At 62.1% G+C, this 57,671-nt stretch carries 44 protein-coding genes (2 of these 44 running past the window's edge); 20 read left to right on the forward strand and 24 right to left on the reverse strand.

The window, feature by feature from the left end; translation table 11 throughout:
• Positions 1-622 carry the 5' portion of a GntR family transcriptional regulator gene (locus AC07O8_RS02520; RefSeq protein ID WP_495046535.1) on the reverse strand. It extends 38 nt beyond the left edge of the window, so only the first 622 of its 660 coding nucleotides appear in the window; the start codon lies at positions 620-622; its stop codon lies off the left edge, out of view.
• A gap of 208 nt (positions 623-830) precedes the next feature.
• Between AC07O8_RS02520 and pcaC the strand changes: the two genes are divergently transcribed.
• The 5 genes from pcaC to AC07O8_RS02545 all read left to right on the forward strand — a co-directional run bounded on the left by pcaC (position 831) and on the right by AC07O8_RS02545 (position 5,429).
• The gene (gene pcaC / locus AC07O8_RS02525; protein ID WP_067280375.1) at positions 831-1,229 is read left to right on the forward strand and encodes a 4-carboxymuconolactone decarboxylase; all 399 of its coding nucleotides are present in this window, start codon (positions 831-833) and stop codon (positions 1,227-1,229) included.
• Between the two features lie 12 nt (positions 1,230-1,241).
• Positions 1,242-2,105, forward strand: a complete 864-nt coding sequence (locus tag AC07O8_RS02530; protein ID WP_495046536.1) for an NAD(P)-dependent oxidoreductase — start codon at positions 1,242-1,244, stop codon at positions 2,103-2,105.
• Between the two features lie 4 nt (positions 2,106-2,109).
• A complete protein-coding gene (locus AC07O8_RS02535) occupies positions 2,110-3,501 on the forward strand; it encodes an NAD-dependent succinate-semialdehyde dehydrogenase (RefSeq protein ID WP_495046537.1) in 1,392 nt (463 codons plus the stop codon).
• Between the two features lie 96 nt (positions 3,502-3,597).
• Entirely contained in the window at positions 3,598-4,581 is a 984-nt protein-coding gene (locus AC07O8_RS02540; protein ID WP_495046538.1) for a tripartite tricarboxylate transporter substrate-binding protein, read from the forward strand.
• 26 nt (positions 4,582-4,607) lie between these two features.
• Entirely contained in the window at positions 4,608-5,429 is an 822-nt protein-coding gene (locus AC07O8_RS02545; RefSeq protein WP_495046539.1) for a GNAT family N-acetyltransferase, read from the forward strand.
• Here the strand turns inward: AC07O8_RS02545 and AC07O8_RS02550 are convergent.
• The 3 genes from AC07O8_RS02550 to AC07O8_RS02560 form a co-directional block, all read right to left on the reverse strand.
• Complete coding sequence (locus tag AC07O8_RS02550) at positions 5,377-6,081, reverse strand: SDR family oxidoreductase (protein WP_495046540.1); 705 nt, start codon at positions 6,079-6,081, stop codon at positions 5,377-5,379. The genes AC07O8_RS02545 and AC07O8_RS02550 overlap by 53 nt on opposite strands.
• A gap of 99 nt (positions 6,082-6,180) precedes the next feature.
• Entirely contained in the window at positions 6,181-6,822 is a 642-nt protein-coding gene (locus AC07O8_RS02555) for a TetR/AcrR family transcriptional regulator (RefSeq protein WP_495046541.1), read from the reverse strand.
• Positions 6,823-7,066: 244 nt separating this feature from the next.
• Positions 7,067-7,639, reverse strand: a complete 573-nt coding sequence (locus AC07O8_RS02560; protein ID WP_495046542.1) for a hypothetical protein — start codon at positions 7,637-7,639, stop codon at positions 7,067-7,069.
• Between the two features lie 1,665 nt (positions 7,640-9,304).
• On the opposite strand from AC07O8_RS02560, the gene AC07O8_RS02565 reads away from it, so the two are divergent.
• The 4 genes from AC07O8_RS02565 to AC07O8_RS02580 are packed head-to-tail and all read left to right on the forward strand — an operon-like array spanning position 9,305 to position 14,011.
• Complete coding sequence (locus AC07O8_RS02565; RefSeq protein WP_495046543.1) at positions 9,305-10,867, forward strand: recombinase family protein; 1,563 nt, start codon at positions 9,305-9,307, stop codon at positions 10,865-10,867.
• On the forward strand, positions 10,864-11,763 hold the full coding sequence (locus AC07O8_RS02570) for a plasmid partitioning protein RepB C-terminal domain-containing protein (protein ID WP_495046544.1): 900 nt from the start codon (positions 10,864-10,866) through the stop codon (positions 11,761-11,763). Before AC07O8_RS02565 ends, AC07O8_RS02570 begins: the two co-directional genes overlap by 4 nt.
• Positions 11,760-12,641: a plasmid partitioning protein RepB C-terminal domain-containing protein gene (locus AC07O8_RS02575; protein ID WP_495046545.1), complete on the forward strand. Its 882-nt coding sequence runs from the start codon at positions 11,760-11,762 to the stop codon at positions 12,639-12,641. The genes AC07O8_RS02570 and AC07O8_RS02575 overlap by 4 nt, the downstream gene beginning before the upstream one ends.
• Positions 12,641-14,011: a YfjI family protein gene (locus tag AC07O8_RS02580; RefSeq protein WP_495046546.1), complete on the forward strand. Its 1,371-nt coding sequence runs from the start codon at positions 12,641-12,643 to the stop codon at positions 14,009-14,011. The genes AC07O8_RS02575 and AC07O8_RS02580 overlap by 1 nt, the downstream gene beginning before the upstream one ends.
• Positions 14,012-14,106: 95 nt before the next feature.
• Here the strand turns inward: AC07O8_RS02580 and AC07O8_RS02585 are convergent, their stop codons facing one another.
• The 3 genes from AC07O8_RS02585 to AC07O8_RS02595 all read right to left on the reverse strand — a co-directional run bounded on the left by AC07O8_RS02585 (position 14,107) and on the right by AC07O8_RS02595 (position 16,040).
• Complete coding sequence (locus tag AC07O8_RS02585) at positions 14,107-14,790, reverse strand: hypothetical protein (RefSeq protein WP_495046547.1); 684 nt, start codon at positions 14,788-14,790, stop codon at positions 14,107-14,109.
• 729 nt (positions 14,791-15,519) lie between these two features.
• A complete protein-coding gene (locus tag AC07O8_RS02590) occupies positions 15,520-15,753 on the reverse strand; it encodes a hypothetical protein (RefSeq protein WP_495046548.1) in 234 nt (77 codons plus the stop codon).
• A complete protein-coding gene (locus AC07O8_RS02595; RefSeq protein WP_495046549.1) occupies positions 15,750-16,040 on the reverse strand; it encodes a DUF2188 domain-containing protein in 291 nt (96 codons plus the stop codon). Before AC07O8_RS02595 ends, AC07O8_RS02590 begins: the two co-directional genes overlap by 4 nt.
• A 35-nt stretch (positions 16,041-16,075) precedes the next feature.
• On the opposite strand from AC07O8_RS02595, the gene AC07O8_RS02600 reads away from it, so the two are divergent.
• On the forward strand, positions 16,076-17,143 hold the full coding sequence (locus AC07O8_RS02600) for a helix-turn-helix domain-containing protein (protein WP_495046550.1): 1,068 nt from the start codon (positions 16,076-16,078) through the stop codon (positions 17,141-17,143).
• Between the two features lie 6 nt (positions 17,144-17,149).
• The gene (locus tag AC07O8_RS02605) at positions 17,150-17,644 is read left to right on the forward strand and encodes a PIN domain-containing protein (protein WP_495046551.1); all 495 of its coding nucleotides are present in this window, start codon (positions 17,150-17,152) and stop codon (positions 17,642-17,644) included.
• Between the two features lie 766 nt (positions 17,645-18,410).
• Here the strand turns inward: AC07O8_RS02605 and AC07O8_RS02610 are convergent.
• The 6 genes from AC07O8_RS02610 to AC07O8_RS02635 form a co-directional block, all read right to left on the reverse strand.
• A complete protein-coding gene (locus AC07O8_RS02610; protein ID WP_495046552.1) occupies positions 18,411-19,694 on the reverse strand; it encodes a helix-turn-helix domain-containing protein in 1,284 nt (427 codons plus the stop codon).
• A gap of 550 nt (positions 19,695-20,244) precedes the next feature.
• On the reverse strand, positions 20,245-21,765 hold the full coding sequence (locus tag AC07O8_RS02615) for a TniQ family protein (protein ID WP_495046553.1): 1,521 nt from the start codon (positions 21,763-21,765) through the stop codon (positions 20,245-20,247).
• A complete protein-coding gene (locus tag AC07O8_RS02620; RefSeq protein WP_495046554.1) occupies positions 21,765-22,718 on the reverse strand; it encodes a TniB family NTP-binding protein in 954 nt (317 codons plus the stop codon). The genes AC07O8_RS02615 and AC07O8_RS02620 overlap by 1 nt, the downstream gene beginning before the upstream one ends.
• A gap of 1 nt (position 22,719) precedes the next feature.
• The gene (locus tag AC07O8_RS02625) at positions 22,720-24,687 is read right to left on the reverse strand and encodes a TnsB C-terminal domain-containing protein (protein WP_495046555.1); all 1,968 of its coding nucleotides are present in this window, start codon (positions 24,685-24,687) and stop codon (positions 22,720-22,722) included.
• A complete protein-coding gene (locus AC07O8_RS02630; RefSeq protein WP_495046556.1) occupies positions 24,662-25,324 on the reverse strand; it encodes a hypothetical protein in 663 nt (220 codons plus the stop codon). Before AC07O8_RS02630 ends, AC07O8_RS02625 begins: the two co-directional genes overlap by 26 nt.
• Before the next feature lie 324 nt (positions 25,325-25,648).
• Positions 25,649-26,110 (reverse strand): helix-turn-helix transcriptional regulator, encoded by a 462-nt coding sequence (locus AC07O8_RS02635; protein ID WP_495046557.1) that lies wholly within the window; start codon positions 26,108-26,110, stop codon positions 25,649-25,651.
• Between the two features lie 446 nt (positions 26,111-26,556).
• Here AC07O8_RS02635 and AC07O8_RS02640 point away from each other — a divergent pair, with 446 nt between their 5' ends.
• Genes AC07O8_RS02640 through AC07O8_RS02665 form a run of 6 tightly spaced genes read left to right on the forward strand, consistent with a single transcriptional unit; the run spans position 26,557 to position 32,800 of the window.
• Positions 26,557-27,495, forward strand: coding sequence for a hypothetical protein (locus tag AC07O8_RS02640; protein WP_495046558.1), 939 nt, complete (start codon positions 26,557-26,559; stop codon positions 27,493-27,495).
• Between the two features lies 1 nt (position 27,496).
• A complete protein-coding gene (dbpB, locus tag AC07O8_RS02645) occupies positions 27,497-28,627 on the forward strand; it encodes a DGQHR domain-containing protein DpdB (protein WP_495046559.1) in 1,131 nt (376 codons plus the stop codon).
• The gene (gene dpdA / locus AC07O8_RS02650) at positions 28,624-29,922 is read left to right on the forward strand and encodes a tRNA-guanine transglycosylase DpdA (protein WP_495046560.1); all 1,299 of its coding nucleotides are present in this window, start codon (positions 28,624-28,626) and stop codon (positions 29,920-29,922) included. The genes dbpB (AC07O8_RS02645) and dpdA overlap by 4 nt, the downstream gene beginning before the upstream one ends.
• A complete protein-coding gene (gene dbpB, locus AC07O8_RS02655) occupies positions 29,919-30,995 on the forward strand; it encodes a DGQHR domain-containing protein DpdB (RefSeq protein WP_495046561.1) in 1,077 nt (358 codons plus the stop codon). Before dpdA ends, dbpB (AC07O8_RS02655) begins: the two co-directional genes overlap by 4 nt.
• Positions 30,996-31,007: 12 nt before the next feature.
• Positions 31,008-31,709, forward strand: coding sequence for a 7-cyano-7-deazaguanine synthase QueC (gene queC, locus AC07O8_RS02660; RefSeq protein WP_495046562.1), 702 nt, complete (start codon positions 31,008-31,010; stop codon positions 31,707-31,709).
• The gene (locus tag AC07O8_RS02665; protein ID WP_495046563.1) at positions 31,706-32,800 is read left to right on the forward strand and encodes a 6-pyruvoyl trahydropterin synthase family protein; all 1,095 of its coding nucleotides are present in this window, start codon (positions 31,706-31,708) and stop codon (positions 32,798-32,800) included. The genes queC and AC07O8_RS02665 overlap by 4 nt, the downstream gene beginning before the upstream one ends.
• Before the next feature lie 24 nt (positions 32,801-32,824).
• Here AC07O8_RS02665 and dpdD read toward each other — a convergent pair whose 3' ends face one another.
• From dpdD to dnaA, 11 genes are all read right to left on the reverse strand, one after another.
• Positions 32,825-35,035 carry a protein DpdD gene (dpdD, locus tag AC07O8_RS02670; RefSeq protein WP_495046564.1) on the reverse strand — a complete coding sequence of 737 codons (2,211 nt, stop codon included), beginning with the start codon at positions 35,033-35,035 and terminating at the stop codon, positions 32,825-32,827.
• Positions 35,028-35,561 (reverse strand): phospholipase D-like domain-containing protein DpdK, encoded by a 534-nt coding sequence (gene dpdK, locus AC07O8_RS02675; RefSeq protein ID WP_495046565.1) that lies wholly within the window; start codon positions 35,559-35,561, stop codon positions 35,028-35,030. Before dpdK ends, dpdD begins: the two co-directional genes overlap by 8 nt.
• Positions 35,558-40,327, reverse strand: coding sequence for a protein DpdJ (gene dpdJ, locus AC07O8_RS02680; RefSeq protein WP_495046566.1), 4,770 nt, complete (start codon positions 40,325-40,327; stop codon positions 35,558-35,560). The genes dpdK and dpdJ overlap by 4 nt, the downstream gene beginning before the upstream one ends.
• Positions 40,324-40,785, reverse strand: coding sequence for a hypothetical protein (locus AC07O8_RS02685; protein WP_495046567.1), 462 nt, complete (start codon positions 40,783-40,785; stop codon positions 40,324-40,326). Before AC07O8_RS02685 ends, dpdJ begins: the two co-directional genes overlap by 4 nt.
• A 260-nt stretch (positions 40,786-41,045) precedes the next feature.
• The gene (gene dpdH, locus AC07O8_RS02690) at positions 41,046-44,087 is read right to left on the reverse strand and encodes a protein DpdH (RefSeq protein WP_495046568.1); all 3,042 of its coding nucleotides are present in this window, start codon (positions 44,085-44,087) and stop codon (positions 41,046-41,048) included.
• The gene (dpdG, locus tag AC07O8_RS02695; RefSeq protein WP_495046569.1) at positions 44,084-44,989 is read right to left on the reverse strand and encodes a protein DpdG; all 906 of its coding nucleotides are present in this window, start codon (positions 44,987-44,989) and stop codon (positions 44,084-44,086) included. Before dpdG ends, dpdH begins: the two co-directional genes overlap by 4 nt.
• The gene (gene dpdF, locus AC07O8_RS02700; protein WP_495046570.1) at positions 44,986-47,538 is read right to left on the reverse strand and encodes a protein DpdF; all 2,553 of its coding nucleotides are present in this window, start codon (positions 47,536-47,538) and stop codon (positions 44,986-44,988) included. Before dpdF ends, dpdG begins: the two co-directional genes overlap by 4 nt.
• A complete protein-coding gene (gene dpdE, locus AC07O8_RS02705; protein WP_495046571.1) occupies positions 47,535-50,855 on the reverse strand; it encodes a protein DpdE in 3,321 nt (1,106 codons plus the stop codon). Before dpdE ends, dpdF begins: the two co-directional genes overlap by 4 nt.
• Before the next feature lie 181 nt (positions 50,856-51,036).
• Entirely contained in the window at positions 51,037-53,565 is a 2,529-nt protein-coding gene (gene gyrB / locus AC07O8_RS02710; protein ID WP_495046572.1) for a DNA topoisomerase (ATP-hydrolyzing) subunit B, read from the reverse strand.
• A gap of 117 nt (positions 53,566-53,682) precedes the next feature.
• Complete coding sequence (gene dnaN, locus AC07O8_RS02715; protein ID WP_297525978.1) at positions 53,683-54,807, reverse strand: DNA polymerase III subunit beta; 1,125 nt, start codon at positions 54,805-54,807, stop codon at positions 53,683-53,685.
• A 70-nt stretch (positions 54,808-54,877) separates the two neighbouring features.
• On the reverse strand, positions 54,878-56,410 hold the full coding sequence (gene dnaA / locus AC07O8_RS02720) for a chromosomal replication initiator protein DnaA (protein WP_495046573.1): 1,533 nt from the start codon (positions 56,408-56,410) through the stop codon (positions 54,878-54,880).
• A 316-nt stretch (positions 56,411-56,726) separates the two neighbouring features.
• Between dnaA and rpmH the strand changes: the two genes are divergently transcribed.
• The 3 genes in view from rpmH to yidD are tightly spaced (at most 41 nt apart) and all read left to right on the forward strand, a layout consistent with a single transcriptional unit that may run on beyond the window.
• On the forward strand, positions 56,727-56,861 hold the full coding sequence (gene rpmH / locus AC07O8_RS02725; protein WP_058937081.1) for a 50S ribosomal protein L34: 135 nt from the start codon (positions 56,727-56,729) through the stop codon (positions 56,859-56,861).
• Positions 56,862-56,902: 41 nt separating this feature from the next.
• Complete coding sequence (locus tag AC07O8_RS02730; protein ID WP_495046574.1) at positions 56,903-57,412, forward strand: ribonuclease P protein component; 510 nt, start codon at positions 56,903-56,905, stop codon at positions 57,410-57,412.
• Between the two features lie 27 nt (positions 57,413-57,439).
• A protein-coding gene (gene yidD / locus AC07O8_RS02735; protein ID WP_495046575.1) for a membrane protein insertion efficiency factor YidD crosses the window boundary here: on the forward strand, positions 57,440-57,671 show its 5' portion. Its footprint extends 95 nt past the window's final position; only the first 232 of its 327 coding nucleotides appear in the window; its start codon is at positions 57,440-57,442; its stop codon lies beyond the right edge, outside the window.

Genomic DNA, 57,671 nt, shown 5'->3' on the forward strand with positions numbered 1-57,671 from the left:
TCACATGTTCGCCGCACAGCCGCGCGGCGAGCTCGCCGTCGCGTTGCTCGATCGCCGTGACGATCGCATCGAGCTCGCGCAGCGTCTCGGGCAGCCGCCCCGGCTGCGCCATCGAGATGCGGCGCAGCACGGTCACCCGGTTGTTCAGCTGCTTCAGCATCTGACCCGCCACGGTGTTGCCGCAGCCCTCGACCAGGATGTCGTAGAACTGGTTCTTGATCGTCAGGATCCGGGCCCGGTCGCCGGCGGCATGCGCCTGCGCCAGCTCGGTCAGCTTGGCGCGCAGGGCCGCCTGCTGAGCGCCCGACGCGTTCGTCGCGAAACCGCGCCCGGCCAGGCTCTCCAGGCTGGCCCGGACCTCGTAGATCTCGCGCACCTCGTCGCGGGAGATGCTGGTCACCTCCGGCCCGCGGTGCGGAATGATCGTGATCAGCCCTTCGGCCTGCAGATGCTGGAGCGACTCCCGCACGCAGGAGCGGCTGACCTCCAGGCTCTCGCAGAGCTCCCGCTCGGACAGCTTCTGGCCCGGCGCGAGCACGCCGTCCAGGATGGCGGTTCTCAGCGCCTGCGTGGCGCGCTGGCGCAAGGACGTCTCTTCCCGGGCTACTTTCACGAGGGTCATGAGCCGGATCCTACCTGCGGGCGGGCGATGGCCGGACGTCCGGATCACCTGATGTTCATACAGACAGATTGTCATACAACACGTATGCGCGCCTTTCAATCCATGTATTCCCAATGTCGGATTGTCAGACAATCCGACTACATTGAGCCATCGACGGCCCCCACGGTCCGTCCCGTCCCACCCGATCCCCATTCACCAGGAGTTTCCGATGACCCGTGCGTACGCCCCGAAGAACCAGGCCCTGTTCGACCAAGGTCTCTCGACCCGGCGCGAGGTGCTCGGCGCCGAGTACGTCGACAACTCGATCAAGAACGCCACGGACTTCAACATCGACATGCAGGAGCTGGTCACGCAGTACTGCTGGGGCGATGTCTGGAACCGCCCGGGCCTGGACCGCCGCACGCGCTCCTTCCTGAACCTGGCCATGATCACCGCGCTGAACCGCCCGCACGAGCTGAAGCTGCACGTGCGTGGCGCCATCAACAACGGCCTGACGCGTGACGAGATCAAGGAAGTCTTCCTGCAGACGGCGATCTATTGCGGCGTGCCGGCGGCGATCGACTCGTTCCGGGTCGCCGCCGAGGTGTTCAAAGAGATGGACGCCTGAGGAGCCGCGGCCATGACGCACATCGGATTCATCGGCCTGGGCATGATGGGCACGCCCATGGCCCACCTGCTGCATGCCGCCGGCCACGGACTGGTCGTGCAGGACGCCCGGCCGGAGGTCGCCCGGGCCTTCGCGGATGCCCACGCCGGCGCGCGCATCGCCGGCGGCGCGTCGGACTTCGCGGCCTGCGAGGTCCTCATCACCATGCTGCCGAACTCGGACATCGTCGACGCCGTCGTGGCGCCGCTGGCCGCGCAGCTCCCGCGTGGCGCGGTGGTGGTCGAGATGAGTTCCGCCGACCCCAACCGCACCCGCGCGCTCGCCGGGCGTCTGGCCGAAGCCGGCATCACGCTGATCGACGCGCCGGTGTCGGGCGGCGTGAAGAAGGCGGTCGCAGGCACGCTGGCGATCATGGTGGGCGGTGACGTCCCGGCCTTCGAACGCGTCCGCCCGGTGCTGGAGACGATGGGCAAGGCCATCACGCACGTCGGGCCGGTCGGCGCCGGGCATGCGCTGAAGGCGTTGAACAACTACGTGTCCGCCGCGGCGCTGATCGCCACCGCGGAAGCCATCCACGTCGGCGAGGCCTTCGGCATCGATCCAGCCACGATCGTCGACGTGATCCAAGCCTCGACCGGGCGCAACAACACGACCGAGAACAAGGCCCATCAGTTCATGCTGAACGGCGCGTTCAACTCGGGCTTCTCGCTCGCGCTGCAGGCGAAGGACGTCGGCATCGCGGCGTCGCTGGGCCGCGCGATGGGACTGCCGATGGCGCTCGCGCAGGACGTCTACGCGATGACCGCCGAAGCCTCCGAATCGCTCGGCGCCGGAGCGGACCACACCGAGCTCTACCGTTTCGTGGGCAGGACCTGACGCGATGAGCGCTTCCTTCGACGTCCTCAATCCAGCGACCGGCGAACGCGTCGCGCAGGTGCGCAAGGACTCGGCGCAGGACGCGCAGGCGGCCATCGAGGCGGCGCGCATCGCGCAGGTCGAGTGGCGTCGACGCGGCGGTCACGCCCGCGCCGACGTGCTGCAGCGCTGGTTCGACCTCGTCATCGCCCAGACCGACGAACTGGCGCGCCTCATGGTCTCGGAGCAGGGCAAGCCGCTGGCCGAAGCGCGTGCCGAGATCGTCTACGCCGCGAGCTACATCCGCTTCTACGCCGAAGAGGCGCGGCGGCTGCACGGCGAGACGATCCCGGCCGCGTCGCCGGATCGGCGGCAGCTCGTGGTGCGCGAACCGGTCGGTGTCTGCGTCGCGATCACGCCCTGGAACTTCCCCGCGGCCATGGTCACGCGCAAGGTCGCGCCGGCGCTGGCGGCCGGCTGCACGATCGTGCTCAAGCCGTCGGAGCTGACGCCGTTGACGGCGCTTCGATTGGCGGCGCTCGCGATTGAGGCGGGCCTCCCGGTCGGCGCGTTGAACGTCGTCGTCGGCGACGCGGTCGAGATCGGCGCGGTCCTCACGGCCTCGCCGACGGTGCGGATGCTCAGTTTCACCGGCTCCACGCCGGTGGGTCGTCTGTTGATGGCGCAATGCGCGCCGACGGTGAAGAAGCTTGGCCTGGAGCTTGGCGGCAATGCGCCGTTCATCGTCTTCGACGATGCCGACCTCGACGCGGCGGTGGAGGGGGCGATCGCCTCCAAGTTCCGCAATGCGGGCCAGACCTGCGTCTGCGCCAACCGGCTCTTCGTGCAACGCGGCGTGTATGACGAGTTCGCGGCGCGGCTGATCGAGCGCGTCCGCGCGCTGCGGACCGGCAACGGGCTGGACGAGGGCGTGACGCAAGGTCCGTTGATCAACGAGGCGGCGCGGCGCAAGGCGCTCTCGCACGTGCGCGATGCGCTGGAGCGTGGCGCCCGTCTGGGCATCGGCGGCGACGCGGTCGACGGTCCGGGATGGTTCATGCAACCGACCGTGCTGCTCGATGTGAAGGCCGGCATGCGCTGCCTGGACGAGGAGACCTTCGGCCCCGTCGCGCCGCTGGTGGCCTTCGACACGGAAGCCGAGGCGATCGCCTGGGCCAACGCGAGCGAGTTCGGCCTGGCGAGCTACTTCTACTCGCGCGACGTCGCGCGCTGCTTCCGCGTCGCGGAGGCGATCGAGTCCGGGATGGTCGGCATCAACACCGGCGCGATCTCGAGCGAGACGGTGCCCTTCGGCGGCATCAAGCAATCCGGGCTGGGGCGCGAAGGCGCCCGGCATGGACTGGACGAATACACCGAACTGAAGCTGATGAGCTTCGGCGGCATCGGCGCGGCCTGACGGGGCGCGTCGGACGCACCCCCCTTCCTGCATCGACAGACACGCAGCGGCCGGCGATGGACCGGTGGCGCACTTCCTTACCCCTTGGAGCGAGACATGCGAAAGATTGCGAAGAAGGTCCTGGCCGTCACGGTGACGGCGGTATCGATGGCGGTGGCGACGGCGGCCTCCGCCGCCTACCCGGACAAGCCGATCACGATGGTGATCCCGTACGCGACGGGCGGCTCGACCGACGTGATCGGCCGGCTGATCGCCGAGGCGATGACGCGCGACCTGGGCCAGCAGGTGATCGTGGAGAACGCGGGCGGCGCCGGCGGCACGATCGGCACGGCCAAGGTGGTGCGCGCCGCGCCGGACGGCTACACGGTGCTGCTGCACAACATGGGCATCGCGACGGCGCCGGCGCTGTATCCGAAGCTGAGCTTCGACGCGACGAAAGACCTGACCCCGATCAGCCTGGCCGGCGACGTGCCGATGATCCTGGTGGGCAACAAGGACTTCGCGCCGGCGACGGTCGCCGAGGTCATCAAGCAGATGAAGGCCAAGCCGGGCGAAGTGCGCTTCGCGCATGCGGGCGTCGGCGCGACCTCGCACCTCTGCGCGATGCTGTTCAGCCAGACCACGAACACGACGGTGACGATGGTGCCGTACCGCGGCACCGGTCCGGCGCTGCAGGACGTGATCGCCGGCAATGTCGACCTGATCTGCGACCAGCCGGTGGCGACGGGCCCGCACGTGGCGTCGGGGGCGCTCAAGGCGTATGCGATGGCGACCAAGGCCCGCGTCTCGCAGCTGCCCAACGTCCCCACCTTCGCCGAGGGCGGCCTGCCGGGCTTCGAGCTCGCCGTGTGGCACGGCGTGTACGCGCCCAAGGGCACGCCCGCCGCGGTGGTGACGCGCCTGAACACGGCACTGCGCCATGCCCTGGCGGATCCGAACGTCGTGAAGCGCTTCCAGGAGATGGGCGTGGTCGTGCCGCAGGGCGACCGGCTCAAGCCGCAGGCGCTCGGGGTGCAGACGGCGTCGGAGATCAAGAAGTGGGATCCGGTGATCAAGGCGGCGGGCGCGAAAGCGGAATAGCCGCCGAGCGCTTAGAGTGCTGGCGCATGAGCAAGAACATCGCGCCGATCTCCCCCGCATCGACACGTCCCGACGACGCGCTGCTGGATCATGTGGTCTGGGAGGCGCTCACGGATCGCCAGTCCGCGCTCGCCGTCGGCGATGGCGCGGCTCGGCGCTTCCTGCCGGACGTCGGCCCCTTCGGGGCGCTGAAGCCTCTGACGACGGGCACCGCCGGCCAGCTGTCCGATCTGCTTCGCATCGGGTCGCCCGTCGTGCTCGTGGTGGCGGAGGACGAACGTCCGTTCGACGGTCTCGCGCCGATCAAGCGGGCACCCGTCGACCAGATGGTGCTGACGGATCCATTGGCGATGGCCGCCGTGCCCGACATCGAGACGCAGACCTTGGGCGTCGCCGACTTGCCGGACATTCTCGAACTCGTGCGCGCGACGCAGCCGGGGCCCTTCGGGGCCCGCACCCTCGAGCTGGGGCGCTATCTCGGCGTCCGGCTGGCGGGGCGGCTCGTGGCGCTGTCGGGCGAACGGATGAAGGTGCCCGGCTTCACCGAGGTCAGCGCGGTCTGCGTCGATCCGTCGTGCCGCGGCCGCGGCTTCGCCGCGTCGCTGATGAAGGCGGTCGCGCAGGGCATCCTCGCGCGCGGCGAGACGCCCTTCCTGCACGTGTTCACCGACAACCTCGCCGCGATCGCGCTCTACGAGCGCCTGGGTTTCCGCCTGCGTCGCCGGTTCAGCGTGAACTTCTTCGACGCGTCCAGCGTGCCCGACGCCTCCGGCACGTCGGGCACCTCGGACGCGTTCAGCGCGCCAGCGGATCCGTCAGGTACACCCCTGCCGACAACGCCTGCTTGACCTGGCGCGTCGAGTCGTCGACGGTGATCTCGACGGCGCCTTGCTCGATCTCGTCGAGCGACTGGCGGACGACGTCCTCGGGCCGGGCCTTGGGCACTTCGAAGTCCCGGATCATGTCCGTGTCGATGAAGCCGCCATGGAAGCCGGCGACGAGCGTGCCCTGCGGGGCGAGTTCGGCGCGCAGGCTGTTGGTCAACGCCCAGGCCGCCGCCTTGCTGACGCCGTAGGCGCCGAGCATCGGCGTGTTCACCCAGCTGAGGATGGACAGCATGTTGAGGATCGCGCCGCCGCCGTTGCGGCCCAGGACCGGCGCGAACGCGCGCGCGACGTGGAAGATGCCGAACAGGTTGGTCTCGAGCTGCTCGCGCAGGACGGTCTCGCCGTTGTCGCTGGCGATCCCGCCGACACGGCCGATCCCGGCGTTGTTGATCAGCAGCGTCACGTCGCCGCAGGCGAGCGCGGCAGCGGCGGCCTGCTCTGGCTTGGTCACGTCGAGCTGCACCGGCACGACGCCCGGCAAGGTGATGGTCGAGACGTCGCGCGCCGCCGCGTAGACCTTCTTGGCGCCGCGGGCCAGCGCCTGCTTGGCGAATTCGAGCCCGAGGCCCCGGTTCGCGCCGGTGATGAAGACGACGGCATCCTTGATCTGCATGGAACTTCCTTCTGCGCCGTGGCGCGTTGGACTCATATGACGAGCGTCATATTTATGGGGAAAGAGAAGGGGCCCGAAGGCCCCCGATGGACAGCGGTATCAGCTTGCCGGACGAGCCTGTGCGGTCGAACGGGCCGATTGGGCAGCGGCTTCGGCATGTTGAGCCAGCAGCGCGCGCTTGGTGCTGGCGAGGATGGCGATCGCCTGTTTGCGATCGCCGATCGCGCGGGCCATCTGGAGGGCGCCGACCAACGTCGCGGCGATCGGCCAGGCGGACTCCGGCGACGCGCCTTCGCCCAGCGCGTCCAGCACGAGACCTTGCATGCCCAGCAGCAGGCCATGGCCCTCGCCGCGGACGGCGTCCGACTGGCGGGGCATCTCCGCGACCAGGGCCGCGACCGGGCAGCCGCAGTCGACGTTGTCGATGCCGCTCTCGTGCAGATAGGTTTCCACCAGCGCGCGGAACGGCGGCACGCCAGCGGCCACGAGCCGATCGGCATGGCTGTGGTGCAGTTGCCGGCTGTCCTGCCCGGCGCGCAGCGCGGCGGCGCACAGCAGCTCGTCGCGAGAGGCGAAGTGGGCGTAGAAGCCGCCGTGCGTGAGACCGGCCTGCTTCATCACGTCGGCGACGCCCACGCCGTCGAAGCCGGCGCGGCGGACGGTGCGCGAGGCGACATCGAGGATGCGGTCGCGGGATTCTTCCTTGCGGGTGGCGCGGGAAGAGGGGGATGAAGCGGTCATGGGAACGGAGATTAATATGATGGTCGTCATATGTCAACGATCCCACCCCGATCCCACCCCGATCCCGATCCGGCGGTCAGCGCATCAGTTCAGCCAGCGAAGGGTCCACGCCCGTCGGCGGCGCGTCGCAGTCGCTGCCGATCCACTTGTGCACGGACGGCCAGAAGGCCAAGCGACAGGGCGATCGCGGAGATGGGCGGGAAGAAGCGCGTGGAAGGGAGAGCGGGAGCGCGCAGGACGGCCGTCATGTCGAGGCGCGGCGCGGGTACCAGCCCACCCACAGCGACCACACGGCGGCCACGCTGAGGCACAGCGTACGGGCCAGGTGGGCCATCTGCAGTTGCTGGAAGGCGGCATCGCTGAAGCCGTGCTCCTGCATGTCGCCCTGCGCGCCGGCGGCCCAAGGCGTCGTGGCGACAGACAGCACCCACAAGGTCGTGATGCCCCACAGCGCCCGGCGGGAGAAGCGGCCGGGTGCGGCCCACAGCGAGAGCGCGGCCGCCAGTGCGCCTGCGCCGTACGGCAGCACGACAACAGGCAACCGGCGCGTGTAGCCGCGCGAGAAGGCCTGCAGCGCCACATCGCTGACGGCGGCCATGTCCACGTGGAGGCGGTAGACGTTGAAGTAGAGGAGCCAGCCGACGCCGACGCTCGACCAGATCAGCGCGAGATGCAAGGCCTGGAGCGCGTCGGCGGCGCGCCCATTGATGATCTGCGGCGGAGGTCTGCGCGTGATGCCGCTGGTCGCCAGTGCAGCGACATAGAGCAGCAAGGCCGCGCCAAGCATGGCAAGAAAACCGATGAAGTAAAGCGGCATGCGACTTTCCCCCGTGCCCCAAGGCGCTGTGGATGATAGTCGTGCCGGCGCCGCGTCGGCGTCGTGCAAGGCCGGGCGGTCATGGCGGCCCCCTAGAAGTAGAAATGGCCCATCCCGCAAGGGATGAGCCATGTCGTCAAGGCAGCGCTGGCACTGCGGACTGCCTGATCGGCACGTAGGGCGCCAAAGTAGTTGCTCTGGCGCGGATTGTGGATCAAGGACTTGGCGGGTCCCGCGCCACAGCCTTCAACGAGGCGGCGCACGAGTTCGTGCGACTGGCCTACGAGTGCGCCACAGTTCGTGCACCCGCTTCTTGGCGGCTTCTTGGAGGAGCCGGTTCGTCCAGGCAGCAAGGGGCGCCGGGCGCTCGTGAACGGCTCTCAGGACCGGACTTTCAAGGAGCGGTCTTGAACCCGCCTCGACTTCATCAACCTTGTGCGGGGCGCGTTGAGCACCCCGCGCCCCTCCCTCGTCGGATCGCGGCCGAGTCGGCGGAACCAGCCCGCTTCTTGCGAACTGTCCGGACTTTGTGAACTTACGTCTGGGCGGGTTGGCCGGCTGCGGGAGGCGAGCCGGGGGGCGCCAAGCGCCCCTGGAAGCGACGTCGGCGCTGAGGTGTCTATGTGCCGCCCCCGTCCCGGCGGGTTCGACCAACTGTCCGGCTTTTGTGAACCTGTGGCAGGCGGCTCTAGCGCTCGAACAGGCGGCTCAACGGCTCAGCGGTGCGTGGACCGCACATGCTCGCGGATAAATACTCCGGGCCTCAGTACACAAACTACATCTTCATGTTTTATATTCGAGTTACCATACAACTGCGCATGTTGTATAGTAACTCGAACAGCATCGAGTAGAAAACTCAATCTCATGTTGATTCCACTATTGCGGTCCTACCAATGAATCCGCGCAAGTCATTGATTTCATTGGTGGAGATTCATAAACAAGGCTTGAATTCTCGACCGAAGCAAACCACCATGTAGCCCTGAGTTTCATAAAGCTCGCCTGCGGCGACAGAAGCGTGGCTGCTGGGTCGGCGTGTAGTCGGGTCGAGTTCGTAACCCACCTGCCGGACGCTCGGGCTTTGCCGTCCCCAAGGAGCGGTCATGGCTGAAGTGGTCTGTGCCTCCTGCGGCCAGGAGTTCCTGGTCCGCCCTCAGTCGCCCAAGCAGACCTATTGCTCGAGTCCGGCCTGCCAGTGCGAGCGGCGCCGGCGCTGGACGCGAGCCAAGCTCGAATCCGACCCCGACTACCGGGCCAACCAGCTGGCCGCGCAGCGGGCATGGCACGCCCGCCACCCAGAGTACTGGCACACCTACCGCGAGCGAAAGCACGCCAACGGCCCTCCGGCGCCGGCACGCCCGACGCGTGCAACAAGCGACGCGTCATTTTGCGGAGCCGATCCAGCCGCCGGTCGCTGCTGGATTGAGATCGTCACCTCGGGCCCAGAGGGCCTGCTGAGAGCCTGGCGGATCGAGATGTCGTTGACGCGTCCTCAGGTTTGCAAAGATGGACGTGTGCAAAGAGAGGACTCGTGGCCGGCGGCAGCGCCACCGCCTAATGTCCCAGTGCACGGCTTCGCAATCCCGGTGAGCGTTCGGCGGGACGCCTGATCTGCCTCTCAAGGTCCGAAGTGCGTGCCTCCACATCGCTCAAGGAGCGGAGACGGTCATGCAGCCAGAAGACCTACAACCCGGCGAAGAACGAACCAGCGATTTCCGCGCTGCCGAGTACGTTCGCATGTCCACGGAGCATCAGCAGTATTCGACCGAAAACCAGGCGGACAAGATCCGCGAGTACGCCGCCAAACGGGGTATCCAGGTCATCCGCACCTACGCCGACGCCGGCAAAAGCGGACTGAGGATCGATGGCCGTGAAGCGCTGCAGCGGCTGCTGCGCGACGTCGAGTCCGGCCAGGCCGACTTCAACGTGATCCTCGTCTACGACGTCAGCCGCTGGGGCCGCTTCCAGGATGCCGATGAGAGCGCGTACTACGAGTACATCTGCCGTCGGGCCGGCATCCAGGTCTGCTATTGCGCTGAGCAGTTCGAGAACGACGGCTCGCCGGTGTCGACCATCGTGAAGGGCGTGAAGCGCGCGATGGCCGGCGAGTACAGCCGGGAGCTGTCAGCCAAGGTGTTCGCTGGCCAATGTCGGCTCATCGAGTTGGGCTTCCGACAGGGTGGTCCGGCGGGCTACGGCCTCAGACGCGTGCTGGTTGACCAGGCGGGTAGCGTCAAGGGCGAACTCTCGCGAGGTGAGCACAAGAGCCTGCAAACCGACCGCGTGATCCTGACGCCGGGGCCTGACAGCGAGATCCGCATCGTGCGCGAGATCTACCAGTGGTTCACCAACGACGCGATGCACGAGGTGGAGATCGCCAAGCGGCTCAATGACCGCGGCCTGGTCACCGATCTGGGTCGGAGCTGGACCCGCGCCACCGTGCGAGAGATCCTGACCAACGAGAAGTACATCGGCAACAACGTCTACAACCGCATCTCGTTCAAGCTCAAGAAGCTGCGTGTCATCAACGGGCCGGACATGTGGATCCGCAAGGACAGTGCGTTCGAGGCCGTCGTGTCGCAGGAGGCGTTCTACACGGCGCAGGGAATCATCCGCGCGCGGGCTCGCCGGTTCAGCGACGAGGAGCTGATCGAGAAGCTGCGCGGGCTTTATGAGCGCCGCGGCTTTCTGTCCGGCCTGGTCATCGACGAGGCCGAGGGCATGCCGTCGGCCGCGGCGTACATCCATCGCTTCGGCAGCCTGATCAGCGCTTACCAAGCCGTGGGCTTCACGCCCGACCGCGACTACCAGTTCCTCGAGGTCAACAAATTCCTCCGTCGGCTGCACCCCGAGGTGGTCGCGGGCACGGAGCGCGAGATTGCAAACCTGGGTGGTGTGCTCGTGCGTGACCCGGCGACCGACCTGTTGGACGTCAACCGGGAGTTCAGCGTGTCGATCGTGCTGGCGCGCTGCCAGAGCCACGACGACGGCCGCCGGCGCTGGAAGGTCCGCTTCGACGCCAGCCTGGCGCCCGACATCACGGTGGCCGTGCGACTCGCACCGGGCAACCAGGCCATCCAGGATTACTACCTTCTGCCGCGGCTGGATTTCGGGCTGCCGAGGATCAGCCTGGCTGACCACAACGGCATCGAGTTCGAGAGCTATCGCTTCGACACGCTCGACTACCTCTACCGCATGGCCGAGCGCGCCAGGTTGAGGAGGGCCGCATGAGCCGGGAGCACCCGCCCGGCGAGCTGCAGATGATCCCCATCGACCGCATCCGCGTGCTCAACCCAAGGGATCGGAACGCACAGGTCTTCGAGGAAATCGTCGGCAACATCAAAGCGTTGGGGCTGAAGAAGCCCGTGACGGTCACGCCGCGCACCGACGCGAGCGGGCCGTACTTCCTGCTGATCTGTGGCGAGGGGCGCTTGAAGGCGTTCCGGACGCTTGGGCAGACTGAGATTCCGGCCATGGTTGTCCACGTCGCCGACGAGGACGCCTTCATCATGAGCTTGGCCGAGAACATTGCGAGGCGCCAAGGGCGGCCGCTCGAACTGCTGGCCGGCATCGATCAGCTCAAGAAGCAAGGCTACGACAAACGTGAGATCGCGAAGAAGACCGGCCTGAGCCCGGAGTACGTCTACGGCATCCTGCAGTTGCTGGAGAACGGCGAGGAGCGGCTGCTGGTCGCAGTCGAGCGCGGGCACATCCCGCTCAACGCCGCCCTCACCATCGCCGGTGCGGGCTCCAACGACAAGGACATCCAGGCTGCGCTGCAAGGGGCCTATGAGACCGGCCAGTTGCGCGGCAGCCAGCTCCTGCAGGCACGCAAGATCATCGAGCGGCGGCGGACCTTGGGCAGGTCCGTGGCCAGGAACGCCCCGCGCAAGGCCACCAACGTCACGTCAGCCAGCCTGATACGCACCTATCAGGAAGAGGTTGATCGTCAGAAGCGAATGGTCCGAAAGGCTGAGCTTGTCCAGCACAGGTTGCTCTTCGTGACTGAAGCGCTGCGCCAACTGCTGACCGACGAAGACTTCGGCAACCTCCTGAGGGCCGAAGGCCTCGACACGCTGCCCAAGTACCTGAACGACCGCGTCTGGCCGCTGGGGAGAGCCGCATGAGCAACCCGTTGCTGGGCTTCGTGCCCGAACCGTTGACGATTTCCTTCGACAAGATCCTGCCGTCTCGCCGGCTACCGCTTGGCCTCGAAGGCTCACCCAAGTACCAGCAGATCAAGGCATCGCTCGAATCGATCGGCCTCATCGAGCCGCTGACGATTGGCGCCGCCGACAAGACCACAGGCATGCACGTCTTGAGGGATGGCCATATCCGTGTCCATGCGATGAAGGAGTTGGACTTCCATGACGCGCCATGCCTGATCGCGCTGGATGACGAGAGCTACACCTACAACAACCGGGTCAACCGGCTCTCGACGATCCAAGAGCACATGATGATCCGGCGGGCTGTCGACCGCGGCGTGACGCCCGAGCGGATCGCCAACGATTTGAAGGTCGACCTCAGCCACATCCAGAAGAAGCTCAACCTGCTGGACGGCATCTGTGCCGAAGCGGCCGGGCTGCTCAAGGATCAGCGGTTCTCGCCCAACCTCGGCGCCGTGATCCGCAAGATGAAGCCGACGCGGCAGATCGAGTGCGTGGAGCTGATGGTCGCCGCCAACAACGTGACGACCGCGTATGCCAACGCGCTGCTGGCCGCGACGCCAGCAGCCATGCTCGTCAGTGAGCGCAAACCCAGGAAGATGTCCGGTGTCAGCGCCGAGCAGATGGCCAAGATGGAAAAGGAGATGGGCAACCTGCAGGGGCAGTACAAGTCCATCGAGCATTCCTACGGTCAGGACGTCCTGAACCTGGTGCTGGCCAAGGGCTACCTGAAGAACCTGCTCGACAACCAGGCGATCTTCCGATTCCTCTCCATGCGGCAGCCCGACGTCCTGCGCGAGTTCTCCAACCTCGTCGAGGTCGATGCGCTGGACAAGTGATGGATCAGCCACCTCGCAGGACGCTGAGCGTCGCGCAGGCTGACGCACTGCTCCGTTGGTCGGATAATGCCGACTCGGACCGGCCGCAGCCGGTGCCTGATCCCGCTTGCTTGTACGGTCTGGTTGGCGAGGTAGCCAGGGAAGGCAGCGAAGGCTCCGAGACCAATCCCATCGCGATCGCTGGGAACTTCATCGCCTATCTGTCCTGCGCGATTGGGCGCCTGCCGTACCTCGCGGTGGGCAACACCAACCACCACGCACGGCTGTTCTTCCTGCATGTCGGGCGCTCGGGCCGCGGCAGGAAGGGGGATGCGGTCTCGTTGGTGTCGCGCATCGACGAAGCTGTCCGAGCACGAAGCCCTACGTTGGCTCCGCAGATTCATCGAGGTGGTTTGTCGACACGGGAAGGTCTGGCGGCGCTAATCCACGACGGCTACCGAGTCGGCCAGCAGGAAGTCCCCGCGATCACAGACAAGCGGCTTTGGGTGGTCGAGTCCGAGTTCGCCAACGTGCTGCAGCAAAGTCGGCGCGGCGGCAATACGCTGTCGGCCGCTCTGCGCGACTGCTGGGATGGCGTTGATCTCAAACCGGCAACCAAGACAAATCGCATTCATGCAAGCGAGCCACACGTCTGCTTGAGCGCTGCGATTTCTCCCGTCGAGTTGCTTGCGCTGATGCAGCGGCGTGACCTGCTCAACGGCTTCGTGAACCGTTTCCTGATGGCGTGGGGAGAGCGCACCCAGGTGGAGGCCTTTCCTCGTCGGGCACCGCAGGCGCGCGTCGAGGGGCTGGCCGCGGCGGTCATGGAGATCTTGGAATTCACACTGCCCCGGGCCGAGCGCAGCCGGGAGACAGCGCTGATGACGATGACCAGCGAGGCTCGTCGACGCTACGCTCAGCTCTACCAGGCAGAGCTCAATCAGGAACTCGGCAGCACGTTGGTCGACAGCGTGCTGGAGAGAAGGGCGCCGATGCTGCTGCGGCTCGCCATGGTGTTCGCGCTGACCGACCGACAGTGGCTCATCGAGGCGCGGCATGTCGAGGCGGCGATGGCCTGGGTCAACTATGCGACCGACTCGGTCGGCTTCGTTCTGGCGGGTGGCAAGGGTTCGCCGTCACAGCGCCAGATTGAGTGGGCGGCAGAACGTATCTCGGCATTCTTGGCATCCAAGGGCGCTGCATCGCGACGGGATCTGGTCGTGGACTGCTTTGGTCGACACCAGCCTGCAGCGGTCGTCGACGCCGCGATTGCGCACCTGATCGGCACCGCTCCCGCCACCGTTCAAGTTGAAGTTCAGGCAAGGTCACGGGCTGGTCCAGGTCGGCCGGCAACCGTGTACCGGTTCGTGCGGCCGCGAGAGCCGAATTAGTTCGCACAGCCGACGGGGTGCGTAAGTCGTTGTCAGGCAACTAAGTTCGCAATATTCGCTAAGTTCGCATGCATGCAATCGCCTCCGACTTTGAGTCAGCAACCGTCACTGCGCTGAACCGCAAATTGCCATGCAAGCTGAGATGCGGGCATGGCAGGCTCGGCAACACGATGAGCGAACCCTCGGGCTTTGGTCGGCACAAAGTCCAGCGCGATGGTCTGCAGGCCATCAAACAGGCTCGCCTGCCAGTGCGTCCACGCGCCGAACCAGCGCAGCCGAGTCAGCAAGGTCCGTACAACGACCCGTAGATGCGCCGCCAGCTCTTCAGCGTCCCATTCGAAGCGGCAAAGCAGGATGACGTAGGCAGAGGCCTGTGAATAGCTGTGCTGGGTCAAGGCAAGCGGATCTGGCTCGTCGTCCCGGCGAAGCAGCGAGATGGCCGGATCAAACGTTTCCGGCGCTGTCAGCAACCTCGCCATCGCGTGAACTGCGGAGTCGGCGTCTTCCTTGTCCCAATCCTTGTCCAGCTTGACGGCATATCGAAGCCGCTTGTCCGCATACTTGACGAGTTCGTTGTGCAACCAAGCCAGCACCTGCTCTTGATCGGCGCGATGGCTGAAGTTGACCGGGAATCCGCGCTTGGTTGAGATCCGCTCAGCGATGAGCCAAGCCTCCACCTCCACATCTTCTGCCGTGTGCTCACCGCAGGTCTGGCGCGCGATGCGCCGCAAGTCGGTACGGCGCTGAATGATGAAAGCCTGGTACGAGTCCATCGGCATCCGCAATCTCCTGCGCCGTCGTCCTTGCGGCAGCGGATTCTGGCGGAAGAGCAAGCTGGCTCACCGATGCTCGAGTTGGTTAAGACTTGCGGTCGGATGCGGCATCCGCTGCCGTTGGAAATCCAGTAACTAGCATGGGCCTCATATCAGGCGTAAGAAGCGCGAGCTCGAACTGACCCGTCGGGCTTGGGCGCGTTTGGATAAACGACTCCTGAAGAAACATTGCCGGCGATTCAACCTCGCCGAAAGCATCGTCTCGGACGAACGCCATCAGACCTTCTCCTGCGAGACGTGCGGAGAGCCTCAAAGTACCTAGCTCCGCGGCCTCCACCGAGACCTGAGTCAGCAGGACCCAGCCGACCTCCCACGATCTAGCCGGTGTATCGCTGCTCGCCGACCCAAAGTCGGCTGAGGTCGAGCTACCGGAACTGTCGTGGCGATCGGTGCAGGGATGCTTGGGCCAAGGGGAGCCGATCTCATCGAAGTAGACCCTTCCCCCATTCTCAAGATTGAAGAAGAACACCGACGCACTGCACACCGGACAACGTGCATTGCCTCTCGTGTAATGCCTCGGTACACGCGGCGGCGCGAACAGGTCTGGCATGGATGGGGCGTTCAGGGCCGGCCTTGACTGGCGACGGTCTCCCCCAAAGCCGCAGCCGCAGTTCCATAGGTGGTTCTTGGCGTTGCACATGGCGTCTTGGCGTTTGAGTCTCGAGCCCCGACGCTTCAGCTCAACTGGCGATGGCGGCCTGCGCCGCGTCGATGGCCGCTGGAGAGCCCTGGACCTGGACCTGGACCTTCTGGATGCTTCCATCCGGCTTCTTCAAGACTCTGACGGTGACTCCCCCCGTGGGAAGCCGCTGCCGCTTTCGCCTTCCTGGTGATCTGCTGCTCGATCTCCACCATCGCCGCCTTCATGAGATCGGCAGCGCTGGGCATCTTGACCTTAATCTGGATCATTTCGAGTCCTTCGGCGGGCAAGGGTCGTTGCCGTAGGAGTCGCGGGCGCGGATTTGGCCGTTCTCACCATGGATGAGCAACTCTCCTTGGCCTTGACGCGCCATCTGTCGGCCCGCCTGGATGGCTTGTGCCTGGGTGTCGAACACCTGGCTTGCCCGCTGACCGCCTTCGCGGAGCGTGCCCCATCCGTTGTCGCGCTGAACAATATGAACGTTGTTCCGGTTAGCCATCACGAACCTCCAGTCCGATGAAGTTGACGGAATCAAGTTTACAAACAACAATTTCATCAGTCAATCTGTAAACCACAAGCGCGGAGAAAACGATGATCGGAAACCGACTCAAGAGGGCGCGAGACGCTCTCGGGATGTCGCTGCGCGAGCTAGAGACGGCTATCCAAGGGCAAGTCTCGGCACAAGCCATCGGCAAGTACGAACGTAGCGAAATGATGCCGAGCTCCACGGTCCTTTTGGCACTGGCGAGTGCCCTGGAGGTGTCGCCGGAGTACCTGCTCAGCGAGCGCGAGATCGAGCTCACGGGGGTCGATTTCCGCAAGGCGCCACACGCTGGCGTCAAGGAGGAACGTGCAGTGGAAGCCTCGATCCTTGACCAAGTCGAACGCTATCTGGAACTCGAAGAGTTGATGCCGGGCGTCGACCAGCACTGGCACGCGCCGGTGGATGATGCCTTTGAGATCAGCCGCGTCGAAGATGCTGAAGAGGCTGCGGCAGCCCTGCGTCGGCTGTGGCAACTGGGCATCGATCCGATCCCTCTCATGGCTGAACTGCTAGAGGACAAGGGGGTGAAAGTGATCGCTTTGGATCTGCCTGAGAACGTGTCCGGATCCAAAGCCTTCGTACAGCGCCCTGCGCGAGAAGATGTTCCGGTCATCGTTGTCAATCAAGGTCACAACGGCGAGCGTCAGAGGTTCACGCTGGCTCACGAGTTGGCCCACCTGGTTCTCCGCTTCAGTGGCCTGAGCGATGCAGAACAGGAGAAGGCAGCTGACAGGTTTGCTGGAGCGTTCCTGATGGCCAAGGACATGGTCCTACGCTTGCTCGGCGCACATCGGACGTCGGTATCCATCGGGGAGCTAGCTGAGTTGAAGAAGCTCTTCAAGGTCAGCATTGCTTCCCTCGTTGTACGTAGCTCTCAACTGGGCATCTTGAACAAGGCAACCTACGGCCGTTTGTTTGCACAAATCAAGGATATGGGCTGGAACAGCCAAGCTTCCAACGAACCCAACATCCTCGATCCAGAAGTTCCGCAACGGATGGAACGGCTCTGTCTGCGCGCGGTGGCAGAAGGAGCCATATCTGAGGCGCGGGCTGCTGAGCTTATGAACATTAGCGTTCGCGAGCTGGATCGCCGTCTGTCGGGCCAAGTCGTCTGATCCACCATGATCATCCTGGTCTCAGACACCTCGGTACTGATCGACCTTGAGCGTGGCCGCCTACTCGAGCTGGCGTTTTCATGCGGACTGGTCATGGTGGTGCCCGACCTGCTCTATACCCGCGAACTGGCATCGGAGAACGGCCCCTTCCTAAAACAACTCGGTCTGGGCGTCGTGGCGCTGAGCCCCGAAGAGATGTCTTTCGCTCAGGAGATCCGCACGAAGCGTCCGGGCCTTTCGCTACCAGACTGCTTTGCATTGAGCTGCGCGCGTCGCGACAAGCACGCGCTGGTCACTGGCGACAAGCTGCTTCGCTCCGAAGCCCTGGCTCGACAGTGCTCGGTGTTTGGACTGCTCTGGATCCTGGATCAGATGGAGGTTTCTGGGAAAGTCAGCTTGCAAATGCTGCATGATGGCTTGAGCAGAATTGCTCATCACCAACGCTGTCGGCTGCCACGCCCAGAAATTGCCAGCAGGCTTCAGCGGTGGTCTGGTTCATAGCCACCCGACTTTTGAAGGCTTCGAAAACAGATCCTTCAGCGCAGGACCAATCTCAGCTCGCTGGTCTCAGCAGTCAGCCGCTCGAAGTCTGGACTCCCCAATTCGCGTCCAAATGGAGGCATCTGATCCCCCCAGCTGAAATTGCTCTTCAAAGAGGCCTCGGCGCGCGTGTGCCTAAGCGGCGATACGCAGCGACGCATCGCCGGCCCCTTTGGGCCTCTAGGAACTATGCAGGCGTCATAAGCGCCAGAATCTCTAAGATTGGACGACGTTGATGCGGTGTGGGGTGCGTCAATTGTCCCCGGCGCTTCAAGAGCACGACTATCTGGGAGGCATGATGTCGATTTTCTTTCTTGTCGAAGCTGAGCTTGATGACTTAGGTCCGGTGCGCGCTCGCATTTGTACGCCAGTTGAGGAAGGTGATCGACCTCTACCCGATCACGCACTGTCTGGGGGATCTGTCCTCGCTTTGCCAGAACTGCACGCCCTAGTTCAGATCGCCGAGGTTCGGCTTGTGATGTATACCGGACCTGGTCCCGACGATTGGTTGCCTTTGGAGCGCATCGTGTTGGACAAAGGAAGGCTACGCAGCGTAGACGAGGATGGAGTTCCTAACGATGCACTGTTGAGCGTTGCTCGACTGCGTTGAGCATATAGCTGACGGCAACGATAGTCGTCTCCTTGTACTGCTCGGGCATGGGTTGCTTGGGTCTTAATAGCGGTCCGGCGAGCAAATTGGTCGACGCTATGGCGGACTGGCAGTGAGTCACGAGCATGCAACCCTCACAAAGAATTGGCGTCCTCCGTCGATACCCGGCCCACTTACAAATGTGAATCGCCGTTCGAGGGCCCAGCCCTTTGCTGACCTGTGATCAACGCCGTGCGCGCGCGCGACCTCAGACAGTGGCGACACCTCGCGCCGGAATCGCTCGACTTCCTGCCGCGAGATCACGCGAGACATACGCCGGCCAGCAAACCCCCTTGACGCGGCCAGCAGTCCGACGCGGACGAGGTGATACGTGACCTCCTGCTTCAGCCCAAGTAGCGCCGCTGCCTGGGGGATGGTCAACTCTTCGCCAGGAGCAACGTCGGGGCGCGACCATGCCTTCACCTCCGATTCCAGCAACAACAGGTCATGTGTATGCACGATCTGATGCCCGACACGCCGGATCTCCAACGAACCATCTTGCAGCGCAATGAAAAGCGCCGCTGTTTGACGACGTCCAACGTGCAGTTGGAGCGCACGGTGAAGCGAACACCACCGGCGGTGCTCGTTCACGCTGCCTAAGGTCACGGATTTCGCGGCAACTGCAATCTGCTCCAGCAGCAGTTGTATGGAGGATGCGCTGTACCGATCACCCACGCGGCGAACGAGGCCGGCGTCGGTCAAGGTGTTTAGGCGTGCTGCGGCAAGGCCAAAGCGACGTTGGGCGGATCGAGCGGGCAGCAGGTCATCAAGGTGTTTGCGGACACTGGTCACGACCGAATCGCTCACTACCAGCATCCGCCGCCCCATCTTGCTTTGTCGGACAGGCGGCTCCAGGCCGCAATCGGCGAGAAGTCGCGGAACACGCTCTACTCGAACACCGACCCTAGCTGCAAGACCGCGCGCCCCGGAGGGTGCGCCGTCCGAGAGTCTCCTCCTCTGGATCGCAACGCCTTGCAAAACTGGCCCATCGGCATGCTGCTCAATCTCGCGTTGAGCCCAGGCCAGGGCCTCACCGTCGAGTTGCTTCGTCAAGAGCCGCAGCAGCCCGGGCCATGCCTCACGGACCAACTGCGCCTGCTGTCCAACTCGACAAGGCGCGCGCAGTCGCTCCAGCAACTGCGGCATCTCTTCGGCCGCATGGACGACTATCGAGGCACCCCGCTCGATCATGGCTCGCTGATGTGACACGAGCCGGGAGGACGATCGCTTGATCGGCTTGCCTCGAAGACCATAGTGATCCAGAGCTCCCAATAGCTCCATCAGCGTCCAACGTTGCTCCGAATCCAGGGCGTCGAGAAGCCGATCAGCGACATGGTCGGGAGTATGAAGAAGCACTTGCAAGTCGGCAGACCAAGGCGCGACAGGCTGTTGAGCGAGATCCGCCTCGCACTTGCACAGCTTGAAACTTAAGCGCCGCCAGGTCGCGAGCACCCCGCAGCCCGCGCATCGGTCGAGCAACCAGCAGCGATGCTCGCTGCAAATCGGCGGGCCGTCGATCCAGTCTCCTTTCCAGTAGGGCTGAGGGGTAGAGAGGCAATGTGGGCACCAGCGGGCGACCCCAAGTCCTGGCGACGTAACCCTGCATCCGTTCCCCGTGCTGCACCAAATGGGCCTGATCCCGTTCTCATGCGCGAGCCGAAGCAAGAACCCACCTGGGCTTTCAGATTTCTCCCGGGACGGCCTTGCCAGGAACTCCGGCGGAGCAGTCAAAGCGTGCTCGTATAGGACTGCAGTGTTCGTCATGCGCAGCACCTCTACTCTCCCTTGTCGGGCTTCCTGTGAATCCAACCCACTCGCTTGCGCGCCGACCGCAGCACAAGTTCTGGAGTACGAGCATCGCCGCGTCGAACAGGCCAAGCCAGCAGCGCAGCAGCGAGAAGGGCATCGCGATTCATGCTTGCTCCCACAACGAGAGCTGATTTGCAGACGCCCGTGCCCGTGCCACTGAGGCATGGTGGGCCTCTGTTGCAAAGCGCAAACGGTCGGAAGCTTGGTGGTCGATGTAGTAGGCAGCCAATCCGTTGCCATCGACGCGCTTGTAGACGGGAACACGACCCGCCAGCAGGTCGTCCAGGATCGCCCTGATGAAAGTCCTGGGACGACGGCGCATGTGCAGCCACTCGCCCATGATCGGTTGAAGGCCGACCACAGTCGAGGGCATAGGCCTCGAAACGCTGTCGAGGCGGCTTAGAAGAATGCTGACGTCTTGGCGCCTGTAACGGCGCCACCTTCCAAATCTGATAGGCGGCAAGAAGCCCGCATCGTGCAATGCCCAATAGCCTTGCTTGTCGATGGCGAGAGCCTCCAGCAACTCGGCATAGGTCATGCACAAGGCGAGGAGCCTGCGGATCCTGTCGACCTCGGCATCTGGCACAAAGCAATAGCGTTTACGGCCGAACTGGATCTTGATCACATCCTTGAGGTGCTCATCCTTTACCAGCCGCTCGGCAACCTGTGATGAGCATCCCAGGATCTCCTTCACAGCCTCAAGACTCTTGCATCCCAGGGGATGCATGGCTCTTGGCAACGCTCCGCACGGCACGGTGTCTTTGCCCGGATTGGCTGCGAGCAGCCGATCCTTCATTTCAGCCATGGGCAGCCGCGACATGACGGTGCGCCTGCGAAATTCATCGCCGATCAGCCGACTCAAGCAGGCAACCGCCGCACGCCTATGTTGCGTCGCGCAAAGACCCAGGACGAATGATTGGACGCCAGCGCTGTTGGGCGCGATGGTCAGCCCTTCCCTGCCCAGCCAAGCCGCACGATGCTCATGTCTGAGCTCATCCTTCGCCGGGTAGCCCGGCCCGCGCCTTGATGTCACCACCGCGTCCAGCAGTCTTTCTGCAAGGAGCGCCCAGGCCAGGTGATCGCCGACCTCCTCGGCATCGGCATTCGAGCAAACCGCCTGCTCGAATTGTTGCCACATCTGTCTGGCGTAGGCGAGACCAGCCGGCGTCGGGCAGAACGAGCCACCCGTGATCTCTTCAGGCGCAGCGTCTGCAATCGTGCGCCTGTCTGGGCGCTGATAGTTGGACGTGATGGCAGGTTCAACCAGTCCATCCTTAAGCAGAGTCCCATGGGTCGTGCAGACGGTGAGGGATGAGATCCTCCATCGGGCGCGGACGTAGCGCGCTTGTAGGAAGCACTCTGCACACACTCGGATCTGCGCGCCGCGAGGCTGCGCCGCCCAGGCGGGGATCGAATCGACACCATAGTAGGGACGGCCGTCATCATTGCTCGCGTCAGCCGCAGGCAGAAGCTCACGCAGCGCCTCCAAGTCGTAGCGCCATGGTCGTCGGACGCCCATGGCCCGAGCAGCGCGAGCCAAATAGGTCTCACTCCATTCGTCCAGTTGCCGTTTTGGCCGGACGGGAATTGCAGCTGAAGGGCATTGCGCATTGGTCTTGTCCATCAATCCTCCATGTCGCGCGCAGTAGGCGCGAAGGGTTCCCCGGGCAGGGTCAGTGGAGTGCCTCGGAACTTGGGGTCAAAGGGGTTTTGCTCAGGCAAGGCCGACTTGAAGATCACCTTCAGGAATGCCTTTTCAAGGACTGCAAGACTGATGTGGAACCGCTTCTCTTTAGCTGCGAGCTCCACGCTCCGAACCAGCAACCGACGAATGTTCCGCAGCCGGCCGGCGGTGGCGAATGCAAGCACCGACAGCACCTCGTCCGTCTTCAAGTCGATATGGGGAACCCCCTCTAGGACCGTCTCGAAGGCTTCCATGACTTGCCGGAACTCTTCGATTTGGCTTTCGTTGCCGACGCCCAGAGGCTCTAGCTCCAACACCTCTCTGAAGCGGTCCGCGAACTGGTCGTTGGCATGCAGGAGTTGCCGACTTCTGTGGATTCCCGCGAGGACCAATGACATGTTGGCTTGCGTGGAGAACAGCTTGATCCAATCCGCGACTGATTCATGGGTCTTTGAGCGACCGCGGTCAACGGCATGGTTGATCTCGTCCAAGATGATCAGCCGCACCCTGCAAGTCTTCAGTAGCTTCTGAAGTTGGAACGTCCTTTCCTCCTCGTCCCCCTTGTTCCAAAAGGGGGAGCCAAGCTCCTTGAGCATGACGCTTGGCAATTTCTTTACTGTGCAGCCAGACGGCACCTGTGCGTAGAGCACTGGCACCTCCGTGAACTCTTCATGCCGTATGCGCGGATAGGCCAGAACCAGGCGCTTGAGTAGCCTAGATTTGCCCGTGCCGGGCCAACCGAGAAGCATGATGTGCTCGGGCTCCTCGTCAATGCACTCATATGCGTACAACTCTTCGAGGCGCTCGAGCGCTGCAGTTGTTTGGGGGAAGTGGCCGAAGAAGCGACGAAGCCTCCTGGTAACCACGGCAACCTTTTCAGCGGTGGCGACCATGTCAGGCTTCCTCGGGGATCTCAACCTTCACGGGCTTGGCAGAACGCGGCCGCTGGGATGCCGCTGGGGGGAGGGGCTTCGCAGGCTTGGCCTTCGGTTCGCGCAGATCATTGCTGGTCTTGTTCGCCTGCCTGGCCGCCCTGCGCCGCACGCTGAGCTTCTTGTCCTCCTGAGCCTTCTTGACGGCCGCGTCGTTGATGGCCTTGGCCTGTGCGTTGGTCTGCTGATAGCCCGAATCTTTGGCCTTGTGCTTCTTGGCGGCCTTGGCTTGCTCAACCGTGAGGCCGGCGTACTGGGGGTCCTTGTTTCCGACCGAGAAGTACTCGTTTGCGATGGGATTCCAGACCCAGATATGCCCGGCCTCATCGTGCGGCCACTTGATGTCGACCTTGACCTTCGCCGGCAGCATGGCCCGCAGCGTGGCGAGGGCCGTCGACGCGTAGCAGAACGTGTTGATCTCAACGCCGTAGTGATGAAGCTCTCGCGTGTCTGCCTCGGAAAACTCGATGTCTACGTCGTCGCGACTCATCTTGAGTTGCGGCGGGAACGCCTTGGCACCGGCGTTCCAGACATCGATCGGCGCTTGGCCATCCAGCCCGCGATGAGGGCGCTTGTGGTACACGCTGCAAATCCAGACATGGATCATCCGATCCAGTTCGGCCAGCGTGATGCAGGCCTCCTTCTCTGCCTGGTAGCCGATACGCTGATGCACGTTGGAAAGCGTGGTTCCGGGCAGCTTGTGGATGAAGCAGTAGTTGAAGGTTCGCAGGAACCGTTCGACGTGGGGTTTGTCGTTCGGATCGCGCGAGCCGGCGAACTCGACCAGCACGCTAAGGTTGCTCATGGCGTCCCGCACGGAGTCAGCATGAAACTCCCTGCCGTTGTCAACGAGGATTCGCTCCGGCCAACCGAAGCAAGGCCATGCGAGGTTCAGTTCGGCATAGAGCTTCGTGAGGTAGGTCTTCGGCAGCATGGCGTGCCGCAAGGCGGAGAAGACTGCATAAACACCATGCCCGGCCAGGCTCAGGTGATAACCGAGAACACACCGCGATCGGCGGTCGAGCACTACGGTAAACGTGGGTCGACCAATCACAACACGGGCCTCATCAGTGACGAGAAGGTCGACCGGCGTATGGTCAATCTCGACGATCTCGAGGATACGTTCGACAAAACGTGCGTGCCCCTGGGATGCATGGCGCCGCTTGCCCTCGCGCAGCCCGAAGCGAGCCACCGATACGTCAAATGCGGAGAGTTGTGCGATGCGCCGGTTGATGGTCCGAACTGACGGCAACTCGAGATGCTTCGATGGCTCGCGCTTGACGTTCGCAAGATCAACAGCGGTGGAAAGTGCGTCCAGAACGTCCTGTGCGCTAGCGCGCCGGTTGGATAGGTACGCCTGTTCGATCGCATCGTCGATCAACGCCTCAAGGTTGGGGTCGAGCCGGCTGACGTTCTTGCCACCCCTGAGATCAATCGCGGAGAACAGTGCACGAACATCGCTGTCTGCTCGCGCATACTTGCGGCGCCACCGATAGACAGTGCTTTCGTGCGGAGGCCGGGATTCGTTGCGCTGCGCAGCGACCAGCGCCAGGTCCTTACGGAGGTCCTTCCTCGATTTGCCAAATGAGTCGAGCTTTTGAAGCTGGACGATGTATTCAATCCTGCGGCGCGTTTCTGTGCGCGCAGCCTCGGTCATGTGGTCCATAGTCGCCAGAGTTGGCGCGCTGTAGCCCCGTTTCACGTCACGGCGCAACTGACCCTTGGTCTTGAGGCGTCCCATCATGTATGCCTCGTACAACTCGTAGGTGGAACGTCGTTCGAGTTCGCCGGTCTGCACGTTCTCGAGTTGGACGTGAAGTTCATCGACCTGCCTGACAACGCGGAGTTCGACATCGTCCAGGAACAGGACCTCATCCTTGCGAGGTGGTTGCATGACAGCCTCCTTACCGGCAAATTGGAAGGAGTTCATCGGGATCACGCTTCATGACTCGCGCGAGCAACTCATCGCACGTCTTTTGAGCCGCCTTCCATCGCTCAAGTAGCGCGTCGCTCGGCTCGGCGCGCCCGCGTGGATCCCAAAGGCTCGGGTCAAGGTCTGCGCGGAAGCGTCCGCGCGCGGGACGCTCGCGCTCAAGCACTGCTAGGGTCTGCTGAAGCCCGGAGTCGCGAACGTCGGTGTCCAACAGGAGGCACAGGCAAATGCCATGGGCCTCGAGACCGCGCATGTTCCTATGCAGCTTGGTGTAGACCTTCGCATTTGAGAGCTTGCTTCGAGGTTTGACCTCGACGAGCGCACCCGCATCACCGAACCAGACCAGCAAGTCCGGCGTGTAAGTAAAGCGAGAGCCCGCAGAACCCAGCTCAAGCGTCAACGGATGGCTCTGCATCCCGGTAACGCAACTTGCGATCTCTAAGACTCGCTGAGAGTCAGCCTCAACCAAGCTCTGAAAGGCGGCTCTGGCGGCCTTCCACGAGGTTTGGTGGCCGCGGGGAGCAACGCCGCCAAGGGTGACGACCTTGGCCGGCTTGCGGGAACTCTTGAGCTCGTGAAGAAGCTTCAACAACTGCGCTCGCGGCATGAGCCGCTCGGATGAAATCGTAGGCATGAGTTGACTCCTTGGTGCTCAGTTCTGAGCACGCACGTACAAAGATTGAAAGCGCTGAGGAGGACGGTGGCGATGCCGTCGTCGACATGCTGGAGCCTGGCCGCGAAGTTCCACTGTGCAGTTGGGTCAATGCACTTGTGAACTGAAAGCGGTTCGCACGGACAAAGCTCCGCCCAACACGCTGCGCTCAGCGTGTTGAGAATTGCACGAGGAGAGACTTGACGCGACGGCAGCGCGCAGCCAATATGAAGGCTGATCTGTGTAGTTTGTTTTGACTACGTGCTACCGGCGGGCCCTGTCACCAGGTGCTCGCCTTTTTTTTGCCTATGTCATGGCCGTCTCCTCATCGCGTTGAATGTGGACGACGAAATCCGTTCTGTCCTGAACGGTCTTCTCCAGCCTAGCAATCCATGTCTCGACATCGCCGTCGGGAAGCAGGCGATCCGCCTCGAGGCAAACAGACAAGAGCCGCTGAGCCCGCTGGGGCAGCTCAGTGCTTGCAGTCCGAAGCACGCGGTCCTGCGCCGCGAGGCGAGCAAGAGCCTCGCCCTCGCGGCGACTGAGCGTCATCACCTCGAGCACCTTTTCTACAAGCTCGACTGACGGGCCGAGTACACGTCCATGCTCCACGGCGCACACGTATGTGCGTGTCACGCCACAACGCTGCGCTAGCTCAGCTTGCGTGAGCCCGCGCTTTTCCCTGATACGCCGAAGAAAAGCCGGGAGACGAATGTTCGCATTTGGAGTCATCAATGCGAATTTCGCTGAGTTGTCCTTTGCATTCAAGTAGCTCTGCTGAGGCGGAGACTAATAGCGCTGATCCTAAAAAGACCGCAAAAATGGCGCGCATGCGAATACTGTCAGTATTTGCGCCGGTGGCGCCTTGGAAATTCTTTAGAGAAATCAAACACATAAGTCGCGAAGCAAAGACGTTTTTCTATTATTTGTACGTGTGTTGATTTCATTTGAAAAGCCCGTCGTATCAATACTCGTTTTAGGGAAAGCACCAAAGAAACGGTTGCACATGCACAACTCGGACTGGTCAGGTGAATCAAGCCCTATGGAAAACCGAAATCATGGGCTACTGATCTGGCTTCTTGGTTCGCACACCGTAGCGACGGCAACACCGTCCAGAGACAAAACTACAAAAATCACACCGCGCACTCTCAAGAAACTGTAGAATTCCCCACCGAACTGGTCGCAGTTATTTCCACATCTTCGAGGCGAATTCTTTGAAAACTGCAGCTCCGGCGATCATCGTCACGAACTGCACCGGCAGGAAACTGCAGTCCAACGGAGTGGCGTTTAGCGATCTCACCCTCACCTTCTCGTCGGTCGATGCGATGGCTTGCGCTTGGGGGAAGGCTCTGTCTGCGCCTACGCCGCGCTACGTCGCCAGCACGCTTTACGGTGGCCGGTCGTTTCGCGAGGCAGAACTGGTGGCCGAGTCTCTCGAAGCACCGCTCTACGTCGTGTCGGCCGGGCTGGGTTTGACTTCGGCTGAAGAGCTTGTCCCTGCCTACGACCTGACCGTGTCAGAGACGGGTCCCACCGTTCTGCCGTTTTTGCGAGATCTAGGCCTATCTCCGCCGCACTGGTGGGCTGCGCTCAACAAGAGCCTAGGCAAGCCCGCGCCTATTGCCTCATTGCTGAACAGCCAGCCGAAGGCAGCCGTGTATGTGGCTATGCCCTCCACCTACCTCCGCTTGATAGGCGATGAATTGACTGCATTGCCAAAGTCAGATCGGGCTCGCCTTCGCATCTTCTCTTCGCCAGCCTGGCAGCGTGACGCGCCCGCCGCACTAACCGAACTGGCGTTGCCATACGACGAGCGTCTCGAGACGACTGCCTTCTCTGGAACGAGGAACGACTTCCCCCAGCGTGCCTTGCGACACTTCATTCAAGCATTACGAGGCAACACCCTCACCCTCGCTGAGGGGCGGTCCGCCGTTGAGGCGGTGATGGCTCGGCACGCCCTAAGAGTTATCCCCGAGCGACAGAAGCGCACGGACGACGAGATCCGCGCCTTGCTACGGCGCCATTGGCGAACCAGTAACGGCTCCGGAGATCGCCTCCTACGAGTCTTGAGAGACGACTTACTGATCAAGTGCGAACAGTCTCGATTCCGGAGCCTGTGGCAAAGCGTGCGCGCTGAAATGGAACGAAGCTGACATGGCATCGAATTCTGAAGAAATCATCGTCCGTGCCCTGCACACGCTGCAGGGCAATGGATTAGATGTCTATGCCTTCTTCATCAATGGTCCGGACATCATGCGAGTTGCGGACATCACACGTCTGGAACGTGACCAAGCAGACAGCCTCAAAGGCTTTCAGCGCCCGGAGATCCGAAGTCATGTGAAGGGCATCGCCGACTACCTGCTCCAGGGTGACGTGCTGTTTCCAAACGCGATCATCTTGGCGCTGTCGCCAGCTGTGAAATTCGCGGCGTCCCGAGGAACGAAGCCGACTGGAGACCAAGGGTTAGCGCAATCCGGAACGCTCACTATCCCTCTGTTCAAGGAGGGGGAGCGCGTCGCTTGGATCGTCGATGGTCAACAACGCTCGCTAGCTCTGTCGCAGATCGGAAGCAAGACGATCCCTGTGCCGGTCATCGGCTTCGTATCCGATAGTTTGGAGATCCAGCGAGAGCAGTTCATCCTGGTGAACAAGGCGAAGCCCTTGCCTTCCAGGTTGATCAATGAGCTGCTACCGGAGACCCGCAGCGTCTTGTTTCCGCGTGAACTGAGTGTCCGGAAGTTGCCGGCGGAGATTTGTAGTCTGCTGAATCGCGATAAGACATCCCCCTTCCATCAACTTATCAAGCGTGTGTCCGACAAGGGCTCCTTCAGCGGAGCTGTGATTACTGACTCCGCGGTGATCACCATGATCAAGAACAGCATCAACAACCCACTGGGTGCTCTTGCGCCGTACAAGGGTGGCCCGCGAGAACCGGCGGACGTCGAGAGCATGTATCGCATCTTGCAGACCTACTGGACTGCTGTTCGCGACGTGTTCAAGGACGCTTGGGGCAAAGATCCAAGACAGAGCCGATTGATGCATTCCGCAGGCATTGAAGCGATGGGGGTGCTGATGGATCGCATCTATGCCCGCATGTCAGGACCCAACGAGGATCTGAAAACAGTCAAAGCTGAACTCGAAAAAGTGGCGCCCGTGTGTCGCTGGACGAGTGGGCAATGGGATTCACTTGGGCTGGCTTGGAACGAGATTCAGAGTACTCCCAGAGATATCAAGAAGCTGCAGGACGCGCTGGTACGCGCGTATGCGAGCAGCGCTAAGACATGAAATTCCTCTATTCAGACACGCAAGACTACGTCGATCCCGACTACGACTTTCTAAACGACAGGAGCGCGCCTGGCCGTGAGCGCTACTGGGACGATCTGTACGCCCACGAACTCATGACTCCCGCCCCATATGACGGGCTACTACTGTCGATGAGCGCTATCCGACAAGCGGTTGGAGTCGCTTCTTCCAAGGTTCGCTACTCAACTTCGGAAGAGCAACGTTTGCTACGCATTGGCGCGCGTAAGTTCCTTCGATATGACAGCCCTCAGTACAAAGACTCCATGCTGATGGGTGACTGTGGGGCGTTCGCCTACGTTGAGCATGAACGTCCGGCTTACTCGCCGTCTGAGGTGGTTGAGTTCTATCTAGATGCAGGCTTCACCCATGGCGTTTCCCCCGACCACATCATCTTCGACTGCGACACAGACAATCCACCAGCGTCGGCTGTCGACGCAAAAGTGATTGATCGTTACGAGATCACGCAGAAGAACGCCGAAGAGTTCTTGAGACTCGTCCGGCTCGAAGGGAATGAGTTTGAGCCGATGGGCGCGGTGCAGGGTTGGTCCCCGCAAAGCATGGCGCAGGCAGCTAAAAGTCTAGAGAAGATGGGCTACCGCTACCTCGCGATTGGTGGCCTGGTTCCCCTAAAGGTCGACGTTATCCATCAGGTGCTGCACGCCTTGAGAGCAGCCATCAAGCCCAGCACGAGCATCCACTTGCTGGGATTCGCGAAAGCGGATCACATTCATGAGTTCGTTCAGTACGACATCACAAGTTTCGACTCCACGTCGCCGCTGATTCGGGCGTTCAAGGACGCCAAGCGGAACTACTACGTTGAGTCACCCAACGGCGGTCTCGACTATTACGCCGCCATTCGTATTCCCCAGGCTATAGAAAACGCCCGTCTGGTGCAGGGTATCAAGCGCGGCATATTCAGCGCTGAGGATCTGCAGCGACGAGAGCAGTTGGCTCTTAAGACATTGCGCTCCTACGACAAGAACCAGGCTCGAGAAGAAGACGCTCTGGACGCAGTGCTGGACTACCAGCGGTTTCTAACCCTCGGCGACGACAAGATCACTGACGACGAACGTGTACGAGAACTTGCAAAGAGTCGAGTTCAGATTGCTCGAACGCTGCGCGACCAGCCGTGGAAGCGATGCCGCTGCGATGTCTGCAGCTCAGTGGGCGTCGAGGTAATCATCTTCCGAGCCAGCAATCGAAACAAGCGCCGTGGTTTTCACAACCTAGGCGTCTACCACCAACATGTTCAACGAACCTTGTCGAACGCGAAATGACGACGTTTAAGTACAAAGCTGTGCGTGCACGCCAAGCTCCGGACCACGATGTGTTCTGCTTTGCTGCACACCCTCACGATGTTCTGAAGTTCGCGGAGATCGAGCGCGTGGGGCGCGACGAGGCCGGCGCACTCAAGGGATTCCAACGACATCAGGTTGCTTCCCACATCAAGGAGATCCGCGACTACATGGGCCGCGAAGATGCGCTGCTGCCGAATGCTGTGATCGTTGCCTTCATAGGTGGCGTAAAGCTTCGCGAACTGGGCGACGGCCTGGTCGAAGTCACTGTGAATGCAGAAATGGAAAAGCCCGGCTTTGTGGTCGATGGCCAGCAGAGGCTATCCGCGCTGGCGGGATTGCAGAAGCCGGGCTTCCAAGTCTTCGTCTCAGCCCTTGTCTGCAAGGACTACAACGAACTGCGACAGCAGTTCGTCCTGATCAACAACACGCGCCCACTTCCAAAAACACTGATCTACGAGTTGCTGCCTGAAGTTGAGGGATTGCCGGAGCGGTTCACAAATCGGAAGTTCTCCGCCCGCGTAGTCGACCGGCTGAACTACCTGCGCGGTGGCGCCTTCTATCGCGAGATTCGCCAGCACACCAACCCAGTTGGCGTGCTGAGTGACGCGGCAATGCAGCGACTCGTGATGAACTCTGCGGCCCAAGGTGCGATAAGAGAGTTCATCCGTTTTGATGACTATGAAGACCGATCGGTGCAGTTGCTGAACGAGTTCTTCGAAGCCGTAAGGGTCGTCTTTGGCACGGAGTGGGTAGGCATGAGCCCCCGTACCTCGCGCATCCGCCATGGCGCAGGGCTAGTCGCTTTGGGATTCGTCATGGAGCACCTCTACAGCAACTTTGGTGCAACGACCAGGCAAGAATTCGAGCCGGGCCTACAGCTACTCCGGGACAACGGACACACGGCCTGGACCAGCGGTCAGTGGCGTCTTAGCGACGACGATGTGCGTCCTTGGAACGGCATACAGAACACCCCAACAGATATCGACTTGCTTTCTAACCACCTAGTCCGATGCCTAAAGCGCGAGTTGCGCCGCGTCCGCCGCGCTGCTTGAACTGGAGCTTCTATGAACCGACGCGCGCTCGTCCTCTTCTCTGGCGGACAGGATTCGGCAACGTGCCTTGCCTGGGCGTTAGATCGCTACGACTACGTTGAGACGATTGGGTTCGAGTACGGGCAACGGCATGCTGTCGAACTGGATTGCCGAACCCGAGTCATCGCTCAGCTTCGCAGACAGTTCCCAAAGTGGGGCGCCCGGCTAGGCAGCGACCACATGCTGAATCTGTCAGTCCTTGGCGAGATCAGTGACACGGCGTTAACTAGCGAGCGCGCCATTGACTTTGACAACAATGGTCTGCCCAACACCTTTGTTCCGGGCCGCAACCTATTGTTCTTCACCTTTGCTGCCACCGTGGCATACCGGCGGGACCTGCAAGTACTTGTGGGAGGCATGTGCGAGACGGATTACTCGGGTTACCCGGACTGCCGAGACAACACCCTGAAGGCGTTGCAACTCGCCATGAGCCTGGGCATGGACAGCCCCATGGTGGTCGAGACGCCACTAATGTGGCTAAACAAGCAGGAAACATGGCAACTCGCCTACACGCTCGGCGGCCGCGTCCTGCTGGAACTGGTGCGCCGCGAGACGCATACCTGCTACCTCGGCGACCGCAGCACCTGGCATGAGTGGGGCTACGGCTGCGGTACCTGCCCGGCGTGTGAGTTGCGTGCGCAGGGTTATGAGGCCTACATGCGAAGTCAACCATGAGCAACGTCACCTACACCGTCGCCTCTTGTCGGCTGGAGTCCGCACGCCGCGTCAGCGTGCTGCCGCAGGACCACAAATGCCGGCATGTTCATGGCCACAGCTTCCTGATCAGCGTCTTTGCCGAACTTCCGATGGACTGGGCACCGTTCCCGGGTGGCGAAGTTCCTGAGTTGCAGCGTCGCCTGGAAGCATGCGTCGCGCCACTGGACTACCAACTGCTGAACGAGTTTCTGGAGCAACCCACCGACGAAAACATCGCGCGCTGGGTGCGACAACGCCTGGATGTGCCGGGCATCGACCGAGTAGCGGTGCAGAGCACGGCGAACCAGGGAGTGGATTTGGATGCACAGGAGCATGCTCACGTCTGGCGACGCTACCGCTTCCAGGCAGCGCATCAACTGCCCAACGTTCCGCCGGGGCACAAATGCGGACGCCTGCACGGCCATGGCTTCGAGGTCATCGTGCATGCCGATCAAGACCTAGAAGAGCGCGATCTCAGCATTGACTACGACCATCTCGATGCCATCTGGGCTCCGTTCCACCACGAGTTGAACTACCAATGCCTCAATGAGATCGAGGGCCTGCACAACCCGACGAGCGAGGTGATCTCAGCTTGGCTGTGGCGGCGCCTGAAGCTCGTGCTGCCGGAGTTGTCCTGGGTGACGGTGTTCGAAACGGGCAGCTGCGGTGCTAACTTCGACGGCGCGCAGTACCGGATCTGGAAGGAATTCACCCTCGACAGCGCAGTGCAATATCGACGCGCGCCAGCCGATGCGCTGCAGGCGCGGATCCATGGGCACACCTACACCCTACGTCTGCACCTGTCAGCGCCGTTAGATGCCATGATGGGTTGGACGGTCGACTTTGGCGACGTGAAGACGATCTTCGATCCAATCTTCAAGTCGCTGGACCATCACCCACTGCATCAGTTGACCGGAATCCCTGACTGCGACACGGCAAGTCTTGCCGTCTGGATTCGGAACCAAGCAAGCAAGGAACTGCCGCAACTGGTGAGGGTGGACCTCTATGAAATCGAAGGCAGCGGTTCCATCGCAACCGTCGATTTGGCAGGGCCGGCATTGCCGGTGTAAGCCATAACGCCTGACATAGCCCGTCTATGCCAAGCGGCGAGAGGCCGCCTCGACTAGGCTAGTTGTGCCTGCACCTTCTGCCATGATGAGCCGGGCCTTGTCTTTGACGGCCGCCTTGATGCAGTCATAAGCGGCGTGCTTGCTGCTCTTCCAGGCGAATACGAAGAGGTCGGCATGCTGCGCTAGTGTCTTCAGTCTAGGCGTGCAAACGGCATCCGCGCTGCATTCCACCCTGAGCTGCGGGAAGAGTTCCCCAAGCAGTTGTGAAGCCCGCTTCGTCGCGGCTTCGTCTAGGCTGTAGAGGGCAAGAAGCTGAACGTCGCTTCGGCCACCGGTCGATTCAGTATCTGTCTGTTGGTTCTCGATCAGGACCGGCGAGACTTCGATGCCGGCCTCTGAAAGCAGCATGCGCAGGAGTGCCCGGACCATGGGTTTGAGTCGCGCGGCGTACTCGATACCCGCATGCTGCACCGACAACAGCATCCGCATGCGGGCATCCGCGTCGCGGGTAGGTGCAACTGCAAGTATGTCGCACACATCCAGCGCCCACGTCATCACATGGGGTGAGCGCACCTCTTTGAAAACCTCGTGTACCTCGTCGACGGCCGCTCGGTAGGTCGCCGCGTCGGGTCCGGCCATCACTAGCGCCAATAGGGTCTGATGCAACAACCCGCGGTCAGTCTCACTGAAGTCGCCCCTCGCGCGAAGTGTCTCCATGAGAGCAACATAGATCGGCATCAGACGCCGATCGGGTTCCATTCGATCTACGAACAACTCGTGCCAGAGCGCGTGCAGTCGCTCGAACAGGGCTGGGTCCTCGACGACCAATCGCGTCAAGCACTCGGCCGCGGATATTGGCGCCTTGGGGTCGGCCAGGATCTCATTCAACCCGGAACTGCGGGCGAGTTCACGCCAACGCTCGACGTACTCGTCGGCTGCTTCACCGGGGCGTTGCTCGAACTGTTCGGCCAGCGACTTTTGGGCCTTTCCGCCAAGTTTCGACACTAATGAACGGAGGCGATTCAAGCGGGTTGGCGCCGACGCCTCGACAGCCTCACGCATGTCTTCTGGTGCTGTTGTCAGCCGGGTCAGTACGGCGAGAGCCTTCTCTGGATCTTCAGACTCCCTCGCGCATAGGACGAGATTCAGAAGTACATGCACTTCGTCGGGCAGTGGCCAGAGCAGATCGTATGCGCGGTCGAACTGCTCGCTTGAAATAGCCAGTTGAGCGACTCGATGATTGTCAGAGGTCGCCAATCGAGCAACATAAGCGCGAAGGGCTGCATCCAAGCCACCGAAGGAGCCGCTTGGTAGACCGCGAAGCAAGTCGATGCAGGATTGGACGCTTGGCTCGGACTGGATCAGCTCAAAGAGAACGAACGCCTTAAGGACGGCACGTCTCTTCGACGTCCGGCGCGTTCTAAACATCGGTTTGGCGATCTCCGCCATGGCCTCGCGAAAGCGATCCAACAACTCCTCAAGACGTGGTGCACGCTCGAAGGCGGCAACCTCGCTCTCATAGAGCGCTTCCATGACGTCGCCGTACGTCTCTGGTGGCAACCGGAGATGGACAATCGTCGGTAGCAGTCGGTGTGCAGCGATCTCGTCCCACCTGCCGAATGCCGCGTTGAGTCGGATCTCGAGGAACAAGCGGTTTTCCGCTGACAGTCCAAACCGCTCTCGTAGTGCCGTTAAGCATGAACGCGCGCCCGGTTCGTTGCGTGCCGCCAGGGCGCGGTCAAAGGCTGCTCGGACCTGGTCAAAGGTCTGTGGCACGTGCGATGCGGCGAGAGGCCGGCGGTCAAGTAAGCGCCAGTAGCGCTGCCATTGCTGCAACACGGTGGTCTCGGCTGATGGCGACGAGGCGCTGAAGCGAACCGCTTGCCACCCTACTCGCGTAACAAGCTGGAGTATGTGCCTATCAGCAGCATCGGGCGTTCTATCAGCGGATGCAATCTGCACGTAGCTTGGTCCCAAAAAGGCGCCAAGTTCGTGCGTTACCGCTCGCAGCATTGCGCCCGTACGGGTACAGACATACCAGGTGATCAGATCGTCGCCAGCTACCTTGAAGGGAAACAGGACTGGTCTGTCTCCATGACCCTGCGCATGCCATCGGAGCGCTGGTGACAGCTGCCCGAGAGCATTGGCTGCAATGACATTGGGCGCCGCAAAGGCCGATGCTTGGAGGTCGCTTGCAATCGCCGCTTGGCGCTCCCGATCGAGTTCGTCAGCCATGTTCGTACGAGTCGAAGTGCACGCGCGTCTCCGCAACGTCCGCGGGGTCATACGAGACCGTGATGGCCTCATCGTTGAGCGCGACTCCGTTCTCGGTAAGGTTCATCGAACCCCGAATCGCCACGCGCTCAGTTAAAAGGCCCTTCGTGTGGAGGTGAGGATTGTTGTCCCTCCAGAGAAGCCTCTCGGACACGCCTGCGTCGCCCATCGCTTCCTCGATTCGTCGCCGAAAGTGCTTGTTGTGTGCGTCGGGCCGCGTGTGAATGTGGATCTTGGCTCCTGCCGAAGCAATGGCGACAATGATCTCCACCAACCTCACGTCGCGCTTGCCCCACTCGGGGTTGATGCTGTCAAACTGACCCAGACGATTGTCGAGAACCACGACATTGCTGATCCAAGGTGCGACGATGAAGACGTGCCTGCTGGGAGCGAGCAACTCTTGGGCAAAGACGAACGCCAGCACTTCACGAGCGGCGCTTTGCGCCAACGTTGCGCTCTTGAAGATGTCGCGCTTGTAGGCGGTCACGCTGTAGCCTCAAGTTCAAGATGGAGGCGCACTTCACCATGGTGCCGAGTGGCCGACAGCAGCTTGGGGTAGACGTTCAAGTACTCCAACTGAACCGGGACTGTGACGATGGCTCCCATGGCCACATTAAGTGCGTCGCTACCCCCAGGAGTCACAGCAACCGTCGCCCGTCCGTGGATCATCAGCCGCGCATGGAGTTGGTTGAGCCAGTCCGCGTCACCGGTGCAAATGGGTGCATCGTCATCAGACAACCAGCCACTAAGCAACAAGCGCTCGGTTATGGCGGGCACATCGCTGAATCGTGCCGACAGAGGCAAAGCACTGGTACGAAGAGCGTGACCACGCGCCCAGATCACGCCGGTCAGGACGCTGAAGCGCCATGGCTCACGATTGACATTCGGAAGGTCGAAGCCGGCAGCCTGGAAGGCGTGGTCAATCCTTTCATCGGTACTGAACAGAGCGCAAACCACGCGCGCATCGACTTCAACGCCCAGCCGGTCCTCGATGTCATCCCATCGGCGCAGCAGTTCAGCCAAGAGTTCATCCAGTTCCGCCGGCGTTCCTGGGCGCAGCATCCGGGTGCTCAGAGCGGCAACGTAGCCGTGAAACACGGCCTGCCCGCGTTCGATCAGGTTTCTCCTCAACTGAGCCAGTTGATCGCGCGCCTCGCGCGAAGACTGGGCACCTCGAACAGCGGACGCGTGGCACACGACTTCGGCATCACGAGGATGAACTCCAAGCCATCGCTGGAACTGCCGAAGTTGCGCGTCGATTATCTCGAACTCCGAAGGGCCTAAGGCCGCCTCAATCCTCCGATAGAACTGCGCCGCATCGGTTGCCAGAACATTGACTACTTGTTCTATCAGGCCATTGCCTCCGGGGTTGCTCTCCGAAATCCACAACTCTGAACTCTCTCGCAGAGACCCGTCCTCCAATGGCCCCGGATCGATGTCCACAACCAGTTCCTCAGCGTTCACTTGAGGACATGCCTGCTGAATGGCTTCGACCAGGGCTGCGCCAAGAGTCTGTGTCATCGTCCGCAAAAGCCAGGGTTGCCACCCGTCGTCGAACGCATCGGTCAGAGTCTGCCTAGCCAATGCCCGCAAGGCGGTGACGACATCAGGATTGGCCAGCGACTCGGTAAGGTGCTTGCGTAGGCGTGGCTCTGTCGAGGTGCCGATCGGCCCGTCGCTATCGTCGCCTTCGGCCGCTTCTGGCGACTGAAAGATCGTCTGCAGCACGCCTTCGAGGCGGTGAAACTCCGTGTCCCTTCCAAGCTCATCGATGGCATCGGCAAGCGGCCATTCCCGGTCTTCAGCAAGTTGTACCGCAGCGACCTGGAAGACTTGGGCCAACCAGGCGCGCAAGAAGCTATTGCCTTCCACTGACGCAAGGGACTCGCCATGCTGCGCCTCCCACGCGTAGCGTGCCGAACGTGCGGCACGTTGAACCGCTGGATCGGCATCCCGAATGTCTGCGACGGACGAGACGGGGAGTCGCAACTTGAAGCAGAGGGCATCGACTTCGATCTCAAAGCCGATGCCGCATGGCAAACCGTCTCGCTCGAATCGCCATGTCGCACTTTGATCAACGCGCAAATTGCCGCGCCGGAGTCGCAGTTCGACCTTGGAGGCCATGGCATAGCGCCGCACCATTGCCTGTGACTGGCTGGCATGGGTGTGTACGGCTACATGGTTCACGAGACGCGCAATACCGACCCGTTGGGCGGGCGACTCGAAGACAACGAGAGGAGGACGGCCGAAGATTTGGGATCGCCATACCAGGTAGGCGTTTGACTTGTCGAGCACTTCGGGCCGGTTGCCTGGCGCGCGCTGCGGCGTCGGGATGAGCCTTAAGTCAATGGGACGAAACGCTCTACCGGAGTGGACTTGCCCCTCCTCTACGTAATCGAAGGACGGCTGCGGGTCCAGGTCAAACCATTGATCGATGTCAATAACGGCTTCGGCCTGACCACTGTCAAGCAGCTCGATCAGCCGGTCCTGCGTCGGGCCAATCCACAGCGGTGCGTCCAAGCGACGCGACACTTTGCCAGGCGCGAATTCTGATAAAGCCTGGAGAACGGGCAAGTGTGCGATTGGTAGCACCGCCCCCTGCGGGAGCAAGCCGACTTCCGGGAGGCTGAGATCGCTGAACAGCGTTGCTGGAGCAAACTCGGGCAAGGGGCCTCCGGCAGAGCGGTCCGCATGCTCGATGCCATGTGCTCGCCAGTTAGTCACCAAACGCCGGAGAGCTGTCGGCACGGCGCCCAAGAGCAGAGGTCGCGGATGGTCCCACAGCAGCAATTCGACCTCGTCGCGTGGCAAGCCTAAAGCCGACCCTACGAAGGTGGCGAAAACCTCAGTTTGCGAGGCATCGTCTAGGACTTCGCGAAGCAGCTCGACCAGGCGCTGCCGGCGAAGGTGGCTTTGGATCCGGTTTGCCCCTTGCCAACGGTCTACTCCTGCAGCGACTGGGGCTGCGTTGAAGGCTCGCCCCTTCAGAGACTTCCACTCTTCGGGGGAGAGTGGGAACTTCAAGTCCTGGATGAGTCGACTGAGACTGTCTCTGACGCCTTGAGACCAGCTTGCAACGGCCGGAAATGTCTGCGGGCCAGACAGGTCGCGCCAGATCGAGCCGCCTGGCTCACCCGCCTGCATCTTGACGCCCAGGTAGTCCAGCAGCGCATATGTAGCCTGCATTCGTCGGATGTACCGGTTGGACAGCGGCAACTCTCGGGATGGCAGTTCCGGATCGAAGAACTGCTCATAGGCCTGGTACGCCAACCGGTCACGGCCATAGTCGGACAGAACCATGATGGTCCAAGGCCGCATATGGCGGGTTCGCCCCGCACGACCCTTGCGCTGGAGGAACTGGGCCATGTCGCGCGGGGCCTTGTGTTGGACGACAACACCAACGGCCGGATCGTCGTATCCGACCTCCAGCGCGGCTGTGGCAACGACGATCTGAGCGTTCTGGTCAACGCCCGTGTCGTATGCAGTTGTTCGTTCGACGCGATGACGAACTGAAAGGTCATGGCCCACGGCTTGGGTTAGCCGCCAGTCCTGCCCACCTTCGTACCGCCGCAGGCTCGGTCCGGGCAACCGCATGTGCGCCAAGCCACCATTTGGATGCCTTTTCGTCGCTGGCTCTCCTCGCTGCGTCAGCCCTTCAGCATCGCGAAGATCGTAGAAGAGGCGATTTGTCGCATCGACTTGATCGGTGAACGCGAATGCACGCCAACCTGCGAAGGGCCGCCACTTCGCATGGAAGTCCTCGCGCTGGTCCACCAGGCGAGAAGCCAGCATGAGTGTCTGAATCGACGTCGACAACAGGGAAGACTGCGACACTGGGTCGCCTCGCAAGGCGAGCATGTACTCGGCACCTTCGTCGGTCAGGTCATCAGGGGCGGGGGTTATTTCCTCAACTGTGTCCGGCTCTAGCGACACCAACGACGCGAAGAAGTTTTTTCCTTCGGCTATGGTTGCTGAGAGCCCCACAAAAACTGTACGCCGCTTCGTGAGATGCGACCAGCGCCGGAGCAGGTGCGCGACCTGTGCCCCATATGTGCCGGTGTATACGTGCACTTCGTCGAGCAGCATGAGGGGTGGGGCAAACTGCGCCTTTGGCCCGACGCCAAAGAGGTGCCTCATGTCGGAGTCGGACATCCGCTGGTTGAGCATCTCCACCGAAGTGAACAGGATATCCGGCGGCTCATCCTGCATCGACCGCCTACTGACCCTCAGTTGATGGCCGTCGGTCGCGACCCCGCAGTTACGACACACAAGTCGCGCGGCAAGCTCAGCGCCATCGGCCTGTTGCAGGCGCATGTCACTTCGACACTCAGGACAGCGGAAGAATGGGCAGGCACCGTTCGCGTCACGCCACTCGTGGGCGGCACTCTTCACGGTTGTGGGAGTACCTCCGTACAGGACGCCCACGCTGATGTTTGCAACTCCTGCGTGACCTAGGTAGTCATCGAACTTGCGCGCTTGGTCGAACACCTCTGCAAGTTGGTCCTTCAGCAACTCGTTGCGTGGGTAGATAGCAAGGATGCGCACTCCTCGCGCCTTTGAGTAGGCTTTCTTTTGGGCCGCCAGCCAAGACAGGGCGGGAAGGTAGAAGGCAAGCGTCTTACCGCTGCCAGTACCAGCCGAAACGATCGTTCCTTGTGGCGTGTTCTGCGCCAAACCACCCAGCACGCGAGCAGTGGCTTCGATCTGGAACTTGGCCCATTTCCACTGCGGATCTCCCTTGGCGAACCAATGCTCGATCGCGTCCAGGACCGAAGGCGTGTCCACCTCATGGCGGATCTGCTCCAGCGCGGCGACAGTTGTGACGTCGCGCCTAGGATATCGCCGGGGTCGCCATAGCAGTCGGTAGTCGGCGACCAGAGTCGAAGCGGTCATCCAACCATCGCGGCCATCGTGCTTTCCTGCGAAGAGTTGCCGTAGTCGTGCGAAGAGGCGCACACCTTCAGCCATCCGGGTCCGAAAGCGCGCAGGGCCCCCTTGGCGCCCCGGGATTTGCATCAACAGTGCGCTCTTAACCAAATGCTCGCGCAAATCGTCTGCGGTCGAGATGCGGCATTCAATGTCGGCGAGGAAGGGTTGGCTCTGCGGGTCGTTCAGAACCTCGTTGAACGCTTCGTCCACTTCGTCGGCGCTGAGTGCCCCGTCGACCAGACCCCATACAAGGACTCGAACCTCTCGTCGCTCGAGTGCGTCGAGCGCCTTTTCTGCTAGCGCGAGATCGGCGGAGAGGTTCATTTGGCAGCTATGCGCACCTGATAGCGCACCAGTTGACCGTTGTCCTCCAGCCAGCGAAGCACGTTCGGCGTGACGTGGGCCAATGTTGCGGTGTACGCGTCCACGGCGCGAAAGAACTCATCCACGTCCTTGGGAACGTCTCGCTGCACAGTGGCGAGGGCACTTCGGCACTCCCTCACGGCGTGCTCAAGATTCTCGCTGTCGGTCGCACTGCGTGGAGCGGCTTGGCCCGCCAGCTTCCTGTAGTCGCGATACTTGGCCCTGTAGCCATCGAGTGCTTGCTTGTTCGCCGGAGTCTGAGGGAGCGTCGCCTCAAGTGCCGAAGGTTCCTCCAGCGTTCCGGCGCCCTCGACGATCCCTCGCCATGCATCGCGAATGGCTTCCTCGAGCGAATCAGCGGCTCCTTCGGCGGACTTCAGCAACTTGGTCCACAAAGGATCTTCCGTGAGCGCCGACACATCCTCACCTCCGGAAATTCGGCTTACGGCCTCCTTCGCGTGGATAGCAAGTTGATCCCGCCTTTGGACAAAGGCAGCAACTTCACTTGGCCGCAGTTGGACCCACTCAGAACGGCCTCGGGACGCAAGCAACTTTGAGCGCCGTTCAGTCCATTCTTGTGTGCGCTGCTCAAGGCGCGCGCGAACGTGTTGTAGCTTCCTCGCGGTGGCTACTTGCGACACCGTTTCGCTAGCGGCTCTGCAGCGTTCCAACATCGTCGTCATACTTTGTCTCCCGTCGCCAACTCAGCCAAGTCGGATTGCAGCTGCGCTACCGCGCCAGCAATATCACCACCTCCGGACGACTTGAGTGCGGCCTTGGCTTCACGTTCAATACCTTTGATCAGTCGATCGAGATAGTCGAGCGCATCGACGGTCTTTCTGAGAGACCGCACGTCCCACTCTGCCCAGACCGCCAGTTGCCTGTGAAGCGTTGCATCGTCTGCGGGAATCGCAAAGCTTGGTGCCCTTCGCAGGTGGGCTTGCGATGTTTCGTCAGCTAGAACAGCAAGCTCCCGCTTTGCTTGGGACAGCGAGAAGCCGTCCGAAGGTATCAGGCTCGCCTTGTTGGCACTCGTCAAAAGCAACTCAAGCGCGTTGACGAGATCGGTCGGTGCTTCCTGTCCGGCAAGTGTCACCACCTTGTTAACCAGGCCTTCGACAGTCGAGCGGTATCTCGCTATCAAGGTGCCCAGACGCGAGCCTGCCAATTCGTTGGCAGCGTCACGCGCGTTCCCAAGCGTCCGAATCTGCTGCGGATCGTCAGGCTGCTCCTCCGCTCGCCACGCGCTCCGCAGGCGTCGGGAGTCGATCGCATAGGCTTGGGCACCGTTGCCCTGAAAACACCCGATCGACTCGTAAAGTGCCCGGCGTACATCTTCAATCGTCGACGCTGCCCGAACACAGGCTGACATCACGCTAGCTGCGTGGGTCTTGTCGTCCGAGTCCGGTCCGGTTGGTGTCCACGAAAGCGCGGACTTGTAAGCCATTAGCGGCGGAACCGGCGGGTCCGCTGCCTTGGTCAGCCGTAGTAGCAGCGCCTGGCGATGAAGGACCCGTACGGCTACAGCCGCCTGTCGTTCGGCGAGTGAGGTGAACCACTTGATGGCCTGCTGCTCCAGGCGATCGATGAGTTGCTGCGCCAGCACATAGTCGTCTTCTGACTCAAGGTAGTCCCAGCTGCGCTGATTCGTGTCCCATCGATCGAGAGCGACCACGCCTGCCCGCAAGTCTGCAGCCAGAGGGCGCGTCTCTTCGCCAGCGATATACATCGGCTCTGTCGTCGGGTTGCCGACTCCCCCGACGTAGGGCAGCCAGATGTGCTCAGCATTTATAGCTGTCGAGCGCATCCGCAAGCCGTTCCAATCCAGGCGATCTTTGAGTGCCGTGGAGACAATGGCTCGTATGCGCCTGGCTTGTGCCTGAGGCAGCAACTCTCCGTTGGCCCAGCGCTCGACCTGCTCGACAAATCCGGGCGTCCCGGGCTTCTCACTGGGAGATGGGGGTGTTGGTTGAGATGCCGTAGGCCCCTTGTCTGGTGGTCCTTGCGGCGGTAGAACTACCCGGTCGCTTAGATATGGCCAGGGAACGTCGAACGCCTGGAAGATGCCCCTTGCCACTTGAGACGGTGCACTCAGGTCTTGTGGACTGCCGGCCCAATGAACCAAGACGGGCGACAAGCGCTCCTTGTCGGACTGGGTAAAAGGCTGTGTCCGCAAACCGATTTCGGCGCTTGCCGGAAGCACCGCCGCCTTGAATCCAGGCGGTGGAAAGGCTCGCTGCTCATATCGAGGCCGGAGCAGCAACGTGTCTCGAAGAACGGTATTGATGAATGCACGAGGGTTGAACACGAGGTCCGCCCCTTTGCGCAACTCCCGGCGACACAGTGACTCGATCGACATCGCCGAAAGTGGGAAGAGGGAGTACCCGTGCCGACTCTTGCCGAAGGCTGATAGGACTTCGGCGTCTTCCGCAGCGAGCGGCGCGTTGAACGACTCTACCCAATCGTCGGTGCCTGCTCCGTACTGTTGCCGTAGCGCATCTGCGCCCCACCGCGCTGCGTTGAGGTAGCGGCCCGCCAGGTCAATGAAGCGAAGGATTATTTGATCGTGTGTTGGCGCCGTATTCGGAATGATCCACTCGCGTTTTGCACGCGTAAGGATGGTCTGCCGACTTGGCAAGAAGCCGTCAGTCACGGCAAGTGCAGTACGGATCGGCGCTCGCACTCGCTGGCCTTGATGGTCGCTCTCCGCGATCATCAGATTGAGCAGCGGTTGCTGAATTCCCGCGAGCGCAGCAAAGTCCTCGATCAACAATACAAGTTCCTTGCCTTCGGCCAGCAACTCTTCCCGGATACCTGCGACGATTTCCTCGATCGTCTTCTGCCCCAGGGCCTCCGAAAACCTAAACACGCCCCGCAGCGCGGGGTCAAGCACGTCCTGTAGTACGGCCGCCGCGGGTTCGCGTAGGGCGCCATCATTCTTTTGGAGCTGCTGCAGGTAGAGCCTCGCTGCCGGTGTGCCCAAGCTTGGATCCCAGTCATCGGGCGTCGCTAGATCCTCGGGCACAAAGCGTCGCAGTTCGCCTGTCTCGGATTCACTGCCCCCTTCGAGCGTTTGTCGAATGATTCGCTTGAGGACAGCACCGAACCACTTGTCCCGGACGATCGGATCGCGCAAAACGTCGCGGAGTCCCTTTGCTGCTGCCACCCGATCACGAAATGACCGGTCGCTCGTAGCGCCACCAGCCGTCAGCAATTGCATCCCCTGCTGATACCGGATCTCCAGTTCGTTGCCCAGGGAAGCGGCAAGAAATTCGCTAGCTTGATCCGGCGCAAGGGATTCGATGGCCTTCGACAATTCCCCTCGTAGGTGCTCGTACTGCCCCCCTTGCAGCGGAGCCAGGATGCGCTCGATGACTTGTCGGAGGCTCGCTGTCTTGGGCACTACAACAATGACGAACCGGTCACGCAGTTGGTGGCGCAGCAACTGAGCGTGCAACCAGCGCACCATGTGCGACTTTCCGACGCCAGAGGCACCGGTAATTGCAACTAGCACGGCACTGCCATCGTCGGCCGGGCGCAACAACTCCTTGAGCAGGTCCTGCTCAGTCTTGATCTCTTCAGCCCCTCCTTCCGCAGATCGGACGCACAGGGGGCCCGGCTCGTGAACTGCTAGCAGGACCGCGGGATCGACAGTCTCTGCCTCTGTGCGGATGCATTCGTTGATGTTCTCCAACGAGGGCCAGTAGCTAGTGATGTTCACCCTGCCCTCCTCTTGGCGGCGCGTGCTCGCTTGACCCAGCTGTAGCGGTAGTTCGGGCGGAGCCCGTCGCGACCTGTGAACACCACTCCACGGCCCACGTCTGCGCGATTCTCGAATTGCAGTTCTTCGGCCATCATCAGCGACAGCAGAGCACGAGATAGCGAAGTGGAAAGTTGCCCCTCTTCGAGAGTCGGCAGCGCTTGGGGTTCTAGACGAGCCTCAACGGCCTTCCGCCAAACACCGCGATCAAGTACTGGAAGTGCTACGGCAAGTTTGTCGACGAAGTCGCTCGCTGGCATGTCCTCACCGGGTTCGAGACACTGCGGAAGAATTTCTCGGACTGCAACGGTTGGGTCGATCTCACCACCACCAGGTTGGCGAACGAACCCGAGGAAGTGCGCCCAAAACTGCAGACCATTCCGACGCGTGTCGTTGCGCATTAGTCGAGCTTGCTGATCGGCGATCTGCCGACCTTCGAGCTCCTCTAGGTCGGTGAACTTTGTCCGATAGACATCCTGCGCCAGCAGCCAAGCGAGCGATCGCGTGAAGTCTGCCGCCTTTGCTCCTTCACTTGCCCAGAGGTTCTCGTTGTTCGCTTCCGACAATGCGCACCGGCGGGCCTCTCGGCGGACCGATGCCAACACGTCCCCGGCACCACGCAGATCGGATGAGGGGGTTGCGGCCAGAGTGATTCCGTTGTCCGTCTCAACGAAAAGACCGAGGTCTCGCCAACGATTGAGCGTCTGGCGAGCCATCTTTCCTTCATCGATCACGGCTCCGCCAGGCGCAACGGCATCGAGCAAGTCTTCTCTTGTCATCGGCGACCTGGCGCGAGCGACGGCTTCGTAGAGGCTGACCAGCACGTTCGGCAGACCATCGTTGGTGAGGTTGAGCAAGCTCATGCGGTGAGGCGCTCCAAGAGGTCGTAGGCGTGGATGTGCGGGATCGTGTCGATGAACCGGCGGCCCGGATTCCGTGTTTGTGGCGTCTCCGAGGGAATGACGAGCACGTCCAAGCGCGAGTTAGACAACCACAACTGTTCTGGGACTGACGTGCAGTCAGGTCCGAACAGGAGAACGCGCGTCTCGCCTTCGCTACCGCGCCACTCGTCAGGCGCCTGGTAGGACACGGTGTCGACAAACGAATCATCAGCTGCTCTACGCAGCAGCATCTCGCTCAAGCGTTTCCTGAATCGCCCAGCGAAAGTCGATTCGACGACCCACGTATGGGGCCTGATGTAGTCGGCCAAGACCTCGACGATGGAGGTGCAGACCGCGTCGTAAGCGCCATCACCTGGAACATCGACGACAAGCAACTGCCGCCCGACCATGGGGAGGCCCAGTTCTCGAATGTCGCTGCCGGGCCTCACAGCAAAACTGGCCAGGCGCGGTGGTTGGGGTGGTGCGTAGTCCTTGCTGGCGTTGCGTACCTTCCAATGAACAGGACATCCCCCACAACACGCCGAGACAGGTGACCAGGTGGGACCGGTCGACGAGTATGTGTCTTTGAGTGCGGCTGAAACCTCTGTTCGCTGTTCTGCGACGGCAAGCATGGCTGTGAGCCCAAGCTCCGAGGCGGCCCAAATCTGATCTCGCGCACGACGCATGCGTGCCGCGAAGATGTTCTGGTGACGGTGTCCATCGTCCAAGATCTGAATTGCCGCCTTCGTGGCGGCACTTACGTCCTGTGGTGTGTTGTCGTCACCAGTTCCGTCAGACCTCAGGGCGATCAACTGGATCAATCCAGCGCGCGCCATCAACGTCAAGGTTCGAATGTTCCACTTGGCGCTGGCATCGGACTCGACCTTGAGGTGGGGCGGGAGTTGCGTTACATCCACCCAATGCACATCGGCGTGTTCGGGATCTGGTACGGCATGATCAATCATGAGCGTCCAGCGCTCATGTCCGGTATCGTCCCCGATGAGCGTTTCTCCGGCCATGCCCCTTGCTTGATCCACGTCCGGATCGGTGTAGAGCAGCAAACTGATCCCAGCCTTGCCGTCACGACCGGCTCGACCAACCTCCTGATAAAAGCGATCGAGGGATTCGGGCATGGTTGCATGGATCACAGTACGGACGTCGCTCTTGTCCACGCCAAGCCCGAACGCGGATGTGGCCACCATGACATCGAGTTCGTTCGCTGCCCATGCCTTGAGCAAAGCTTCTCTCCGATCCGAAGGCGTGCGCCCAGTGAACGAAGCGAGGCGGCGATATCCGTGCGCACGCAGATCCCCAACCCAAGCATCTGCCTCGTCTGGGCGAGTGACGTAGAGAATTAGCGGACGCGGGGCGAGACGAACGGCTTCCAGTACGTGCTCGGTACGCGCTAGCGGATGATTGCAAAACTGAAACGCGTAACGTGGCTCGGGACGTAAATGCACAGCCGAAACCACGTAGGTTTGCTCTGGCGGCCCAAAGAGCTGGCGCAGTGCTTCGGTCGTAGCTGCCGTCAACGTGGCAGATGCAAGCACGACGCGGAGAGGACGAGTGCTCGCTAGATTCCTCAAACTGCGCGTCATCGCCGGAAGCAGTTGGAATGCTGGGCGAAAGCCATTGCCCCATCCGATGACCAAGTGTGCTTCATCGATGACTACATGATCCAAGCGCCCTGCACTCGCCGCCTGTTCGAGGAGGATGCGCAGCGAACCAGTAGCAGACTCAGGAGAGGTGAAAAGGATCGGCTGCGAACCGCTGCGAACCGCGCGCCATACCGTCACCCGATCTTCCTCGTTCAATCCGCTGTGGTAAGCGAGCGGCGGCAGTTCTCGGTGAGGAAAGCGCGTAGCCAGGAGCTTCGACATTCGAGCGGCCTGGTCGATGGCCAAGGCGACCGTCGGAACAATGGCCAAGGTCATGGTGCCGTCTTGCTGAAGCAGCGACGGCAACTGGGCCATCAGGCTTTTGCCGCTGCCCGTCGGTAGGTTGACGATGAGCGTCTGTGACCGGGGCAAGTGGAGCAACGCGCGAGCCGCCTCGCGCTGACCGTGGCCCGTGTAAGAGTCGAATGGCAGGTTGCGCACAAGGACTGGATCGCCGAGGACACACGCTTCTGGCCTGGATGGCAGTTCTCGGAATGCGTCATCGAACAGGTCAGCTTGTCCCTCCAAGAATGAAAGCTGTGGGAATCGTGCGTGTACTAGCGTGTGGGAGGCGTTTTCCATGACATCGAACTGGCTCAAACGCCAGTCTGCAATCGCAGGCCATGGTGAACCTATTGGCACGCGGACCCATGGCAAGTGCTCATCCGGTGTTGCACGTCGGAGCAGCGCCTGACGTAGTAGGGGCAGCAGATCGCTGCCAGACACCGGGCCGCCGCGCTGCAACCTATAGAGCACTTGTCGAAGCCGCTCCATGAGCGGATCGGCTTGATAAGCCTCGGTGACGACTTCCTCCGGCCACTCGGACAGAACCGTCAATAGGGCTGGGAAATCGAACGCTTGAGCCGGGCTCATTGGGCGAACGGTGACGTGGGTGATACGAAGACCGCCCCTGCAGAATCCAGCCGGAGAGTGGGGGAAGCAACGGCGCTAGTTAGCTGAAGATGCAGTTCATCCTCCGCACGAAGTTCGAATAACTCCGCATCTTTCGCCGCTCCTTCAAGTCGGGCTGCTCGTGAGTTGAGTTGTGCGACGCGACTTTCGTGCTGCCGACGCAGGCCACTCAGTCCCTGTCGAATCCGCATCGTCACCTCATCAAGTTGCAGAACGAACCGCCGAGCGGCGTCCCTGGCCGTACCGCAATGCTTGCTCCAGTCAGGCAGCCACGGGAGGTTGGCCTGCATTTCCAACACTTGCCATCGTCTTGTGTTCAGGTTGTAGTCACGATCATCCTCCGCAACTTTGGCCTCGTCGGACCGATACGGCGCGGCCAACACTGCGGGCGGTCTGTCCACGCACTGTCCGTTAGGCAACACCCATACGGAGTGGAAGTGGGGCGAAAAATGACCGTCGACACGTCGTCGCAGCGCGCGTACGACATCGTCCTGTGCCTGCTCACTCTGCGGAAGGTCTGCTTCCACTAGAAAGTCGAACCGGAAATACAAGTCCACGCCGGTAGCGCCCAACGGTTCATATCCCGAGGCCTGGCGCCACATCGCGTGGACACGACCGCGGTCGTCGGACTCGCAGAAGGAAAACAGCGACTCCACGAGCGCATCACCGTATCGCAAAGCGCGAACCTTCCCTGCAGTCCCTCGCTTCGAGAGTGCCGTTCTGCGTCGATAAGCATAGGCAAACGTGAGCGGGTTCTTGGATGAGCTTCGTGGAGCTTCGGTGTCAATGGCGCCGAGGAGCCCTTCGATGAATGAATTGAGAGTGATCAGGGTAGAGGCGCCAGAGTCCCGGCGGTATGCGAGCCGGAATACCTGCTCACCTGTAGGGAGCGGATCTTTCCAATCCTCAATCCGCTTCTGGAACTGGAGGGCCTTGATGGCAAATTCGTCAAAGGCGTTGCGCCATGCCTGCCAGTCGGAGTCCACCGCATCCAAGTCGTCGAACACTGCACTCTCGACCTCCCCGAGTGCGTCCAAGGCGTCCTGCTGATCAATTCGGCGTCTCTCTCTAGCGACCCAGCCGGATGGTCCAACAAGCTGATTACGCCACGCTGCCAATGCAGGCTCACCCTCGCCAGCCCACGCATCGGCAGTCGGTTGTAGTGTTTCCTCGACCAGATACTGCAGGCTCGCTATGGATGCCTTGAAAACCTGCAGACCGTCATCAAGGCAAGCAAGCCAGGTGCGCTCATCCTGGCTGTCGCGGCAAACAAGTGCCACTGACCTGAGAGGGTCACCTGATCCAAATCGATCAAGACGTCCCAGGCGCTGTTCGATGCGATTAGGGGCGAGCGGCAAGTCGTAGTGAACCGCTACCTTCTTTCCGCCGTGTAGATTCAGACCCTCCTCGGCGCGTACGTCACAAACCAACACGCGGCATGTAGAGGGATCACGCCGAAACGCGTGCCAAGGCTCGATCACATCGCCGCCGTCATCGGCCTGCATAGTTGACACGCGATGACGTTGAACCGTGCCACTAGCAAGTGATCGTTCTAACGCGACAGCCGCGGCGTCAGCTTCGGTGACGTCGTCGCAAAACACGACAACCTGTTGACCAGGCGTTCGAAGAAGCTCTTCAACGGCGCTGACCAGCGCTCGCGCTCGAGCACCTTCGCCGCGCATTTGACTTGTGAGTTCATCGACATGCCGTGCAAAGGCAAGTGCTTGATCGTCCACAACGCCTCTGTGGTGCAGCAAGTTATGCAAAGCGACGGCACCGGCGGGGTGTACGACGGCACTTAGGAGTGCCGAATTCAGGCCACCGGGTGCCTCTATGTTGGCTAGCCGCACGCGAAGCAGGTCAAGACTGCGCCGTCGTTCGCCCGTGACAGCGCACTCGAATTCGAAGACGTCTAATCCGCAGCGCGGTGGTGTGTATCCTGGGACCGACTTGCGGCGGTTGCGAAGAATGCGGCGGTGAAGCTTATACGTCTCTGTCAGGTGAGATCTCAACTCACCCAAGGCGAGCAGAAAGACTTCGTCCGTCTCATTGGGCAGCGCCTGCACAATTGGGCGCAAGGCGCCGATCAAGCGCGCCAGCGTCTCATCTTCTTGGAAGGCGCATTGCAGGCGATCAAGGTCATCCTCCATCGAAAGGACGTTGTCCGGCACAAGCGATGCGACGGCTTCTGCGATCAGTTGTCGGGACTGCAGGCGCTGCTCGAAGCCAGCCAGGTCATCTAGAGGAAACACAACGGGGTCGAGCAGATGCAGGACCCGCAGGAAGCCGGACGTATCGGAGAGGACGGGTGTCGCGGACAACAGTAGCAGTCGTTGCGAGTCCTGGACACTGACTCTCAGTAAGTCGTACAGGCGATTTCCGCCTTGCTCGTCTTGGCGAGACAGATGGTGAGCTTCGTCTACAACAAGCATCCCCGCGCTTGGGATGTGCCGCGCAATGTCGTCAAGGCGATCAGAGGCAATGACTTGGACAAAGTCATCCAACCATTCCGCCAAGTTGAAGCGGTCCGCAAGCTCCTCTCGCCACTGGTTGACCAGCGAGGGAGGTACTACAACCAATGCGCGCGCAGTCGATGCCTCATCCAGAATGTACTGCCGTATGAGGATTCCAGCCTCAATGGTCTTACCAAGTCCGACTTCATCAGCCAATAGGTATCGCTGAACTGGGTCTTGAAGGACTCGCCTAACGACGTTGAACTGGAAGTCAACGAGTTCGATGTTGGATGACAAAACGGCGCCCATGCCTAGGCTTGCGGCGCGCTGTGCAATAACACAGCGCACGAATCCCGAACGGGCCTCTGCAAAAAGCGGTGTTTCGGTCACTCGTCGCGACAGAAACGCGACCGGATCGGTGATGGGCTTACGCCATCGAGTGTGCAGTTCCTCGCGACGCAAGTTGTCAATCTGGCCATTTGGGAACTGGACCATCACGACCGGTCCCTCACCGTCCAGAACGCGTCCTACGCGCCATCGGCCGGTTCCTTCATCGAGGTGAAAGACGCGCGTCTGGACCGGTAGGTCTACGACTTTGACCGCTGTTAGAAGCACGGTCACGTCTGGCGGGTTCGTGTCGTCAGGAATGTCGAAGTAAGAGATGACCGCATGCCGCCCCTGCACGCGGGCCAGCTTGCCGATGCCGTAAGCGTTCCACGGCGACGACGCTACCTCGACAAATGCGCCAATAGCAAAGCTTTCTCCCCTGGAGTTGTGCCTCGCTGTTATCGCCCGATTCGCAACACTGCTATCTAGGTTGACCAACTCTTCACCTCCCCTGCAATCAAACGACGAACTTGTGTGCCCAAGCTTCTTCGTAAGCGCTTTGAAAACTCTGCCCCTATCTCCGCTATCTCATATGCCAGTCGCGATAACTCTGGCGGCTAGTCGCGTTTAAGTGGCGCCAGTCGCAAATAATTTGGCGCCTTACGCGGCAGTCCGACGCTCACACGTCGATGTTGGCCGCCCTCAGCGCGTTCTGCTCGATGAACTCGCGGCGCGGTTCCACCTCGTCGCCCATCAGCATCGTGAACACGCGGTCGGCTTCGATGGCGTCCTCGATCTGCACGCGCAGCAGGCGGCGGACCGTCGGGTCCATCGTCGTTTCCCACAGCTGCGCGGGGTTCATCTCACCCAGGCCCTTGTAGCGCTGGCGGCCGACGCTGGACTCGGCCTGCGTCATCAGCCAGGCCATCGCGGCGCGGAAGTCCGCGACCTTGCTTTCCTTGGCCTTCTCGCCCTCGCCCTTGCGGATCACGGCTTCCTCGCCCACCAGACCCTTGAAGGTCTTGCCGGCCTCGGCCAGGACTTCATAGTCCGCGCCGTGCACGAAGTCCGCGGTGATGATGCTCGAACGCACGTTGCCGTGGTGGCGGCGGCTGATGCGCAGGAACTGCTTGTCGGTGCGCGGATCGACCTCCGCGTGGACCACCGCGTCGTTCAACGCGACCTGCAGCGCCGTCGCGGAGATGTCCGCCGCTTCCTTGGTGTCCAGGTTGAGCGCCAGACCCGACGCCAGCAGATGCAGCGCCTCGCCGTCCATCCAGGCCGACAGGCGCTCGATCACGTTTTGCGCCGCCACGTACTGGCGTGCCATCGTCTCGAGTTCCTCGCCCTTGAGCACCGGACCCGTGCCCAATCCCGTCGTGTGCAGCTCGGCGTCGTTCAGCGCGACCTTCAGCAGGAAGCCGTCCAGCTCGTGGCCGTCCTTCAGGTACTGCTCGTGCTTGCCGACCTTGACCTTGTACAGCGGCGGCTGCGCGATGTAGATGTGACCGCGCTCCACCAGCTCCGGCATCTGCCGGTAGAAGAAGGTCAGCAGCAGCGTCCGGATGTGCGCACCGTCCACGTCCGCGTCGGTCATGATGATGATGCGGTGGTAGCGGAGCTTCTCGGGATTGAAGTCGTCGCTGCCCGCGCCGCGCCCGATGCCGGTGCCCAGCGCCGTGATCAGCGTGATGATTTCATTGCTGGTCAGCAGCTTCTCGTAGCGCGCCTTCTCGACGTTCAGGATCTTGCCGCGCAGCGGCAGGATGGCCTGGAACTTCCGGTCCCGGCCCTGCTTCGCGGAGCCGCCGGCGGAGTCGCCCTCCACGATGTAGATCTCGCACAGCGCCGGATCCTTCTCCTGGCAGTCCGCCAGCTTGCCCGGCAGGCCCATGCCGTCCAGCACGCCCTTGCGGCGCGTCATCTCGCGCGCCTTGCGCGCCGCCTCGCGCGCACGCGCCGCGTCGACGATCTTGCCGCAGATGATCTTGGCGTCGACCGGGTTCTCCAGCAGCCAGTCCGTCAGCTTGCTGGCCACCACGTCTTCCACCGGGCCGCGCACTTCGCTGGACACCAGCTTGTCCTTGGTCTGCGAGCTGAACTTGGGCTCCGGCACCTTCACGCTGATCACGCAGGCCAGGCCTTCGCGCATGTCGTCGCCGGTGACGTCGACCTTGGCCTTCTTGGCCAGTTCGTTGTCCTCGATGTACTTGTTGATCACCCGCGTCATCGCCGCGCGCAGACCCGTCAGGTGGGTGCCGCCGTCGCGCTGCGGGATGTTGTTGGTGAAGCAGAGGACGCTCTCGTTGAAGCCGTCGTTCCACTGCATCGACACCTCGACACCGACGTTGGTGTTCTGGTCCGACATCTTGTCGCCCTGGGCGTGGAAGATGTTCGGGTTCAGCGGCGTCTTGCCCTTGTTGATGAACTCGACGAAACCGCGCACGCCGCCCGCGAAGGCGAAGTTGTCTTCCTTGTTGTTGCGCTCGTCGACCAGGCGGATCTTCACGCCGTTGTTCAGGAACGAGAGCTCGCGCAGGCGCTTGGCCAGGATGTCGTAATGGAACTCGGCGTTCTGCGTGAAGATCTCCGTGTCGGGCAGGAAGTGCACTTCCGTGCCGCGCTTGTCGGTCTCGCCGACGATCTTCATCGGGCTGGTCTCGAAGCCGTCGCGGATCTCGATCACGCGATCCTGCGGGAAGCCCTTCCTGAACTCCAGCTGATGGATCTTGCCCTCGCGGCGCACCGTCAGGCGCAGCGTCTTGGACAGCGCGTTCACGCAGGACACGCCCACGCCGTGCAGGCCGCCCGAGACCTTGTAGCTGTTCTGGTTGAACTTGCCGCCCGCGTGCAGCTCCGTCAGCGCGATCTCCGCCGCCGAGCGCTTGGGCTCGTGCTTGTCGTCCATCTTCACGCCGGTCGGGATGCCGCGGCCGTTGTCGATGACCGAGATCGAGTTGTCCGTGTGGATCGTGATGACGATGTCGTCGCAGTAACCGGCCAGCGCCTCGTCGATCGAGTTGTCGACGACCTCGAACACCAGGTGATGCAGACCCGTGCCGTCCGAGGTATCGCCGATGTACATGCCGGGGCGCTTGCGCACCGCCTCCAGACCTTCCAGGATCTGGATGCTGGACTCGCCGTACCCCGTGCCGTCGTTCTGGGGCACGGGCGTCGGGGTGTTCTCAGGAGTGCTGTTGTCGGTCATCGGAAGGCTGTTCAAGGCCGCAAGCGGCCGTTTGTCAAACTATCTAGAACCCCCGCCTGGCGGGGGCAGGGGGTGCGCCACATTCCCGCTCTGAGGAGCGAAGGTCGCGGCGCGACCTCAGATCCTCATGGGCATGACGACGTACTTGAAGCCGCTGTGGTCGGGGATGCTGAGCAGCGCGCTCGACGAGCTGTCGTTCAGGTCCACGCGCACCATGTCCTGCGACATGTTGGCCAGCACGTCCATCAGGTAGGTGACGTTGAAGCCGGTCTCGATCTGGTCGCCGCCGTAGTCGATCTCGAGCTCTTCCTTGGCTTCTTCCTGCTCGGCGTTGCTCGACGCGATCGACAGCAGGCCCGGGTCGAAGGACAGGCGCACCGCCTTGAACTTCTCGCTGGTCAGGATCGCCGCGCGCTGCAGCGCGGCCAGCAGCGGCTGGCGGCCGATCAGCACGTGGAAGCGGTGGTTCTTCGGAATGACGCGGTTGTAGTCGGGGAACTTGCCCTCGACCAGCTTGGTCACGAACTCCATGCCGCTGAAGCTGAACTTGGCCTGGTTGCCGGCGAAGCGCATCTCGATCGGCGCGCTCTCGTCGTCGCCCTTGCCGCCGTCCTTCAGCAGGCGCATCAGCTCCAGCACCGTCTTGCGCGGCAGGATCACCTCCTGCTTGGGCATCTCGGTGTCGGTCTCCGCCTGCGCCAGCGCGAGGCGGTGGCCGTCGGTCGCGACCAGCGTCAGCATTTTGCCTTCGGCCACGAACAGGATGCCGTTCAGGTAGTAGCGGATGTCATGCACCGCCATCGCGAAGTGCACCTGGTTGATCAGGCCCTTCAGCGTCTTCTGCGGCACGTTGAACGCGGGTCCGAAGTCGGCGGCTTCCTGCACCAGCGGGAAGTCGTCCGCCGGCAGGGTCTGCAGCGTGAAGCGGCTCTTGCCGCCCTGCAGCGTCATCTTGCTCTGGTTGGACGTCAGGCTCACCGTCTGGTCCGACGGCATCGAGCGCAGGATGTCGATCAGCTTGCGCGCGCCGATGGTCGTGGAGAAGTCGCCGTCGTCGCCGTCGAACTCGACCGTGGTGCGGACCTGGATCTCCAGGTCGCTCGTCGTGAGCTCGACCTGCCGGCCCTGCTTGCGGACCAGCACGTTGGCCAGGATGGGCAGCGTGTGGCGCCGTTCCACGATGCCGGACACGGCCTGCAGCGCGGCAAGCACTTTGTCCTGGCTGTCTTTCAACACGATCATGTCAACCTCTCTCCACTGTTGGCTGTACGGGCGAACGCGGCATTTTCGCTGAAGGCGAAGGCGTTTTTCCTCATCCCTTCAGCGTTTGCTCCAGGACGTGCAACTGCTGGTTCAACTCGGTGTTCTTCTGGCGCTCTCCGCCGATCTTGCGGACCGCGTGCAGCACCGTGGTGTGGTCCCGGCCGCCGAACAGCTCGCCGATCTCCGGCAGGCTCTTCTGGGTCAGCTCCTTGGCCAGGTACATCGCGATCTGGCGCGGCCGGGCGATGCTGGCCGGACGCTTCTTGGAGTACATGTCCGCGACCTTGATCTTGTAGAAGTCGGCCACGGTCTTCTGGATGTTCTCGACCGAGATCTGCCGGTTCTGGATCGACAGCAGATCCTTCAGCGCCTCGCGCGCCAGCTGGATGTTGATTTCCTTGTGCGAGAAGCGGCTGTAGGCCAGCACCTTGCGCAGCGCGCCCTCCAACTCGCGCACGTTGGCGCGCACGTTCTTCGCGATGAAGAAGGCCACGTCCTCCGGCATCGGCGCGCTTTCGGCCTCGGCCTTCTTGATCAGGATCGCGACGCGCATCTCGAGCTCGGGCGGCTCGATGGCCACCGTCAGCCCGGCGTCGAAGCGGCTGGTCAGGCGCTCGTCGATGTCCACCAGGCCCTTCGGGTAGGTGTCCGAGGTCATGATGATGTGGGCGCGCTTGGCCAGCAGCGCCTCGAACGCATTGAAGAACTCTTCCTGCGTCCGGTCCTTGCCGGCGAAGAACTGCACGTCGTCGATCAGCAGCAGATCCAGCGAGTGGTACTTGGCCTTGAGCTCGTCGAAGGTCTTGCGCTGGTAGTTCTTGACGACGTCCGAGATGAACTGCTCGGCGTGCAGGTACAGCACGCGGGCGTCGGGACGGTCCTTCAGCAGCGCGTTGCCGACGGCATGGATCAGGTGGGTCTTGCCCAGGCCGACGCCGCCGTAGATGAACAGCGGGTTGTACATCTGGCCCGGCGCGCCGGCGACGTGCAGCGCGGCGGTCCGTGCCATCTGGTTGGCGCGGCCCGGCACGAGCGTGTCGAAGGTCAGGCTCGTGTTGATGCGGTGGCGCGTGGCGCTGGGCGGCAGGTTGGCCGGGACGCTGGGCGCCGCGCCGCCCTGGATCAGGCTGGCGGCGGTCGCCGGGGCCGCGGGCGGTGCCGCGACCGGACGTGCGGCGGCTGCCGCCTGGTCCGACACGGGCTGGGGGGCGCCGGGGCCGCCGCGCAGGCCGTGCTGCTGCAGCACCTGGCCCATCGTCATGCCGGACGGCGACGTGCGGGGCAGCGGCGCGATGGCTTCACGCGGTGCAAGCGACAATTCCAGGCGCGCAGGCTTTCCGGCGAGTTCGGTGAGGATGGCCTCGATCCGGCCGGCGTACTGGCTCCGGATCCAGTCCAGCTTGAATCGGTTGGGGACGCGGAGCGACACCAGCACGGCCTCGTGGCCGTTCTCGTCCTGCTGGGCGACCTCCGCGGGGGGCAGCGGTCGGATCCAGGTATTGAATTGCTGTTCAGGCAGTTCAGCGGCCAGGCGTTCGCAGCCGCGCTGCCACAGGGCCGCACCTGACAAGTCTGCGCTCATTGTGGAAAACTTATTCTTCGAGCGGCCCGATTGTACCGATCCGGGCCCGCGGAGTCTGGGTTATCCACAGATTTTTTCCCCCGGTCAAGTGCTGGTAATCCCCGTGGCGACTTGCATCCGGATTGACCCTGGTGCAAATCTTTGCTGTAATCGCGGGTTTTCCGGACGCCCGGACGTAGCTTCGTGGGCCTCCGCTTTTCAAGCGGCTTCCGACATCCCCCGATGTCCTCCGTCCGCGGCGCACAAGCCCACTGGCACAAGCCCACAGGCACGGCGCAAGGCGACGGGAAGTTCCGAGATTTCCTAGAGGTTGAACATGAAACGCACTTATCAAGGCTCCAAGACCCGTCGCGCCCGTACCCACGGCTTCCTGGTCCGCATGAAGACGCGTGGCGGCCGTGCCGTCATCGCTGCTCGTCGCGCCAAGGGCCGCAAGCGCCTGGCCGTCTGAGCCAAACGCACGACCCAACGCCAGACGACCTCGTCAGCACCGTGATCGGCCGCGTCGTACGATCGGCCGATTTCGAGCGCGTGCTGGGCACGCCCAGCCGCGCGCGCAGCCCGCACTTCGCCGTGCACCACCTGGCCGACAGCCCCTCGCTGCCCAAGCGCCGCCCTGCCAAGGGATCGGCTGACTTGTCCACAGGTGATGCACCGATTCATCCCCAAGCTGTGGATGAATCGCAAGTGGCAACGGTGGCACCGCTCTCCGCAGCATCGGCTCCAGCCGCGCCCGACAGGGCCTGGCTGGGCTACGTCGTGCCCAAACGGCACGCGAAGCGCGCGGTGACGCGCACGCTGTTGAAGCGCCAGATCCGCGCGGTGTTCGGCGACCTGCCCGAGTTGCCGCCCGGCCTCTGGGTGGTGCGCTTGCGCATGCCCTTCGATCGCAAGCAGTTCCCCAGCGCGTCCTCCGACGCGCTGCGCGCCGTTGCGCGCGCGGAACTGCTGCAACTGACCCGCAAGCTGGCGCGACCGCCGGCGTCGGCGGCGGCCGGCTGACCGGACTCCGGGTTCGGAAAAACGACCATGGATCCCCGCCCCGGCCTGTCGACGCGATTGCTGATGGGGCTGGTGCGCGGCTACCAGTTGCTGTTCAGCGCCTGGCTGCGCGCGGGTTGCCGCTACAGCCCGAGCTGTTCCAACTACGCGATGCAGGCCTTGCGCCAGCATGGCGCCGCCGCCGGCACCTATCTGGCGGCCGCACGGATCCTGCGTTGCAACCCATTCTGTCTGGGCGGACACGATCCCGTGCCCGACA

The sequence above is a fragment of the Roseateles sp. GW821-FHT09G09 genome (assembly GCF_059415965.1).

What these genes read in the sequence shown, in the direction of transcription:
- pcaC (WP_067280375.1), top strand. Translation starts at nt 831, where the DNA reads ATGACCCGTGCGTACGCCCCGAAGAACCAGGCCCTGTTCGACCAAGGT.
- AC07O8_RS02530 (WP_495046536.1), top strand. Translation starts at nt 1,242, where the DNA reads ATGACGCACATCGGATTCATCGGCCTGGGCATGATGGGCACGCCCATG.
- AC07O8_RS02535 (WP_495046537.1), top strand. Translation starts at nt 2,110, where the DNA reads ATGAGCGCTTCCTTCGACGTCCTCAATCCAGCGACCGGCGAACGCGTC.
- AC07O8_RS02540 (WP_495046538.1), top strand. Translation starts at nt 3,598, where the DNA reads ATGCGAAAGATTGCGAAGAAGGTCCTGGCCGTCACGGTGACGGCGGTA.
- AC07O8_RS02545 (WP_495046539.1), top strand. Translation starts at nt 4,608, where the DNA reads ATGAGCAAGAACATCGCGCCGATCTCCCCCGCATCGACACGTCCCGAC.
- AC07O8_RS02550 (WP_495046540.1), bottom strand. Translation starts at nt 6,081, where the DNA reads ATGCAGATCAAGGATGCCGTCGTCTTCATCACCGGCGCGAACCGGGGC.
- AC07O8_RS02555 (WP_495046541.1), bottom strand. Translation starts at nt 6,822, where the DNA reads ATGACCGCTTCATCCCCCTCTTCCCGCGCCACCCGCAAGGAAGAATCC.
- AC07O8_RS02560 (WP_495046542.1), bottom strand. Translation starts at nt 7,639, where the DNA reads ATGCCGCTTTACTTCATCGGTTTTCTTGCCATGCTTGGCGCGGCCTTG.
- AC07O8_RS02565 (WP_495046543.1), top strand. Translation starts at nt 9,305, where the DNA reads ATGCAGCCAGAAGACCTACAACCCGGCGAAGAACGAACCAGCGATTTC.
- AC07O8_RS02570 (WP_495046544.1), top strand. Translation starts at nt 10,864, where the DNA reads ATGAGCCGGGAGCACCCGCCCGGCGAGCTGCAGATGATCCCCATCGAC.
- AC07O8_RS02575 (WP_495046545.1), top strand. Translation starts at nt 11,760, where the DNA reads ATGAGCAACCCGTTGCTGGGCTTCGTGCCCGAACCGTTGACGATTTCC.
- AC07O8_RS02580 (WP_495046546.1), top strand. Translation starts at nt 12,641, where the DNA reads ATGGATCAGCCACCTCGCAGGACGCTGAGCGTCGCGCAGGCTGACGCA.
- AC07O8_RS02585 (WP_495046547.1), bottom strand. Translation starts at nt 14,790, where the DNA reads ATGCCGATGGACTCGTACCAGGCTTTCATCATTCAGCGCCGTACCGAC.
- AC07O8_RS02590 (WP_495046548.1), bottom strand. Translation starts at nt 15,753, where the DNA reads ATGATCCAGATTAAGGTCAAGATGCCCAGCGCTGCCGATCTCATGAAG.
- AC07O8_RS02595 (WP_495046549.1), bottom strand. Translation starts at nt 16,040, where the DNA reads ATGAAATTGTTGTTTGTAAACTTGATTCCGTCAACTTCATCGGACTGG.
- AC07O8_RS02600 (WP_495046550.1), top strand. Translation starts at nt 16,076, where the DNA reads ATGATCGGAAACCGACTCAAGAGGGCGCGAGACGCTCTCGGGATGTCG.
- AC07O8_RS02605 (WP_495046551.1), top strand. Translation starts at nt 17,150, where the DNA reads ATGATCATCCTGGTCTCAGACACCTCGGTACTGATCGACCTTGAGCGT.
- AC07O8_RS02615 (WP_495046553.1), bottom strand. Translation starts at nt 21,765, where the DNA reads ATGGACAAGACCAATGCGCAATGCCCTTCAGCTGCAATTCCCGTCCGG.
- AC07O8_RS02620 (WP_495046554.1), bottom strand. Translation starts at nt 22,718, where the DNA reads ATGGTCGCCACCGCTGAAAAGGTTGCCGTGGTTACCAGGAGGCTTCGT.
- AC07O8_RS02625 (WP_495046555.1), bottom strand. Translation starts at nt 24,687, where the DNA reads ATGAACTCCTTCCAATTTGCCGGTAAGGAGGCTGTCATGCAACCACCT.
- AC07O8_RS02630 (WP_495046556.1), bottom strand. Translation starts at nt 25,324, where the DNA reads ATGCCTACGATTTCATCCGAGCGGCTCATGCCGCGAGCGCAGTTGTTG.
- dbpB (WP_495046559.1), top strand. Translation starts at nt 27,497, where the DNA reads ATGGCATCGAATTCTGAAGAAATCATCGTCCGTGCCCTGCACACGCTG.
- dpdA (WP_495046560.1), top strand. Translation starts at nt 28,624, where the DNA reads ATGAAATTCCTCTATTCAGACACGCAAGACTACGTCGATCCCGACTAC.
- dbpB (WP_495046561.1), top strand. Translation starts at nt 29,919, where the DNA reads ATGACGACGTTTAAGTACAAAGCTGTGCGTGCACGCCAAGCTCCGGAC.
- queC (WP_495046562.1), top strand. Translation starts at nt 31,008, where the DNA reads ATGAACCGACGCGCGCTCGTCCTCTTCTCTGGCGGACAGGATTCGGCA.
- AC07O8_RS02665 (WP_495046563.1), top strand. Translation starts at nt 31,706, where the DNA reads ATGAGCAACGTCACCTACACCGTCGCCTCTTGTCGGCTGGAGTCCGCA.
- dpdD (WP_495046564.1), bottom strand. Translation starts at nt 35,035, where the DNA reads ATGGCTGACGAACTCGATCGGGAGCGCCAAGCGGCGATTGCAAGCGAC.
- dpdJ (WP_495046566.1), bottom strand. Translation starts at nt 40,327, where the DNA reads ATGAACCTCTCCGCCGATCTCGCGCTAGCAGAAAAGGCGCTCGACGCA.
- dpdG (WP_495046569.1), bottom strand. Translation starts at nt 44,989, where the DNA reads ATGAGCTTGCTCAACCTCACCAACGATGGTCTGCCGAACGTGCTGGTC.
- dpdF (WP_495046570.1), bottom strand. Translation starts at nt 47,538, where the DNA reads ATGAGCCCGGCTCAAGCGTTCGATTTCCCAGCCCTATTGACGGTTCTG.
- gyrB (WP_495046572.1), bottom strand. Translation starts at nt 53,565, where the DNA reads ATGACCGACAACAGCACTCCTGAGAACACCCCGACGCCCGTGCCCCAG.
- dnaN (WP_297525978.1), bottom strand. Translation starts at nt 54,807, where the DNA reads ATGATCGTGTTGAAAGACAGCCAGGACAAAGTGCTTGCCGCGCTGCAG.
- dnaA (WP_495046573.1), bottom strand. Translation starts at nt 56,410, where the DNA reads ATGAGCGCAGACTTGTCAGGTGCGGCCCTGTGGCAGCGCGGCTGCGAA.
- rpmH (WP_058937081.1), top strand. Translation starts at nt 56,727, where the DNA reads ATGAAACGCACTTATCAAGGCTCCAAGACCCGTCGCGCCCGTACCCAC.